Annotated in this window: 56 protein-coding genes and 3 pseudogenes (2 of these 59 running past the window's edge); 34 read left to right on the top strand and 25 right to left on the bottom strand. The window is 59.4% G+C overall.

Translation table 11 applies throughout. The features are described from left to right. Together QYE47_RS11025 and QYE47_RS11020 are read left to right on the top strand one after the other, a co-directional pair. Positions 1-491 carry the 3' portion of a LysR family transcriptional regulator gene (locus QYE47_RS11025; protein ID WP_019438495.1) on the top strand. 466 nt of this gene lie to the left of the window's left edge, so 491 of the gene's 957 nt are visible here — the last part of the coding sequence; its start codon lies beyond the left edge, outside the window; its stop codon occupies positions 489-491. A 110-nt stretch (positions 492-601) separates the two neighbouring features. Further along, positions 602-1,221 (top strand): annotated as a pseudogene (locus tag QYE47_RS11020) (tyrosine-type recombinase/integrase). A gap of 92 nt (positions 1,222-1,313) precedes the next feature. Here QYE47_RS11020 and QYE47_RS11015 read toward each other — a convergent pair. The 6 genes from QYE47_RS11015 to QYE47_RS10990 all read right to left on the bottom strand — a co-directional run bounded on the left by QYE47_RS11015 (position 1,314) and on the right by QYE47_RS10990 (position 6,671). After that, positions 1,314-2,204: a serine hydrolase gene (locus QYE47_RS11015; protein WP_033724968.1), complete on the bottom strand. Its 891-nt coding sequence runs from the start codon at positions 2,202-2,204 to the stop codon at positions 1,314-1,316. Between the two features lie 204 nt (positions 2,205-2,408). Continuing rightward, positions 2,409-2,858 carry an NUDIX domain-containing protein gene (locus QYE47_RS11010; protein WP_033724970.1) on the bottom strand — a complete coding sequence of 150 codons (450 nt, stop codon included), beginning with the start codon at positions 2,856-2,858 and terminating at the stop codon, positions 2,409-2,411. A gap of 201 nt (positions 2,859-3,059) precedes the next feature. After that, positions 3,060-3,476: a GNAT family N-acetyltransferase gene (locus QYE47_RS11005; protein ID WP_230678082.1), complete on the bottom strand. Its 417-nt coding sequence runs from the start codon at positions 3,474-3,476 to the stop codon at positions 3,060-3,062. A gap of 86 nt (positions 3,477-3,562) precedes the next feature. Beyond that, positions 3,563-4,123, bottom strand: a complete 561-nt coding sequence (locus QYE47_RS11000) for a nucleotidyltransferase family protein (protein WP_070383902.1) — start codon at positions 4,121-4,123, stop codon at positions 3,563-3,565. A 247-nt stretch (positions 4,124-4,370) separates the two neighbouring features. Continuing rightward, complete coding sequence (locus QYE47_RS10995; RefSeq protein ID WP_070383901.1) at positions 4,371-5,033, bottom strand: hypothetical protein; 663 nt, start codon at positions 5,031-5,033, stop codon at positions 4,371-4,373. Positions 5,034-5,159: 126 nt separating this feature from the next. Further along, a complete protein-coding gene (locus tag QYE47_RS10990) occupies positions 5,160-6,671 on the bottom strand; it encodes a diguanylate cyclase (protein WP_081343605.1) in 1,512 nt (503 codons plus the stop codon). 307 nt (positions 6,672-6,978) lie between these two features. On the opposite strand from QYE47_RS10990, the gene QYE47_RS10985 reads away from it, so the two are divergent. From QYE47_RS10985 to QYE47_RS10975, 3 genes are all read left to right on the top strand, one after another. Beyond that, positions 6,979-7,503 (top strand): RNA polymerase sigma factor, encoded by a 525-nt coding sequence (locus QYE47_RS10985; protein ID WP_014591115.1) that lies wholly within the window; start codon positions 6,979-6,981, stop codon positions 7,501-7,503. Continuing rightward, positions 7,500-8,336, top strand: a complete 837-nt coding sequence (locus QYE47_RS10980; protein WP_014591116.1) for a FecR family protein — start codon at positions 7,500-7,502, stop codon at positions 8,334-8,336. Before QYE47_RS10985 ends, QYE47_RS10980 begins: the two co-directional genes overlap by 4 nt. 78 nt (positions 8,337-8,414) lie before the next feature. Next, positions 8,415-10,853, top strand: a complete 2,439-nt coding sequence (locus QYE47_RS10975; protein ID WP_070383899.1) for a TonB-dependent receptor — start codon at positions 8,415-8,417, stop codon at positions 10,851-10,853. Positions 10,854-10,941: 88 nt separating this feature from the next. Here the strand turns inward: QYE47_RS10975 and QYE47_RS10970 are convergent, their stop codons facing one another. Both QYE47_RS10970 and QYE47_RS10965 read right to left on the bottom strand, forming a co-directional pair. Beyond that, the gene (locus QYE47_RS10970; RefSeq protein ID WP_070383898.1) at positions 10,942-11,730 is read right to left on the bottom strand and encodes an SDR family oxidoreductase; all 789 of its coding nucleotides are present in this window, start codon (positions 11,728-11,730) and stop codon (positions 10,942-10,944) included. A gap of 46 nt (positions 11,731-11,776) precedes the next feature. Then, a complete protein-coding gene (locus QYE47_RS10965; protein ID WP_110160112.1) occupies positions 11,777-12,775 on the bottom strand; it encodes an NADP-dependent oxidoreductase in 999 nt (332 codons plus the stop codon). Between QYE47_RS10965 and QYE47_RS10960 the strand changes: the two genes are divergently transcribed. Continuing rightward, positions 12,770-13,333 (top strand): helix-turn-helix domain-containing protein, encoded by a 564-nt coding sequence (locus tag QYE47_RS10960; protein ID WP_023389941.1) that lies wholly within the window; start codon positions 12,770-12,772, stop codon positions 13,331-13,333. The genes QYE47_RS10965 and QYE47_RS10960 overlap by 6 nt on opposite strands. A gap of 130 nt (positions 13,334-13,463) precedes the next feature. Here the strand turns inward: QYE47_RS10960 and QYE47_RS10955 are convergent, their stop codons facing one another. Continuing rightward, positions 13,464-14,345 (bottom strand): LysR family transcriptional regulator, encoded by an 882-nt coding sequence (locus tag QYE47_RS10955; RefSeq protein WP_070383896.1) that lies wholly within the window; start codon positions 14,343-14,345, stop codon positions 13,464-13,466. A 117-nt stretch (positions 14,346-14,462) separates the two neighbouring features. On the opposite strand from QYE47_RS10955, the gene QYE47_RS10950 reads away from it, so the two are divergent. The 4 genes and pseudogenes from QYE47_RS10950 to QYE47_RS10935 all read left to right on the top strand — a co-directional run bounded on the left by QYE47_RS10950 (position 14,463) and on the right by QYE47_RS10935 (position 16,500). Further along, on the top strand, positions 14,463-14,651 hold the full coding sequence (locus QYE47_RS10950; protein ID WP_019438506.1) for a hypothetical protein: 189 nt from the start codon (positions 14,463-14,465) through the stop codon (positions 14,649-14,651). A gap of 3 nt (positions 14,652-14,654) precedes the next feature. Continuing rightward, positions 14,655-15,683 (top strand): SDR family oxidoreductase, encoded by a 1,029-nt coding sequence (locus tag QYE47_RS10945; RefSeq protein ID WP_070383895.1) that lies wholly within the window; start codon positions 14,655-14,657, stop codon positions 15,681-15,683. Positions 15,684-15,734: 51 nt separating this feature from the next. Then, positions 15,735-15,866: pseudogene (locus QYE47_RS10940) on the top strand (histidine phosphatase family protein); the annotation flags it as partial. A gap of 118 nt (positions 15,867-15,984) precedes the next feature. Further along, positions 15,985-16,500 carry a GrpB family protein gene (locus QYE47_RS10935; protein WP_019438508.1) on the top strand — a complete coding sequence of 172 codons (516 nt, stop codon included), beginning with the start codon at positions 15,985-15,987 and terminating at the stop codon, positions 16,498-16,500. A 228-nt stretch (positions 16,501-16,728) separates the two neighbouring features. On the opposite strand, the gene QYE47_RS10930 is transcribed toward QYE47_RS10935, so the two are convergent. Then, positions 16,729-17,730 carry a zinc-dependent alcohol dehydrogenase family protein gene (locus QYE47_RS10930; protein WP_070383894.1) on the bottom strand — a complete coding sequence of 334 codons (1,002 nt, stop codon included), beginning with the start codon at positions 17,728-17,730 and terminating at the stop codon, positions 16,729-16,731. A 107-nt stretch (positions 17,731-17,837) separates the two neighbouring features. On the opposite strand from QYE47_RS10930, the gene QYE47_RS10925 reads away from it, so the two are divergent. After that, positions 17,838-18,716, top strand: coding sequence for a LysR family transcriptional regulator (locus QYE47_RS10925; protein WP_070383893.1), 879 nt, complete (start codon positions 17,838-17,840; stop codon positions 18,714-18,716). A gap of 62 nt (positions 18,717-18,778) precedes the next feature. Here QYE47_RS10925 and QYE47_RS10920 read toward each other — a convergent pair whose 3' ends face one another. Beyond that, positions 18,779-19,597, bottom strand: a complete 819-nt coding sequence (locus QYE47_RS10920) for an AraC family transcriptional regulator (RefSeq protein WP_070383892.1) — start codon at positions 19,595-19,597, stop codon at positions 18,779-18,781. Between the two features lie 129 nt (positions 19,598-19,726). On the opposite strand from QYE47_RS10920, the gene QYE47_RS10915 reads away from it, so the two are divergent. Beyond that, positions 19,727-20,245 (top strand): carboxymuconolactone decarboxylase family protein, encoded by a 519-nt coding sequence (locus QYE47_RS10915; RefSeq protein WP_070383891.1) that lies wholly within the window; start codon positions 19,727-19,729, stop codon positions 20,243-20,245. Positions 20,246-20,258: 13 nt separating this feature from the next. After that, positions 20,259-20,513, top strand: coding sequence for a glutaredoxin 3 (gene grxC, locus QYE47_RS10910; protein WP_070383890.1), 255 nt, complete (start codon positions 20,259-20,261; stop codon positions 20,511-20,513). Positions 20,514-20,605: 92 nt separating this feature from the next. On the opposite strand, the gene QYE47_RS10905 is transcribed toward grxC, so the two are convergent. Then, the gene (locus QYE47_RS10905; RefSeq protein ID WP_019438514.1) at positions 20,606-21,700 is read right to left on the bottom strand and encodes a GNAT family N-acetyltransferase/peptidase C39 family protein; all 1,095 of its coding nucleotides are present in this window, start codon (positions 21,698-21,700) and stop codon (positions 20,606-20,608) included. A gap of 94 nt (positions 21,701-21,794) precedes the next feature. Here QYE47_RS10905 and QYE47_RS10900 point away from each other — a divergent pair, with 94 nt between their 5' ends. The 3 genes from QYE47_RS10900 to QYE47_RS10890 are packed head-to-tail and all read left to right on the top strand — an operon-like array spanning position 21,795 to position 24,490. Continuing rightward, the gene (locus QYE47_RS10900; protein WP_014591129.1) at positions 21,795-23,375 is read left to right on the top strand and encodes a RimK family alpha-L-glutamate ligase; all 1,581 of its coding nucleotides are present in this window, start codon (positions 21,795-21,797) and stop codon (positions 23,373-23,375) included. 3 nt (positions 23,376-23,378) lie between these two features. After that, positions 23,379-24,290, top strand: coding sequence for a magnesium transporter CorA family protein (locus QYE47_RS10895; RefSeq protein WP_070383889.1), 912 nt, complete (start codon positions 23,379-23,381; stop codon positions 24,288-24,290). Between the two features lie 56 nt (positions 24,291-24,346). Then, on the top strand, positions 24,347-24,490 hold the full coding sequence (locus QYE47_RS10890) for a hypothetical protein (RefSeq protein ID WP_020190204.1): 144 nt from the start codon (positions 24,347-24,349) through the stop codon (positions 24,488-24,490). 109 nt (positions 24,491-24,599) lie between these two features. Here QYE47_RS10890 and QYE47_RS10885 read toward each other — a convergent pair whose 3' ends face one another. Next, positions 24,600-24,986, bottom strand: coding sequence for a putative quinol monooxygenase (locus tag QYE47_RS10885; RefSeq protein ID WP_081343604.1), 387 nt, complete (start codon positions 24,984-24,986; stop codon positions 24,600-24,602). Positions 24,987-25,104: 118 nt separating this feature from the next. Then, positions 25,105-26,112: a zinc-binding alcohol dehydrogenase family protein gene (locus QYE47_RS10880; RefSeq protein WP_070383888.1), complete on the bottom strand. Its 1,008-nt coding sequence runs from the start codon at positions 26,110-26,112 to the stop codon at positions 25,105-25,107. Positions 26,113-26,217: 105 nt separating this feature from the next. On the opposite strand from QYE47_RS10880, the gene QYE47_RS10875 reads away from it, so the two are divergent. The 3 genes from QYE47_RS10875 to QYE47_RS10865 all read left to right on the top strand — a co-directional run bounded on the left by QYE47_RS10875 (position 26,218) and on the right by QYE47_RS10865 (position 28,331). Further along, positions 26,218-27,108 carry a LysR family transcriptional regulator gene (locus QYE47_RS10875; RefSeq protein ID WP_070383887.1) on the top strand — a complete coding sequence of 297 codons (891 nt, stop codon included), beginning with the start codon at positions 26,218-26,220 and terminating at the stop codon, positions 27,106-27,108. A 126-nt stretch (positions 27,109-27,234) separates the two neighbouring features. Continuing rightward, positions 27,235-27,801, top strand: coding sequence for a TetR/AcrR family transcriptional regulator (locus QYE47_RS10870; RefSeq protein ID WP_076403846.1), 567 nt, complete (start codon positions 27,235-27,237; stop codon positions 27,799-27,801). A gap of 53 nt (positions 27,802-27,854) precedes the next feature. After that, positions 27,855-28,331, top strand: coding sequence for a nuclear transport factor 2 family protein (locus QYE47_RS10865; protein ID WP_014591134.1), 477 nt, complete (start codon positions 27,855-27,857; stop codon positions 28,329-28,331). 85 nt (positions 28,332-28,416) lie between these two features. On the opposite strand, the gene QYE47_RS10860 is transcribed toward QYE47_RS10865, so the two are convergent. Next, the gene (locus QYE47_RS10860; protein ID WP_014591135.1) at positions 28,417-29,358 is read right to left on the bottom strand and encodes a helix-turn-helix domain-containing protein; all 942 of its coding nucleotides are present in this window, start codon (positions 29,356-29,358) and stop codon (positions 28,417-28,419) included. A gap of 529 nt (positions 29,359-29,887) precedes the next feature. On the opposite strand from QYE47_RS10860, the gene QYE47_RS10855 reads away from it, so the two are divergent. The 7 genes from QYE47_RS10855 to QYE47_RS10825 all read left to right on the top strand — a co-directional run bounded on the left by QYE47_RS10855 (position 29,888) and on the right by QYE47_RS10825 (position 36,810). Then, positions 29,888-30,946 (top strand): phenylacetaldoxime dehydratase family protein, encoded by a 1,059-nt coding sequence (locus QYE47_RS10855; protein WP_070383886.1) that lies wholly within the window; start codon positions 29,888-29,890, stop codon positions 30,944-30,946. 82 nt (positions 30,947-31,028) lie between these two features. Beyond that, positions 31,029-31,895, top strand: a complete 867-nt coding sequence (locus QYE47_RS10850; RefSeq protein ID WP_014591137.1) for a transporter — start codon at positions 31,029-31,031, stop codon at positions 31,893-31,895. Between the two features lie 54 nt (positions 31,896-31,949). Continuing rightward, the gene (locus QYE47_RS10845; protein WP_070383885.1) at positions 31,950-32,474 is read left to right on the top strand and encodes a group 1 truncated hemoglobin; all 525 of its coding nucleotides are present in this window, start codon (positions 31,950-31,952) and stop codon (positions 32,472-32,474) included. A gap of 189 nt (positions 32,475-32,663) precedes the next feature. Continuing rightward, the gene (locus QYE47_RS10840) at positions 32,664-34,178 is read left to right on the top strand and encodes an amidase (RefSeq protein WP_070383884.1); all 1,515 of its coding nucleotides are present in this window, start codon (positions 32,664-32,666) and stop codon (positions 34,176-34,178) included. 87 nt (positions 34,179-34,265) lie between these two features. Beyond that, entirely contained in the window at positions 34,266-34,847 is a 582-nt protein-coding gene (gene nthA, locus QYE47_RS10835) for a nitrile hydratase subunit alpha (protein ID WP_014591140.1), read from the top strand. Positions 34,848-34,888: 41 nt separating this feature from the next. After that, entirely contained in the window at positions 34,889-35,551 is a 663-nt protein-coding gene (nthB, locus tag QYE47_RS10830; RefSeq protein WP_014591141.1) for a nitrile hydratase subunit beta, read from the top strand. Next, positions 35,548-36,810 (top strand): GTP-binding protein, encoded by a 1,263-nt coding sequence (locus QYE47_RS10825; RefSeq protein ID WP_070383883.1) that lies wholly within the window; start codon positions 35,548-35,550, stop codon positions 36,808-36,810. The genes nthB and QYE47_RS10825 overlap by 4 nt, the downstream gene beginning before the upstream one ends. Before the next feature lie 111 nt (positions 36,811-36,921). On the opposite strand, the gene QYE47_RS10820 is transcribed toward QYE47_RS10825, so the two are convergent. Continuing rightward, positions 36,922-37,791, bottom strand: coding sequence for a DMT family transporter (locus QYE47_RS10820; RefSeq protein ID WP_019438527.1), 870 nt, complete (start codon positions 37,789-37,791; stop codon positions 36,922-36,924). Positions 37,792-37,912: 121 nt separating this feature from the next. Here QYE47_RS10820 and QYE47_RS10815 point away from each other — a divergent pair, with 121 nt between their 5' ends. Further along, positions 37,913-39,295, top strand: coding sequence for a PLP-dependent aminotransferase family protein (locus QYE47_RS10815; protein ID WP_070383882.1), 1,383 nt, complete (start codon positions 37,913-37,915; stop codon positions 39,293-39,295). Positions 39,296-39,436: 141 nt separating this feature from the next. Here the strand turns inward: QYE47_RS10815 and QYE47_RS10810 are convergent, their stop codons facing one another. The 5 genes from QYE47_RS10810 to QYE47_RS10790 all read right to left on the bottom strand — a co-directional run bounded on the left by QYE47_RS10810 (position 39,437) and on the right by QYE47_RS10790 (position 44,894). After that, positions 39,437-39,802, bottom strand: coding sequence for a histone-like nucleoid-structuring protein, MvaT/MvaU family (locus tag QYE47_RS10810; RefSeq protein WP_014591145.1), 366 nt, complete (start codon positions 39,800-39,802; stop codon positions 39,437-39,439). Between the two features lie 311 nt (positions 39,803-40,113). Next, on the bottom strand, positions 40,114-40,527 hold the full coding sequence (gene arfB / locus QYE47_RS10805; RefSeq protein WP_010953846.1) for an alternative ribosome rescue aminoacyl-tRNA hydrolase ArfB: 414 nt from the start codon (positions 40,525-40,527) through the stop codon (positions 40,114-40,116). A gap of 157 nt (positions 40,528-40,684) precedes the next feature. Beyond that, on the bottom strand, positions 40,685-42,088 hold the full coding sequence (locus QYE47_RS10800; RefSeq protein WP_070383881.1) for an ATP-binding protein: 1,404 nt from the start codon (positions 42,086-42,088) through the stop codon (positions 40,685-40,687). Beyond that, positions 42,085-43,899 carry a DAHL domain-containing protein gene (locus QYE47_RS10795; protein WP_070383880.1) on the bottom strand — a complete coding sequence of 605 codons (1,815 nt, stop codon included), beginning with the start codon at positions 43,897-43,899 and terminating at the stop codon, positions 42,085-42,087. The genes QYE47_RS10800 and QYE47_RS10795 overlap by 4 nt, the downstream gene beginning before the upstream one ends. Continuing rightward, positions 43,896-44,894 carry a cytochrome-c peroxidase gene (locus QYE47_RS10790; protein WP_070383879.1) on the bottom strand — a complete coding sequence of 333 codons (999 nt, stop codon included), beginning with the start codon at positions 44,892-44,894 and terminating at the stop codon, positions 43,896-43,898. The genes QYE47_RS10795 and QYE47_RS10790 overlap by 4 nt, the downstream gene beginning before the upstream one ends. 197 nt (positions 44,895-45,091) lie before the next feature. Between QYE47_RS10790 and QYE47_RS10785 the strand changes: the two genes are divergently transcribed. Together QYE47_RS10785 and QYE47_RS10780 are read left to right on the top strand one after the other, a co-directional pair. Beyond that, positions 45,092-46,462 (top strand): HD domain-containing phosphohydrolase, encoded by a 1,371-nt coding sequence (locus tag QYE47_RS10785; RefSeq protein WP_014591150.1) that lies wholly within the window; start codon positions 45,092-45,094, stop codon positions 46,460-46,462. Positions 46,463-46,580: 118 nt separating this feature from the next. Beyond that, positions 46,581-47,246, top strand: a complete 666-nt coding sequence (locus QYE47_RS10780) for an SOS response-associated peptidase (RefSeq protein ID WP_023389601.1) — start codon at positions 46,581-46,583, stop codon at positions 47,244-47,246. Positions 47,247-47,519: 273 nt separating this feature from the next. Here QYE47_RS10780 and QYE47_RS10775 read toward each other — a convergent pair whose 3' ends face one another. Together QYE47_RS10775 and QYE47_RS27285 are read right to left on the bottom strand one after the other, a co-directional pair. After that, entirely contained in the window at positions 47,520-47,777 is a 258-nt protein-coding gene (locus QYE47_RS10775) for a hypothetical protein (RefSeq protein WP_070383878.1), read from the bottom strand. 86 nt (positions 47,778-47,863) lie between these two features. Next, the gene (locus QYE47_RS27285; protein ID WP_019438536.1) at positions 47,864-48,193 is read right to left on the bottom strand and encodes a hypothetical protein; all 330 of its coding nucleotides are present in this window, start codon (positions 48,191-48,193) and stop codon (positions 47,864-47,866) included. A 458-nt stretch (positions 48,194-48,651) separates the two neighbouring features. Here QYE47_RS27285 and QYE47_RS10770 point away from each other — a divergent pair, with 458 nt between their 5' ends. Beyond that, positions 48,652-49,125 (top strand): OsmC family protein, encoded by a 474-nt coding sequence (locus tag QYE47_RS10770; RefSeq protein WP_014591152.1) that lies wholly within the window; start codon positions 48,652-48,654, stop codon positions 49,123-49,125. A gap of 683 nt (positions 49,126-49,808) precedes the next feature. On the opposite strand, the gene QYE47_RS10765 is transcribed toward QYE47_RS10770, so the two are convergent. Continuing rightward, entirely contained in the window at positions 49,809-50,351 is a 543-nt protein-coding gene (locus QYE47_RS10765) for an AAA family ATPase (RefSeq protein WP_019438537.1), read from the bottom strand. Between the two features lie 272 nt (positions 50,352-50,623). Between QYE47_RS10765 and QYE47_RS10760 the strand changes: the two are divergent. The 3 genes and pseudogenes from QYE47_RS10760 to QYE47_RS10750 form a co-directional block, all read left to right on the top strand. Continuing rightward, positions 50,624-50,980: pseudogene (locus QYE47_RS10760) on the top strand (site-specific integrase); the annotation flags it as partial. A gap of 20 nt (positions 50,981-51,000) precedes the next feature. Beyond that, positions 51,001-52,587 carry an ABC-F family ATPase gene (locus QYE47_RS10755; RefSeq protein ID WP_070383877.1) on the top strand — a complete coding sequence of 529 codons (1,587 nt, stop codon included), beginning with the start codon at positions 51,001-51,003 and terminating at the stop codon, positions 52,585-52,587. A 228-nt stretch (positions 52,588-52,815) separates the two neighbouring features. Further along, positions 52,816-54,009 (top strand): MFS transporter, encoded by a 1,194-nt coding sequence (locus QYE47_RS10750; protein ID WP_070383876.1) that lies wholly within the window; start codon positions 52,816-52,818, stop codon positions 54,007-54,009. Here QYE47_RS10750 and QYE47_RS10745 read toward each other — a convergent pair. Beyond that, positions 53,971-55,002 carry a dienelactone hydrolase gene (locus QYE47_RS10745; protein WP_070383875.1) on the bottom strand — a complete coding sequence of 344 codons (1,032 nt, stop codon included), beginning with the start codon at positions 55,000-55,002 and terminating at the stop codon, positions 53,971-53,973. The two genes, QYE47_RS10750 and QYE47_RS10745, sit on opposite strands and share 39 nt — an antisense overlap. A gap of 201 nt (positions 55,003-55,203) precedes the next feature. On the opposite strand from QYE47_RS10745, the gene yghU reads away from it, so the two are divergent. After that, positions 55,204-55,947, top strand: the 5' portion of a protein-coding gene (gene yghU, locus QYE47_RS10740; protein ID WP_014591211.1) for a glutathione-dependent disulfide-bond oxidoreductase. It continues 99 nt past the right edge of the window; 744 of the gene's 843 nt are visible here — the first part of the coding sequence; the start codon lies at positions 55,204-55,206; its stop codon lies off the right edge, out of view.

Below are 55,947 nucleotides of genomic sequence, written 5' to 3'. Positions count from 1 at the left end.
ACATCGCCAGGCTGCAATCGGATATTGCGGTGCGGCTGATGCGGCCCAATGAAGCGGATATCACGGTGCGGCGTGTCGGCAGTTTGCAGATTGGCATCCATGCCAGTGCCGGGTGCCTGGAGCGCTACGGTAATCCAGCCTCCCTGCTGTCGCTGCGCCAGCGACCGCTGATCGGGCCAGACAGACGCTCAGCGGATTTGCGTCGGTTTATCGACTCTGGTCTGTGCGATGCCGACCAGCATTTCGCCATTGCCTCTGATCATCACCTTGCTCAGCTGGCCGCTCTGAGAGCGGGCTTAGGCTTCGGACTCTGCCCGACGCAAATCGCAAAATCGCACGGCCTGGTACATGTGCTACCACACGATTTTGGATTTGAGGTTGAGGTGTGGATCGCAATGCACAATGACCTGCGCAAAATTAACAGGATCGCTCAGGCGTTCGAGGTTCTTGGAGAGCAGTTACATCAGTATCTATGCTTGGCCGATCAGTGAGCAGCGTAGGCCGTAGCATCCACTGCTTTGTCTAAACGGCTGCAATGGGTCGGTTAGCGCCTCTGGGCCGAGTTGGCCATCCTTGCCCTCCCTCAGATGGAGGACAAGCCATGAAAGCTATTACAACCAACAGACGTCAGCCTTGGAACAAAGGGAAACTGGTCGGGCAGAAAGCCCCGCTTCGACTGAAAGATATCTGGGCCATTCGGGTGAGGCTTCAAATCGCGCAAGACACTCGTGATTTAGCTCTCTTCGATTTGGCCATCGACAGCAAGCTGCGAGCCTGCGATCTGACCAAGCTTCGCGTACGCGACGTTGCTCATGGGGAGCACGTGTCATCACGAGCAATGGTGATGCAGCAGAAAACCCAGCGCCCCGTACAGTTTGAGATTACAGAGCAAACGCGGCTGGCCCTTGAGGCGTGGATACATCAAGCTCGTCTCCATAGCGAGGATTGCCTTTTTCCAAGCCGGCTACACGCCTCAGTGCATCTCTCCACTCGGCAGTACGCCCGAATCGTCAAAGCGTGGATAACGGCTATTGGCCTTGACCCGGCAATGTACGGTACCCACACGATGAGACGTACGAAGGCATCATTGATCTATCGCAGGAAAAAAAACTGAGGGCAGTTCAACTCCTGCTCGGCCATACGAAGCTTGAAAGCACGGTGCGATACCTAGGTATTGAAGTCGTTGACGCATTGGAGGTGGCGGAGCAGACGGAGGCCTGAGAGGCCTACAGCGGCGGTCGAGTTATGACCGTCGCTGTCCGACCCATAGCGGACGTTGCGAAGAGAGGCCGCACCGAGAGGCACGCGTAACTTCAGCGTGTCACTGCCAGCACCGCTCGTATTTCTTGAACTACCAGCTTTTCGACGCCTGCCTCATCCGCCCGAATCGAGTGAACTGCACAGCATGCGGCGGAGTTACCAACGGAACATCGATAGACCGCGATAACACTGCCTGGCCCCAATCCGGTATGCCCAGCCAACATCAGATCATCCTCGATTCCGCCTCGCATCATGCCGAGCGCGTAACCAGGCGCCAACCAAGGCCGACCTGTCATTGGGCCACCCAGTACTCGCGTCGTCTGCATTTCCCGAAGCAGATTGTCCGGTAGGAGATCTCCAGCAAGCACGCCATCTAGGAGCCAGGCAGCTTGTGAAACAGGGCCAATCAGCAATCCGTGATATACCCAGCCGGGGTCGTAACTCAACGACCTGTCCAGGTACTTCCCATTCAGATCAGCACGTTCCGTTGCCAAGCGAACCGTCGATATGTCGAGCGGCCTCAGTACTTGCTGCTTGAGAGCGTCTGCGAGCGACAGATCGGCAGCACGCTCGATGATCTGGGCTACCAGCATGAAACCAACATTCGAATAATGCCAACCCGTACCAGGGCTGTATCGGAGTCGGTGCCCATCCAGGCGCTCCATCATTTCGCCTACGGGCCATGCAGACTCATGATTGGCTACGGCGGCGTGATACTCGGGAAGTTCGCCATAGTCCGCCAGGCCCGCCTCGTGACGCAGAAGTTGGCGCAAAGTGAAATCACCCTCGGGAAGCGAAGCATCCAAGTCGAGCCTACCGTCGCGCACTAACGTCAGGGCTGTCGCGGCTAACACCGTTTTCGTGAAACTCCACCAGGGTACGAGAGGTTCGTCCTGCAGGGGTGGCGTTATCAATCGGCCGTCGATAAGGGTAGAGATCAGCATCGAGTACTCGGGCGAGAATGACAGTTGAGTCTGGAGATTGGGCGACAACATACCCTATTACCACCGCGCCCCCCTTCAATCTGATATCTTTTGATTCGAGGTCTCCACGCGAACGCTCACTGGCGGCCGTTTACTACCTTCCACGAACAGCCGCCATGGGTCGATAGCGCGGCCAGTGGTGACCGGCTGCTTTCGACCAGCCGTTCAATGATCGTGCTGGGGCCCCTCATCTCTCCAATGGCCGGACGCTCTCAGTGTTTCGCATAAAAATACCAGTGCTCGCTGGAAGACTGGGTGACAGTCGGTGTAGGGCAGGTTGTCGAGCGAAGCCCAGAAAAAATCGAAGCGGTGGCCGTGATCATCCAGCGTCTGATGAACCCAAGATTCGGGCAGTTCGCGCCCTGCGCGACAAAGGTGAAACGACCACACCTGATGTTGGTGATCAGCCTTCCAGCAACCTAGATCGCTGCCGATCACTGCGTCAACAATTCCGGTCTCCTCTGCCAGCTCACGCAATGCAGCCACGCTGGGTGTTTCTCCATTCTCGATAGTGCCCTTCACCAGTTGCGTGCCTGCCAAAGGGTGCCTGAAGAGAAGAATCTTGGTAGGTAGCGAATACGAGAGCACCACAGGACAGACTTTGTCGGGGGTCATCGCAATCTCCCTATGCGACATAAATGGCGATTCATGTTACGCCTTTGCTTTGAGGGGCAGGAAGCCGAATCATTGAGGCCAGCACCGTATCTTGGATTTACTTTTATCCAATACTTACCCTTCGCGAAAGGTTGCTTCGAGTCGCTGGCTGCCGGTCGCAAATAGCCTTTATCGATCAAACGCTGCCGCACACCAAACTGTTCAAGCAAGACGCTCATAGATCAAATAACCCTGCGCACCCACACCTGTGCATGAAAAACCCGCTTTCTGGTACATCAACCTTGCAGGGTTGTCTGGCCGCACACTCAACCGTAATCGAGTGAATTTCTGACATGCGGCATCGCACATGTACGCTTTCAGCAGCTTAGCGCCAACGCCGCTGCGACGAGAGCCCGGGGTTACGTGGATGGTACAAAGCTCTGCGTAGACACCCTCTGGAATCCACAGTGAATATCCAGCGAACACATCGTTGATGACAGCGACTGTGAGATGGTCGAAGTTCTCTACCCACCGCGTCAGATGCCGCTCAAGATCACGACGCCAGAAAGCTTCATGCACTGGCTCCCAAGAACGGATATAGCTCTCCTCGCCGCGGTAAATGGCCGGTAGATCGGTCACGCAAGCTTTTCTTAGTCGTAGCGCCATTCCATCGGTCTCTGCTTTCTATGCTCTGCTGATCCACGCCTGCTACCACTGGCTGACGCTCATTCAACCAATTGAAGCCATGGCCAGCGAGCCTGATAGCTGGCAGCTTTCGCTTTAAATAAATCTGGGCGTGGATTCAACTCGTTCATCCTGAGCCAGTTGTTCGAGAGATCGTTCAAGCCATGGGTGCTATAGAGCTTACCAGTACCGGCATCAACGCCTAGACAGGTCGATCGAATGAGATAGCGGTCGATACCATCCGTTACCTTTTCCAACGGTGGGTAGGCCCCGCCAAATTTCTCTTCGTACCACAAATGCACGCGGGCCTGATTGCGGATCTCGACGTTGATGCCTAAATGAGAGAACGCCTGCTGAACCTTAGCTATGACTCGATCTTCCGCCTCCCATGACAAGTCTGCGTCGAAGTAGGCGATGTCATAATCCTTGATGCCCCACTCGACAGGTTCTCCCGAGCGATGATTCCAGAGCGTCTGGAACAACGCCCCTGCGACCAACATGGAATTCGGAATTTCGAGTGTTGGTAGCGTCTCCAACAGCGCCCGGTTTATCGGGTTCTGATGGACGATCTCTAATAGCTGCTCATTGCTAAGGGAACACATGTATGCCGTCCTTGGTGTCGTCGCAGAAAGCCGAGCTTACCTGCCGACAGTGTGACCAGTGAAGACACCGGTACAACTCGATTGCCGCTATCCACCAAGAGCAGCATTGAGTCGGCAGCGCCAGCCCACGACCGTCCGCTTTCGACCCATAGCTGCCCTTCCTGAAGGGCAGCCCCAGACACTAGACCTTCGGCAATTGGCTTTGCGGTTGACCGACACTGAAAGGTTTTTTCTTGGCTAAGTTGAGTTACCGAGTCACAGTGGAAAAATGGCGCTGTTGATCCTGGCAGCCCATTTTTTTCACCACAAATTGCACCTCATAGCGAGAGTACTCCCCATTGGGAATACCGCTGGGACGCGGCCCTTTGTCGACTGCCTTGCTGTAGTCCAGCACCGCATCGCATGAAATCACTTGGGGGATCACCGTGTTCAATCCTTGGGATTGCTTGCGCAACGCCGCTTCAAACTGCGGGTCGTCCAGCAGGACCTCTGTTCGTTCTGGTACGGTCACCAAGGATGCATATTGGCCGAGGGCTACCCCCATGAACTGCACACGGATGGTGATCTTGCCGTTGCGGTCTAACTGCGGATACCCCGCAAAGCGCACATTGAATTGACTGGCCGCCTCCAGCTGGCTGGTGGTTCGAGCAACAATTTTGGCCCAGTAAGTGTTGGGCGGGTTGTAGGGGTCGTAAGCAGGCGCCCCTTTGTCGTAGGGTTTTCCTGCCATTCGCAGCTTCTCTTGTTGTAGGAAGTAGCTCGAGCGGCAAGTGTTGCTAATCGCTGCACCCAAAGGCTGGCCAGACTTCGCGCTGTAGAGCATAGCGGCGGCGCAGTCGTAGTCGAATTGACCATTGAGGTACAGGTACGTGCCGTTGCCGAGAGGATTCAGGGTGTAGTTGAGATCCAATCCAGATCCTGATCCTCCATTTGCCCGGCCAGGCACGGCACCACTATTGCTACAGAGCTTACGCAGATATCCGCTTTTGGCCTTTGCCGAAATGAGATTGCGTCAATACTTTCCTTGTCATTGGCTTTATGCATTCGCCCGGTCGACTTGCAGGCGATTGCGGCCCGCTTGCTTGGCGATATAAAGCGCCCGGTCGGCGCGTTCAATTAGCGATGGCGGGCTGTCGAGGGTCGTCCCATCGCAGCAGGCGATGCCGATACTGGCGGTCACATGCCCGAAAGGGCTGCCTTCGTGAGGGACAGGTTGCAAGGTCAGGCGCTCATGCATCAGCCGGGCAACGACAGCCGCTCCGTCGATGTCGGTATCGGGCAGGATCACGGCCATTTCCTCCCCCCCGTAGCGCGCCAGCAGGTCGCGAGGGCGGCGGATGCAGGAAGAGAGCAGGTAAGCCATCTGCTGCAGGCAGGCGTCGCCAGCCGGATGCCCATAGGTGTCGTTGTAGCGTTTGAAGTGGTCGATGTCGATCATCAGCAAAGCCAGCGGGGTCCCGTTTCGATGGGCCATGCGGATCTCCTGGGTCAGCGCTTCGTCAAAGCAGCGCCTGTTGGCAAGCCCCGTCAGCGCATCGTGCATCGCCAGGCTTTCGAGCTGTTGGTTGCTCTCAAGCAACTGCTGTTGGGTCAGTCGAAGCTCGTTTTCGACCGCACTTCGCCGGCTCATGGCTCGAATCAGCAGCCAGCCAATGGTTCCGGTCAGTGCCAGCAGCGCAGCGACCACCAGCGACGACAGCAGCGCCTCGAGCCGCCAGGCTGCAAGTGCTTCCTGCTTGCCCAGCGCGACCGTTGTCACCAGGGGGAGCTTGTCACTCTTGCGAAACGCATAGAGCCGTTCTACGCCGTCCAGGCTGGAGGTGAATGAAGCGGTGCCGGCTGACTGGTCGATGAGGTATTTGGCGAAGATTGGCGACTTCGAAAAGTTGCGCCCCATGTCCTGTTCCCGAAACGGATAGCGCACCAGCAGGGAGCCGTCGGTAAAGGTCAGCCCGATGGCACCGTCATGGCCAACGTCCAGCTTGCCGAACAGCTGCAGGAAGTTTTCCACGCCAAGTGTCATGGCAACAACGCCGGCGAACTCACCGCGGTCATCGTTGAATCGCCGGCTGATGGTGATCACCCATTCCTGGGTGACCCGGCTACGGATTGGCAGGCCGATGAAGGGGTCGCGGGACGGCTCGTCACGGTGGTGGATGAAAAAGGCCCGGTCGCTGCTGTTGGCGCTGACGGGGGTTGGACGGTTGGACGACATGAGCCAGCGCCCATCCTTGGCATAGATGGTGATGCCGCTCATTGGCGGCATCAATGGTTGCTGACGCTTGACCAACTGACCCAGCCGTTCGATCTGCGCAGGTCCGGCGCCCTCGGTTTCCAGGCGCTCGACCAGGCCGAGCAGCAACATCGAGCTCTGTCGGACGATACCTTCCGAATAGGTAGACAGTGCCTGGGTTAGGTTCAGGCCATGGACATTGATGTCTTCCAAGGCGCGCTCGCGAGAGGCCATGACCTTCCACAGCGTTAGCGAGGCGAGAGAAAAACCTATGACCGATAGCAGTAGCACAACAAGGTGGATGTCACGCTTCACGTCAATTCACACGCCTTTTTCCCTAAAGACCACGCTGAGCGCCGACACGCTGTCAGTAACCAAACGGTCAGGATGTAACTATCTGGTCCATGCCCCAAAATATAGCACACCTAAATTATTGGAATGTCCGACAGATTTACTCATGTCGAAGCGCTGAGCTTGAAGCCAGCGCCAATGCCAACGGACTGACTATTTCTGACCTTCCTGTGAATTTGCATGGCTCGACGCTGTCGCTTGTTTATTCGCAACTATTTCTCATTTACACTTGCGTCTTGTTTTCCGAGCCTACCTTTTTTCAGGATGCATCGTGTCGCTCGATCCCGCCAAACCGACGCTGCTGTCTACATTGGTACGTCACTATGACGACCTGGTGGACCACATTCGCCGACGCTTCGGCGACAGAAGCCTGGCCCGCGATGTCGTGCATGACGTGTGTGTGCAGTTGCTTGAGCGCGGTGAGAAAGAAAACGTTCGGACCCCGCTAGCGTTGCTACGGAAAATCTCCAACGACACCGCCGTGAGTCGCTATCGTAGCGATCGCCGCCGAGGCGCCTGGGTAGAGGCAGTTTCCGAGCTCCCGGAGGTAGCCTGCCCGGCAGCCACGCCGATGAGCCGGTATGATAGCGAGCGCGAGTTTCAACTGCTCGTGAGCGCTATCGCCGGCCTCCCACCTCGCTGCCAGGCCGTTTTTGTCATGCATAAAGTTCACGAAATTCCCCAGGCAGAAGTAGCCGCTCGTCTCGGTATTTCCATCAAGACAGTGGAAAAGCACCTCCGCCTGGGGTTGGCGACGTGCAGGCAACGGCTTGGGCGCGATGAGGTGCATCCATGACCAAGCAGCCCGAACAGGCGCCACTGGACGAAGCGCTGGGGCGACATCGCGAAGAGCTCAAGCATCTGTTCCCCCTGCCACCGACCAGGCCGGCCCCCTCGAAAGCGGTGAAGTCGGCAGGTATCACACTAGCAGTTGCGATCGCTTTTGCAGCCCTGGCCTGGTTGAACCCGGCCTACAAGAGCGAGCGTTTCGCTACCGCCATGGGTGAGCGGCGCGCTGTGCTGCTGAGCGATGGAAGCAAACTGCTGCTCGACAGTGGCACGCATGTCGATATCAGCTGGCGCCTGCTCAGCCGCGAAGTCGACCTGCGCAGTGGGCAGGCCCTTTTCGATGTGTCCTCGGCCGTGTACCGCCCCTTCGTAGTATCTGCTGGCCTGGCGAAAGTCGAGGTGCTCGGTACGCTGTTCAATGTTCGCCGCCTGGATAACGAGGCGGTTCGTGTCACCCTGGCCCGTGGGCGAGTGGACGTCGCCGTGGCAACTGCCGCGCAAGCGCCTGTCACCCTCAGGCCAGGGCAACAGGTCGACTCGATTGGCGGGCAACTGATGCCAGTGGCGAAGGTCGACGCCTCCAAGGCGATGGCCTGGAAAGATGATCGCATCGTGTTCGAGCAGACGCCGCTGGATGAAGCGGTGTCGTTGTTGCGTCACTATCGCAAGGCATCCATTGAGCTAAGCGACCCAAGCTTGGCTGCACTCAAGGTGACAGGGGTCTTCGAGACGCACCATGTCGACCTGCTGCTGGATCTGTTACCGAGCATCCTGCCCGTCGCCGTGTTGAAACAAGAGGATGGCAGCGTCCGGATTCAACGTAAATCGACAAGAAAATAATAATCAAGCGCAGGTAGGGTTTCTCGATTCCCATGGCGGCTATTGAAAAAAGCCCAGCCAATAAAAGGAACTCGAGAAGTGCATTTTCCCCTCCGCAGTCGCCAACTACGCCTGTCATTGCTTGCCAGTAGCCTGCTCATCGCAATGTCGGCCCAGGGCCGGGAACGGGTGAACGTGGATCTCCCTGCCGCGCCGCTTGGGGAGGCCATCAACGCCCTTGCTCAGCAGTCTTCGGTACAGATCATCTTTGCCAGCGAGCTCGGTGCAGGCCGAAACGCGCCCGCGGTGAAGGGGCGGTTCACACCTGAGGAAGCACTTCAAACGCTGCTCAAGGACAGTGGCTTGCAAGTACAGGCCAAGGATGAGCGCACCTTCGTCATCATCGCGCAAGGCACCCCTGCACCCAGTTCCGAAACCCGAAGCGTACCCGTGGAAATGGCGCAGATGGAAATCACGGCCTCGCGCACCAGCAGTAGCCTGGTGTCCGCGACGCGGCAGTCCACTGTTCTCGAGCATGAACAACTGCAGGAGCTGCGCCAGGGTTCAGAGAGCCTGGCCACGGTACTGGCCAAGGTGATTCCGGGCATGTCCGACTCCAGCCGCACCGTCACCGAGTACGGCCAGACCCTGCGTGGGCGCAGCATGTTGGTCATGGTCGACGGGGTGCCGCTCAATACCAACCGCGACTCTTCGCGCAACCTGGCCAACATCGACCCGGCGCTGATCGAACGGGTCGAAGTCATTCGTGGCAGCAGCGCTATATACGGCAGCGGTGCCACGGGGGGCATCATCGCCATCACTACACGACCTGCTGGCGGTGAAAACCGTGCCGAAACCAGCCTGAGCGCCACCTCGCCACTTACCCGCCTGGGCAGCGATGGCCTGGGGGGCCAGTTCCAGCAGTATTTTGCAGGCTCTCAGGGCGCGGTGGACTACTCGTTCGACTTCGGTACCCGCCACATCGGTGCCTCGTACGATGCGCACGGCGACCGGATCGCTCCGGAACCCAGTCAGGGCGACCTGTTCGATTCGAACATCTACAACATTGGCGGCAAGCTGGGGCTGCACATTGACGAGAACCAGCGAATCCAGCTCGCCATCAGCCATTACGATGCACGCCAGGACACCGACTACGCTACAGACCCCAGCGTCGCGAAACTCCCCGCAGGCTCGGTGCCGGCCAATGCGATCAAGGGCCTGGATCTCGACGAACAGAACCGCATTCGCAACACCCTGCTGAACCTGGAGTACGAGAACCTCGACATTCTCGGCAGCCGACTTTCTGCCCAGATGTATTACCGGGACTACTTCACCCGGTTCACGCCGTTCGACGCCCGGGCCGTTGCAACCCGCGGCGGCAACGTAGACCAGATCATGCAGAACAGCGAAGTGTTCGGCAGCCGCCTGACCCTGCGCACGCCACTTGGCGACAGCGGCAGTACCGAGCTGGTGTGGGGTGGCGACTATAACCAGGAGCGCAGTGACATGCCGCTCGACGTCTTCGACCCTGCGGCTTATGACGCCAGTGGCGGCCTGGTCTTCGACAAGACCGGCAAGCTCACCTACATGCCCCCGCTCAAGACCCGAAGCGCCGGTGCGTTCGCGCAGCTTCAGCATCGCTTCGATGAGCACTGGTCGGTCGACGGCGGCCTGCGCTACGAATACTCCACCGCCGAATTCGATGACTTCGTCCCTTTGTCCGAATCCAGGGCTGCCTCCCCTGTGGCAGTGAAGGGTGGGGACATTCATTACGATGCGGTGCTGTCGAACCTGGGCATTGTCTACTCACCGGTACTCGGCCAGGAAATCTACGCCTCCTTCAGCCAGGGCTTCCAGTTGCCCGACGTGGGCATTCAGTTGCGCAATGCGCGCCGTGGCTTCGACATCGGCGCATCGAACCTGGAACCGGTCAAAACCAATAACTATGAGCTTGGCTGGCGAGGAGAGCTAGGTAGCAACACCCTCGGCACCCTGGCGCTGTTCTACACCACCTCCAAACTGGGGGACGTGCAAAGTTTCAACAATGGCTTGATTCTGACCCGCACAAAGGAGCGTATCTACGGTGCTGAAGCCAGTGCCGATTGGCTATCGGACGATGCGGTGTGGGGCGCAGGGGGGAGTGCTACCTGGATGCGCGGGCGAGAAAAGCCGGACGGCAAAGGTTGGCAAGACATGACCGGCTATCGTGTTCCCCCCCTGAAGCTGACTGCCTACGTTCAGTACAAGCCGAGCCTGGATTGGAGCAACCGCTTGCAAGCCACGTTCTTCGACGCCAAGGACTACAGGCTCGACGGTGTGGACAGCTTTGGTCGGCATCAGGTAAGTACCTATACGACAGTAGACGTGGTCAGCCAGTACCAGATCTCTGCCGACGACAAGGTAAGCGTCGGCATCCAGAACTTGTTCAATCGCGCCTATTACCCGCTCTACAGCCAATTGCTGCGCAATAACAACAACACCAGCCATTTGCCGGCGCCAGGCACTGTGTTGACTGCCAGTTATACGCACAATTGGTAAGGTGGTGAAAAACCACCAGGCCGATTACGAGCCTGGTGGTCATTGTTTCCTGGGTGGCGGATTCGATCATTCGTACACAATCACGCGTTCACAGTGGCCGCTGATATCGTTCAGCCGCGTGGGTTTGTCGAATGTCAGACATCAGCCCTTGACGCGCACCTTCCAGCGCATCCCAGCGCTCGGCAACATGAAGTGGCGGGATGGTTACCAACTCGCGACGATCGAAACCGACAAGTGCAGCATCGACCAGCTCACCGACCTCCATCACCTCCGGGAGTGTGTTGACGTCAATGCCGGCACGCGCCCAGATCTCGGTACGGGTCGCTGCCGGCAGCACGGCTTGCACGTAGACGCCCTTGGGTGACAGCTCCTGACTCAGCCCCTGTGACAGAAACAGCACGAAGGCTTTGGTAGCGCCGTAGATGGACATGCCGAACTCGGGCGCAAAACCCACCACTGAACCCACGTTGACGATCGCACCAGTGCCCGACTGCGCTAGGCGCGGCGCGATCGCAGCAGCGAGCCGCGTCAGCGCGGTGGTGTTGAGCGTGACAAGGCGCTCAATAGCTTCAGCGGACTGGTCCAGGAAACCACCCGATTGGGCCATACCCGCGTTGTTGATCAACACGCCGATATTGGCGTCGTCGCGCAGCCGACTTTCAAGCACGGACAGGTCTGCCGAGCTGGTCAGGTCGGCTGGCAGCACCTCAACGGCCACATGGCTTTCCTCGCGCAAGCGTAATGCAAGCGCCTCCATGCGCGTTGTGTCGCGCGCCACAAGGATGAGATCGTGGCCACGACGGGCGAAGCGCTCGGCGTAGGTGGCGCCAATGCCGCTGGAGGCGCCGGTAATGAGTACGGTCGGACGTGTGGTCATGGAAGTTACCTTTATGTCGATGGTTGTGTGAGAAATACGGCGGCAGTCACATCTTGATTACGACCTTGCCCTTGGAACGCCCTTGAGCAAGGTACTCAAGCGCACCCTTTGCGTCCTCGAACGGAAATACCCGGTCGATCACCGGCCGAATTCGCTGGGTGTCCAGAAGCTTGCCGATTTCGGCGAGTTGGGCACCGTCGGGCTGCACGAAAAGAAACGAGTATTGGACATTCCGCCTCTTTGCCAGGCGCATGATCTTGCGGCTCATCAGGCCGAACACGAAGGTCAGGAGGAGGTTCAGGCGTTTGGCCCGGGCGAACGCAGCATCCAGTGGGCCAATGAGCGAGACAATCTGGCTTCCGGGTCTGAGGATGGACATGGATTTTTCAATCGCATCCCCCCTTACGGTGCCGAGCACCGCGTCGTAGTCGCGCAGCACGGTCTCGAAATCCTGCGTCTTGTAGTCCACAACCTCGTCCGCCCCCAGAGCGCGCACCAGGTCAACGTTGCCTGTACTGGTTGTGGTGCCCACCTTTGCACCGAGGTGTTTGGCCAACTGGATTGCGAACGTACCGATACCACCCGACCCGGCAGGAATGAACACCTTCTGCCCGGCCTGAAGCTTGAGGCGCTCTTTCAGCGCTTGCCATGAGGTGAGGCCGACCATCGGGATCGACGCCGCCTGCTCGAAGCTCAGATTGGCCGGTTTCAGCGCGGCGGCGCTTTCCGGCACAACCGCGAATTCCGCAATCGCCCCTGTGCCAAGATCGAAGATGCTGGCGAAGACAGCATCGCCTGGCTTGAAGCGGGTCACATTGCTACCCACCTCGGTCACGATGCCGGCCAGATCGCTGCCCAGGGTGGCTGGCAGCTGGAAATGCAATACAGGCTTGAACATCCCCGTTGGAATCATGTTGTCGATCGGGTTCAGGCCAGCAGCGTGGACTTGCACCAGTAATTCGTCAGCCTTTGGCGTGGGGCGGGGAACGTCGGCCAACCCGATGTCGGGTGACTTGCCGTAGCGCTTGAAGGTCAGTGCTTGCATGGTTCGGCTATTCATCATTGGTTTTTGCGGGTGGATGGCTTGTCATCGAGGTGTTACTATCGATTTGATACAGACAATACTACCCTTTCGCAGGCAGGTCACTATCAAAATAGTATGGACGTGAAAAATAGTTGCGATAACCCGTGCCCGATCGCCCGCAGCCTGGCAGTTGCCGGTGATGCCTGGAGCATATTGATCCTGCGTGATGCCCATGCCGGCCTTTCTCGCTTTGACCAATTCAGGAAAAGCCTGGGTATTGCACCGACAATGCTGACCCGCCGGCTGGCGACACTGACGGAGGAAGGATTACTGGAGAAGCGGCGTTATTCGGAGCACCCGCCTAGGGAGGAGTACCTGCTGACCGCTGCGGGTCGCGATTTTCTGCCTGTGCTGTTCATGATTGGTGCATGGGGCCAGCAATACCGAGGCGGTGGTAAGCTGACTCGCTTCTTCGATGCGCAAACAGGCACAGAAATCAAAGCTGTCGCCGTGGACGAGATTACGGGGGCGAAGATCGGCACGCGCCCCCTGCGTATTGTCACACCTGAGGAAAATTGACACGACCTCTGCAGCCTTGGAACCAGCGGGCGTGCAGCACCATGCCGTCTTCGGCCGAAGAATGCCTGCGGGTTTGGGGGACGGGTCGACGGCCAGTGAGGTGCTGCGCAGTGATCAGGGTGCTGGTGGATCAACCGTCGACATGTGCCGAGGATAGGGCTTCGAGCAGAACCCGCTCCAAGGTGTCAAAAAAGCATTTGATGTGAGCTTGCTTCAAGGCCTGAGGCCGGGTCACCAAATAGATCTCCATATCTGGAAGCTGGAGATGCGGGAACAGCTCGACCAAATCGGTAGCCGCGATACGGGGCAGCACAGCCACCCCCATCCCTCGCCTCACCGACTGGAGCTGCACGGCGAAAGAGTTCACGCTGATCTGCGCGCGGTCCAGACCTGCGGCCTTTGCCGCTCGCATTTGCGGCAAAATATCCAGCGGGGGAAGCAAGGACACACTGACTGCCGTGGTAAGTGTCACGCCTGGAAATTGCTTCAGATAACCCGGGGCAGCAAAGATGCCGTAGGCGAGCCGGCCAATGGGTCGATAAATCAGTGACGGTTCCCCCAGATGGGCGGTGCGCACAGCAACATCTGCCACACCGCGGGCGATCTTGTGAAAGTCGGCTGCCACCGTTAGCTCCACGGAGCAACGCGGGTGCAGGGATGTAAAGCGCCTTATCGCCTCCAGAACGTAATCCGAGAACCCCTCCCCTGCACTGACCAACACACTGCCGGACAGCTCGGTAGGCTGCTGCGATGTGCCAGAAAGGGTTTGCCGCCTCAAGCCTGATTCTGCAGCGATAGCAACTTCCACCAGGGATTGCCCCCGGGACGTCAGCCGGCATCCTTCAACGCCGCGCTCGACAAGTGGCTCGCCCACTGCAATCTCAAGTTGGGTCAAGCGGCGTGACAATGTAGAAGCTGCGATACCGAGCAATTGTCCAGCCTGAAGAAAACTGCCACGTCGCGAGACGGCCAGCAGAAGGCGAAGATCATCCCAATTTGCGTGCAACGTCATACTGTCAGTCATTCCTGGCTTTGCGAATATGCAAAGCCATTATGCAGTGATTGCTGTTTTTCGAAAGCGTCCTCAAAGGTATATCTATAGCCCTTCGATACGAATGGACCGGATTTTATGACTATCACCCCCAACGTCTATGCGCAGCACGCCTCTGGCGCTTTCAAACGACCAGATCCAGAGGCGTTGCTTGCAGTGGTTGGCGACGATTGCATCCACCTCGATACCATGGGTCGGGTCGTCAATGACAAGGCCTTTTTCGACAGCGCCGTGTTGCTGCCGTTAACCGAACAGCGAGCGTGTTGAGCCATGCGCAGCGTATTTGTGACCGGAGCAACCGGCTTGCTGGGCAACAACCTGGTGCGTGAATTGGTCGCTCGCGGCTACACGGTCAAAGGCCTGGTCCGCTCAAAAGCCAAAGGTGAACAGCAGTTCAACAATCTGCCGGGGGTGGAACTGGTCGTTGGGGACATGGCCAAGGTCGACGCATTCGCAGCGTCGCTGCAAGGCTGCGATACGGTATTTCACACAGCCGCGTTCTTCCGCGATAACTACAAGGGCGGCAGCCACTGGAACGAACTCGAACAGATAAACGTGTCGGGTACGCGGCGCCTGCTTGAGCAGGCCTACCGGGCCGGCATACGACGGTTCATCCATACGTCTTCCATTGCTGTGCTCGACGGCGCACCTGGCACGTCCATCGAGGAGAACTGCCTGAGGGCCGACGCCGACGCAGATGACTACTACCGCAGCAAGATCCTCGCTGACCGTGTCGTATTGTCGTTCCTGGAGAGCCATCCCCAGATGCATGCCTGTATGGTCCTGCCTGGTTGGATGTGGGGGCCTGGCGACATTGGCCCAACCTCGTCGGGGCAATTGGTCAACGATGTGGTACAGGGCAAATTGCCCGGGTTGATCCCTGGCAGTTTTTCCATTGTCGATGCCCGCGATGTGGCATTGGCACAAATTGCCGCAGCCAGACATGGGCGCCGAGGTGAGCGCTATCTCGCGGCGGGCCGACATATGACAATGCGCGAACTGGTGCCTGTTTTAGGACGCATGGCGGGCGTCAAGACACCAGCCCGACAAATACCGCTGCCCTTTCTATACACCTTGGCGGCTGTGCAGGAGATCTATGCGCGCCTGACCGGCAGACCCATTCTGCTGAGCATGGCCACGTTGCGTCTACTGGTTCGAGAGCAGGACCGCACCCGTTTCGACCACCGCAAGAGTGAACAGGAGCTTGGACTGAGTTTCCGGGCACTAGAGCTGACAATCGCCGACACCGTGGCGTGGTACCGTGATCACGGCTGGTTTGAAAAAGGCAGCCTACTGTGAGCGGGGAAATAATCCTGATGCGCCACGGCCAGCCAAAACGAGTCGCAGCCATTGTTCGGTCATGGTTTCATGAATCGGATGATCTCCAAGCACCTGATGGCAGACGGATGGAAACGCCAAACGCGTACCGGCAGCCAGTATTGGAGTGCGACGGTCTATCGATATGCGGGTGTTGAAGCGTGAATCGCCCGGATTCCGAATACACATATTGCCGACAGTTATTGACCTGTAAGTCGGTGGTAAATGCACACGCCTTGATGGACAATCCGGCGCCTCAAGTAGTTATCGCCAAGGAACGGACATGGCACTGACCAGCAAGATTACCCCCTACGATCCCACATGGCCCGCCCGCTTCCTGACAGACAAGCCACTCATTGCCTCGGCATTCGACGCTGAACTGATTGCTATCCACCACGTTGGAAGCACGTCTGTCCCAGGGCTGGCGGCGAAGCCCGAACTCGATGTGCTCATTGAGGTTCACGCGCATCGCAATACCTCGACGCGGGACGAGGTGTTGATGGCTTTGGGGTATGTACGGGGAAGTGATCTGTCAGAGGGCCATCATTTCTACCGGCGCAATGTGGATGGGATTCGCACGCACAAGCTCCATGTTTGTACCCGCGACCACCTGACGATCACTCAGATGCTGGGGTTCAGAGATTTGCTTAGGCGCGATGCCTCGATCCGCCAACAGTATGAAACGCTGAAGCTTCAGTTGGAGTCGAGCAATACGGGTGGGATGGCTGAGTATCTAGAGAAAAAGGCGCCTTTCATTATCGCGGCGCTGCTTCATGCCGGTATAACCACGCGTGAATGATCGATTTTTCTGGCACACCCTTTCCTCCCGACAGTAGCGACGAAGTCACCACTTCGATTGCGGCCAGCTTGGCCGGCCGCCGGCCGCCTGGAACAAAGCCCCTCACATCAAGGAACGACTTTCATGATCACTTGCCATGTCCGCCTTTGGCAGTTGTTTGCGAAGGCCAGCCAAGGCTTGAAGCGGGCGTTTCTGGCGGGTAATTACTGATTGATAAAGCTCAGGAGACTATTCACTTATCAACTGGATAACCGTCTTGCCCCTGCCGCGACCTTCAGCGACCTGTCGGAAAGCGTCGTTGACCTCATCCAATGCAAACTGTTGCGGGTCCACCCGGATCGCCAGTTGCCCGGCATTGGCCAGAACAGCAGCCTCGCGCAGGATACTTCCATGGTGTTCGCGTCCCTTGCCGGTTAGCAGCGGTGCCAGGGTAAATACGCCCGAGTAGGTGGCACTTTTGAAGGATAAAGGCGCGAGACTGTGTTGGCCCCAACCGAGGCAGCTGAGTACGTGCCCGGTATAAGGCTTTACTGCCTTGAATGACGCGTCCAACGTGCTGCCGCCGACGGTGTCATAAACGATGTCGAAACCTTCCCCGGCCGTATATTGTTCGACATAGGCCTCTACACCCTGCGCCTGATAGTCAATCGCCGTGGCCCCCAGCGAGCGAATGAAGTCGAGATTGCCCGCCGAACCGGTGGCGTAGACTTCGGCACCGCGAGCCTTGGCCAATTGCACCGCAACTTGGCCGACGCCACCTGCGCCGCCATGAATCAGCACACGCTGACCACTACGAACATTGGCGCGATCTACCAAACCTTCCCAGGCGGTGATGAATACCAACGGCAGCGCGGCAGCCTCACGCATGCCGAGTGCATGCGGCTTTGATGCAATCAGCCTGGCATCCACGGCGATGTATTCGGCCAGGGTGCCTTGGGCGCCGCCGATTCCGCCGGCCATGCCGAAGACCTCCTGGCCAGGCGTGAAGCCATCAACTGCCTCGCCCAGTTCGACGACCGTACCGGCGAGATCCAGGCCGAGCACGGCCGGCAACTCCTGGCGGGCGTGAGCACCCGCACCGATTGCAATCTTGGTGTCGAGCGGGTTGACCCCGGCGGCGTGAATCCGCACCAAAACCTGCCCCTTACCGGGCACAGGGCGGGCGATGTGGCGCACGACCAGCGCGGTCTGGGCGGATTCGGCGATAGCGGCAAGCATGGTCTGATTCATGACGGGAACCTCTGAATGAGTGGACGCTTACAGGTTGCACCGTCTTCCTCATTCCGATAAGAAACTAAATTTGGATATTACTTATTCCTCAAAGAGGCCAAATAGCGATGGATCTGTTCGACAGCATGCGCATCTTCGTGCGCGTCGTGGAGCGTGGCTCGTTTTCCGCAGTGGCTCGGGAGCTGAACATGGGGCAGCCGGCAGTCAGCAAGCAGGTCCGTGCGTTGGAGCAGTACCTGGGCGGAGCCGTGTTCGCCCGCAGCACCCGGCACCTCGCCCTCACCGATCAAGGGCAACGCTTCTACAGCCACTGCCAGGAGATTCTCAGCCAGCTAGAGCATGCCACGCGCAGCTTCGCCAGCGGCCAGGAGCAGATCGCCGGCCCCCTGCGAATAGCCGCACCGGTCAGCTATGGGAGGCTGTGCATAGCGCCCCTGATCGGGGCTTTTCTACAGCGCCACCCCGATGTGCAGATTGACCTGCGCCTGAACGATTACAACGAAGACCTGCTCATGGAAAACATCGACCTGGCCATCCGCATTGGTGTGGTGAAGAGCGAGGGGCTGGTGGCCGTGCCCCTGGGTACCAGCACACGGCGAGTCTATGCTGCACCGGCCTATCTCGATCGCCATGGCCGGCCACGCGAGCCCGCCGAACTGGCAGGCCACAACTGCATCGCCTTCACCTTGCTTGAGCATTACGACCGCTGGCACTTCACCCATCGTGGCGAAGCACTTGAGGTTGCAATCAAAGGCAACGTCACCAGCAACAACAGCGAGGCCATTCGTGAAATGGTCCTCGGTGGCCTGGGCATCTCCCTGTCTCCCCAATGGCTGTTTGCTGCGGACTTCGAGCAGGGTGGCGTGTGTAGCCTGCTCGACGAATACCAGACGACCGCGCTGCCGGTCAGCGCCGTGTTCAGCCGTGAGCGGCGCCGCTCGGCAAGGACGATGGCGTTCATCGATTTTCTTCGGGAGAACGTGTAAGCCACCCCGATGAGGCGCAGGACCTTGCTCATTCCCTGGCGTGCAAGTCGGTCGACCAGGCGTCACACCGTTCCCTGCTGCAGCCATTGTTTCGGGCTCGCGCCCACCTTGCGGCGAAAGGTTCGGGCTAGCGCAGAAGGACTTTCGTAGCCGACCTCATCGGCGATCAGGGCAATGGGGCGCCCTTCGCGAAGGCGTTTTTGCGTCAGACTGATGCGCCAGTTCGCCAGGTAGTCCGCAGGCGTAATACCCACGATCTCGCGAAAGTGCGCGGCGAAGCTTGCCCGCGACATGCCCGAAAGATTCGCCAGTTCCGCCACGGACCAATTGCGCTGCGGCTCATCGTGGATCCCCACAAGCGCGCGAGACAGCTGAGCGTTGGCCAGACCCGCCATCATTCCCGAGGCGATGCTGCGGCTAGCGATGAGGTGGCGAAGCAGTTGAATGATCATCAGCTCGAACAAGCGATTGAGAATGACATCACGACCACACTCATCTCCAAAGGCTTCTTCGAACAGCCAGTCAAGGGTGCCATCAAGGCCTTGCAATTCGCCGAGGGGCTTGATGATGAAGTCCGGCAAAGCCAGGGTCAGCGGATTGTTGGCGCCGCCATCGAACTGCAGGGTGGCGCACACTAACTCCGCTTCATCGGCGGCGGTGGCCAGCAAGTGATGCTCCTGCGGGCGCACCGCCAGAATCAGGCTGGGTTCGGTCAACTCGATTCGCTGGCCACGCTTGTCCTTGAAGGCCAGACGCCCCGAGCGCAACAGATGGGCGTGGCCGACACTGTGCCCAAGGTGGGTGGTTCCACAGAACCCACCCTGGTGAAACGCGCTAGCGTGCAGGTTGAAGTGTTTAAGCAGGGTCGACAATCGGTCCATAGCGCACTCAGGTTTAGACGATCTGTTGCATAACTTCGACGATCTGAAGCCGAAAGAAAAGTCTGCCTCTCTAGTATGGACTCCACGCTTGATAGACAAGCCGGTTAATCAACCTATTGGAGAACGACCATGACTCGAATTACCGCTCTCTCGCTGGACCAGGCCCCTACTGGCTCGCGCGCAGCCCTCGAAGGCATTCAAAAAGGTCTCGGCTTCATTCCCAACGCATTCAGGACCCTGGCGCACGCTCCGTTCGCGCTCAATGGTTACCTGGGCCTCGCCCAAGCGTTGGGTAAAAGCTCGCTGAGCGCCGCCGAGCGTGAAGTCGTTGCCCTGGCCACTTCGGAAATCAACGGGTGCGACTACTGCCTGGCTGCACACACCTTCTTCGGCGGCAAGGCGGGTTTGAGCGATGAGGCCGTAAGCCAAGCCCGAGCCGGCACACTCAGCGCGGTTGCCGCACTGGCGCAGCAGATCACGGCAAGGCGCGGCCAGTTGAGTGACGAGCAGATCGCTGCCGCGCGTGAGGCAGGGCTTACTGATAGCAAGATCGTGGAGGTGGTGGCACAGGTCACGCTATTAACCCTGACCAACTACCTGAACAACATCGCCGCTACCGATATCGACTTTCCGCCATCGGCAAACTAGGAGGGTAACCGCCATGAGCCCTGTGACTATCTATACCACCCCGCACTGCCCATACTGCCTGAGCGCCAAGCGACTGCTGTCGAGCAAGGGCATCACCCCTGACGAAATCAACGTTGAAGCGTCACCCCTGCACCTGGTGGAAATGATGCAGCGATCCCAACGCCGAACCGTCCCACAGATATTTGTTGGCAAGGTGCATGTCGGCGGCTTCGATGACTTGGCCCGTCTTGACCGCAAGGGCCAGCCCGAAGCATTGCTTTACGCTTGAAGCGCAAAGTGCTCCGGCATGTGAGCCTATCCGGAGCACTATTCATGTTCACTCAATTGCCCATGCCATACGTACCCACCTGCACAACCGTTCTATCGCCCGCGCAACAGCACAGCGGCCCTTACCCGCTGCCTGCCGAAACTGCTCATGCGCTGAAATTCGGCATGGCTTACGGGCAGATGCTGGCAATCCAGGATGCGTTTCTGGCGGCTGTGATCCACATCAGGATCATGCAGGTACACGAATTCGTCATCGCAACCCGTGACCAGAATCCAGTGCGGGGCCTTCAGACGGGTGAAACGGTAGCTGCTAATCAGCACCACCGGCCTGAACCCGGCTTGCAACGCTGAACGCACATCAAGGCCGGGCGCCAGCACCTGATGCACGTCGGTTTCGGCCAACGCCCCGGCAAAGCCGTCCTCGACCAATTGCATTACGTCTTTTTTCTGAGCACTGCGCACCCCATCGAGGAACAGCGATCCAGGCTGGCTGACCACCATGCACACCTCGAACCCGCGGCGCCAGGCCGCCAGTGCAAGCCCCTGCGGGCTGCAACCGCCGTGCCCTGCCGTCATGAAGATGGTGGTTGCTTCTCGCCACAGTTGAATTTCCTCGCTGCGGTGCATGGCCCGCCCCCGTTCGACCGCAGCCATGGCCATCAAAAGGCAGGCCGCTCCGCAGGTGAACTCGGTCGTTTGCGCGTAGTACGGCACTTGCCGTGCAGGGGGCGGAGCACTGCGCAGGATACGCTTCTCGAAACGCAGCGCCTGGCTGTGGTCTTCGTAGTAGTTCTCAACCACGGCGAAGCGTTGATAGCCATTGCTTTCGTACAAGCTGATGGCCGCAGGGTTGTCCGCGCGCACCTCCAGGCGCAGCCAGGCGCAATTACGCTCAAGCGCACTTGCCTGGGCCTGCTCCAGCAGCTGCTGGCCCAACCCATGGCCGCGCCAGGCCGGGCTTACGGCAATTGAATACAGACGGGCAAGTGACGTGCCGCGATGGAACAGCAGCAGCGCGTAGCCCGCCAGATGCCCCTGTTGTTCAGCGACAATAAGGCAGGCATTGGCGCGTCGCACCATCCAGTTGAAATTACGCGGGCTCAGGCGGTCGAGGGTGAAACAGTCCTGCTCCAGGGCAACCAGCGCATCGATATCGGCCACCGATGCAAAGCGAAAATCAAAAGCCATGGCAACACCGTAATGTTTGAGTAACGAACCGGGACAGGTCGGGAAACCCGTGATTTATTGAAGGGGCGTCTTCTTCAACAGGGATCGAATACTCATGTCAGCGGTGCAAGCCAACGTGGCCGAAGTATTGGCCAAAACCGAAGTTTCCACAATAACCCTCTCCGAGGAGCCACCCAGTAAGCGGAGCGCCGGTAACCGCTTGTTGATCGTGGTGGAGCGCAAGGAAGACTGGGCCAGCTATTTTCCCAGCGAGAGCCTGATGCTGGCCCAGGATTACTTTGAACACAGCGACGACGTCGCGAGGCGTACGCAGGTAATCAACCTGTGCCGCAGCTACAAGTATCTGGGGCAAGGCTACTACTGCTCGCTGCTCGCCGAGGCACGGGGCCACAAGGTGTTCCCGTCGGTGCGAACCATCAGCGAGCTTACTCGCAAGGCGCTCTATGGCGTGGGGCTGGATGACCTGGAACGCACGCTGGAGCGAGCCCTGGCCGATCACCCCTATGGCAGCACCGAGGCCTTCACCCTCACCTTGTATTTCGGACGGACCGCCATTGAGCCCCTTCAGGATATCGGTCGACAGCTGTTCGAGTCGTTCCCCTGCCCTGTCTTGCTGGTGGAGTTTCGCAGGCGTGATACCTGGCAGATCGACGGGATCAAGGCCGGCGCGCTGCACAAACTGCGGGATGAGCAGCAGCACTTGTTTGCCGACGCGCTGGATGCCTTCAACCGCCGGACGTGGCGCCAGCCCGCCTCCAAACGCCTGGCCCGGTTCGACCTGGCGATTCTGCATGACCCGGCCGAGGCGCTGCCGCCGTCCAATCCTGAGGCGCTGGAGCAATTCATCGAAAACGGTAAACAGCTGGGCATCGATGTAGAGCTGATCGAAAAGAAGGACTATGCACGCCTGGCCGAATTTGACGCCTTGTTCATTCGGGAGACCACGCGGGTGGACGACCATACCTACCGTTTTGCCAAAAAGGCCGAAAGCGAAGGCCTGGTGGTGATCGACGACCCCTCCTCCATCCTGCGCTGCACCAACAAGGTGTACCTCGCCGATCTGCTCAAACGCCACAACCTCGGCGCGCCGGCCACGGAGATCCTGTACAAGGACCGCCCGCAGGAACTCGAGCTTGTGGGCCGGCGCCTCGGTTTTCCGCTGGTGTTGAAGATTCCCGACGGCTGCTTCTCGAAAGGCGTGATCAAGGTCGCCGACGCCCAGGCACTGGCCTCGGCGGCACAGGAGTTGTTCGAACATTCGGTACTGTTGCTGGCCCAGGAGTACTGCTACACCGAATACGACTGGCGTATTGGCGTACTCAACGGTGAGGCGCTGTACGCCTGCCAGTACTTCATGTCCAAGGGCCACTGGCAAATCTACAACCACAAGGCCCAGGCCGGCGAAGTCAACGGCCTGTGCCGCGCGGTCCCGGTGGAACAGGCACCGCCCGAAGTCGTAAAGCTGGCCGTCGACACTGCCAGGCTGATCGGGCACGGGCTGTACGGTGTGGACCTGAAGCAGACCGGCGACCGCGTACTGGTGATCGAAGTCAACGACAACCCCAACCTTGATGCTGGCACCGAAGACGCCGTGCTGGGTAACGCGCTTTACCAGCGAGTGCTGCAGGCTTTCGTGCAGCGGCTTGAGCGTAAACACCTCGGCCAGGCCTGGTAAACGATGATCGAATACTACCTCGCCGTAGACGGTGCTCTCCTTGAAGCCCCCGAGGAACGAGCCAGCGTCTGGTTGTGTGTCGCGCCGGACGCAGCGGAGCAATCCCGGTTGTGCGAGTGCCTGGGGGTCAGTGCCCAGTCGCTGGAGTCCTCCCTGGACCCGGATGAAGTGGCGCGTATCGAGATCAAGCCCGATCACCTGTTCCTGATCTGGAAGCGCCCGGAAAGCTTTGATGGCCGGGTATTCAATGTCTCGTCATTCGGCGTTGTACTCAGCGAAAAGCGCCTGGTGGTGATCTGCGCCGCCAACTCGCTACTCGCCGGGGTAGACCGGCAGGCCGGCATGAGTACCCCACTGGATGTGCTGATGGCGATGCTGGCTGAGAGCGTGCATCACTACCTGGGCCACCTGCGGGTGGTAAAGCGGGTGGCCCGTGAAATCCAGCTGCAGTTCGATCGGTCCATGGACAACCAGCACCTGGTGCAGATGTACAGCCTGAGCGAAAGCCTGGTGTATTACGTCAACGCCATTCAAAGCAATGGCGCCGTGCTAGCCCTGCTGCGCAGCCATGGCCAGAAACACGGCTTCGGGCCCGAACAACTGGAAGTGCTGAATGACCTGATCATCGAAAACGAGCAAAGCTACCAGCAGGCGAAGATCCATGCCCAAGTCTTCACCAACCTGATCGAGGCCCGCGGCAACCTGGCCAACAACGGCATGAACCACGCGCTGCGCAACCTGACCATGATCAATGTGGTGTTCCTGCCCTTGAACCTGCTCGCCAGCATCGGCGGCATGTCGGAGTTCAGCATGATGACCGCCGGCCTGCCCTGGTGGTTGACGTTCCCCACGCTGCTGCTGGCCATGGCGGTACTTGGCGGGGCCATGGCCGTGGCTTTACGGCGTATGGCATGACCCGCCGTGCCAAGAAATAGTGTCAACCTGTACCCATCAACCCGCAGGACGAGACCATGGAAAATTCGGACATCGGATTATTTATGCTGGCGCTGATTGCAATTACGGGCACCCTGATAAGTCTGTTTGAACACCGCGCCGTACGCTCAGAAAAACCCAGCATCAAGCAGCCGGCAACCAAAGTTCAGCGGCGTCCTTGAAAGTGAAATGGCGACCCACTCGCAAACTGGCGCCAACGTCCTCGAGAACAGCCATCCACATCGGTCGAGGTAACAGTGCCCCAGGGCGGGTCGCATTGCCTGGTCTGCCTCAGGGACAGGGCGCAACGGCAGATGACACCGGGTCAAGGAAGATCAGTTGCAAGGGCTCCGCCAACAGCTGTTCGGCCTGCTCGGCAAACCGCTGGAAGTGAGCGGTGGTCAGGTGCGCGTCCAGGGCCTGCTGATGGTCGAACGCCTCGCGCATGTAGAACGTCCCAGGCTCGTCGCTGCGTTCGAACAACATGTAGTCGCGGTTGCCGGGCTCCGCCCGAGTCGGTTCGATCAACGCCAGCAAGGCCGCTTTGAGCGTTGGTGCCTGGCCTGGTTTGGCCGTGAGGATGGCGAGGGAAACGAGGGGGTAATCTTGTCGGTTCACATCAAGCTCCTGGTCAGTTGCAAAGAGCAGGCACGATAGTGCCTGCTTCAATGTGTGCATGCGTTTCACCGGGCGTAGCGCCGGGAATGTGCGCGGCGCAGAGAAACACGGTTCGTTCAAGCATGCAGGCTCCTGGCAGACCGGATCGACCGGTCCGCCGTTGTCTGTCAAACAGGTTTCAGAAGCCTTCCAGTACAATCTTGCCGCGCGCCTTGCCACTCTCGACCAGCGCATGGGCACGGCGCATGTTGGCGGCATTGATGGCGCCGAAATGCTCGCCCAGGGTGGTACGCAGGATGCCTTGGTCGATCAGCCCGGCCACGCGCTCGAGCAGTTCGTGCTGGCGCACCATGTCGTCGGTTTCGTAAAGCGAGCGGGTGAACATCAGCTCCCAGTGCAGCGACAGCGACTTGCGCTTGAGCGGCATGACGTCCAGGGTCTGCGGGTCGTCGATCACGCCCAGGCGACCTTGTGGTCGCAGCACTTCAACCAGTTGCGCAAAGTGCTGATCAGTATGGGTAAGGCTGGCGACATGGCTGACTGACTCGATCCCCAAGGCCTGCAACTGCCCTTGCAGCGGCGCACTGTGATCGATGACGTGATGGGCGCCCAGTTCGCGTACCCAGTTGCTGGTCTCGGCACGGGAAGCCGTGCCGATAATCGTCAGGCGGGTCAGTTGCCGGGCCAACTGCACCAGCATCGAACCGACGCCGCCGGCCGCGCCAACGATCAGCAGGGCATCGCCCTCCCCGCCGCCCTCCGCGATACCCAGGCGATCGAACAGCAGTTCCCAGGCGGTGATGGCCGTCAGCGGCAGCGCGGCTGCCTGTGCTGCACCCAGGCTACACGGTTGATGCCCGACGATACGTTCGTCAACCAGGTGATATTCACTGTAGCTGCCGGGCCTGGCGATGGAGCCGGCGTAGTACACCCGGTCTCCGGGCTTGAACAGGGTCACCTGGGCCCCGACTTCGCGGACGATACCGGCCGCGTCCCAGCCGAGTATTTTCGGCTCACGCGTGAAAGTGCTGGCGCGCACCTTGGTGTCGACGGGGTTGACCGACACGGCGTTGACCTCGACCAGAAGGTCCCTGGGCCCAGGGCTGGGCTTGGGCATGAAGATGTCCTGGAGAGACGCAGGGTCTTCGATAGGCAAGCCTTTGTGGATGAAACTGATCGCTTTCATAGGCACTCGCTGCTGAATGTGGTTTGATTTGGCATTCAGTCTGGCGTGCCAGACGCCCGGGAAAAACGGGCCCTGCCCGTCAACACTTTCATTGCAGGAGTGATAATGATCCGTCTCGACGACCTGGGCATCTTCGTTCGCAGCGCCGCGCTGGGCAGCTTTACCGCGGCGGCCCACGAGGCCGACCTGCTACCCGGCCAGGCGGCCGAAGCAGTCAAGCGCCTGGAGCGAGAGCTGGATGTGCGATTGTTTGCCCGCACCACGCGCAGCTTGCGCCTCACAGCCGAAGGCGAGCAGTACCTACCCTCGGCCCTGATCGCCTTGGAAGCCCTCAGGCACGGGCGCGACAACCTGCGTCAGGAAAGCGCCCAGCTCAGCGGAACGTTGCAGGTGGCCGCGCCCTCCGATTTGGGACGCAACGTGCTGCTGCCCTGGCTCACGGCGTTTCGCCGAGAGCATCCACAGTTGAACCTGCGCTTCTTTCTCTCCGACCAGATTGCCGATCTGTTCCGCGATCCGGTGGATATCGCCATCCGCTATGGCCTGAACGCCGACGCCAACTATGTAGCCCTGCCACTGGCACCTTGGAACCGCAAGGTGCTGGTGGCCTCGCCCGAGTACCTCGCGCGGCAAGGCACCGTGCAAGCCCCCGAAGATCTGCTCGAACACCAGTGCCTGCTGTACATGCAGCAGGGGCGGGTTTACGACAAGTGGCAACTGGGAACGCAGACTGTCCAGGTGCGTGGCGCCCTGCTCTGCGACGACGCCGATATCGCCCGGCGCTGGGCCGTGGCCGGCGAAGGGATAACCTACAAGTCCTGGCTGGATGTGAGCGACGATGTGCTGGCGGGAAGACTTGTCGTGCTCTTGCAGGATCACCCCGGGCCCGCCATGCCCCTGAGCCTGGTGTGCCCGCACCGCAAGCAGTTGTCTCCTGCGGTGAGGCAGCTGCATGCCTGGTTGTCCAGCCGCTTTGCCGAACTGGAGCGCGACTGAGCAGCCGGGAAGCCAGCCACCCTGATCGAACGCATGCCGGCGCCCCGCTCGCGCGCAATCGAACAATTTAAAGAGATGCTTGACCAGGGAGAACGATCGTTCTACTCTAACTACATGGATAAGCCAATGACCGATACACGCGAAAAAATCCTGGCGACTGCCGAGAAGCTGATTTACGAAAACGGGATTCACGCCACGGGCATGGACCTCTTGGTAAAGACGTCGGGCGTCGCCCGTAAAAGTATTTATCGCTATTTTGCGAATAAAGACGACGTAGCAGCGGCGGCACTCAATGCACGCGATATACGTTGGATGACGTGGTTCAGAAGTGAATGCGAAAAAGCGCAAACGCCAGAAGCACGCATCCTTGGCATTTTTGATGCCCTCAAAAGTTGGTTCGAGTCAGACGGTTTTCGCGGATGTGCTTTTATCAACACAGCCGGAGAGGTGGGTGACGCAGACGATCCTGTTCGACAGATCGCAAAACTGCATAAACAAAAGCTACTGGACTACACGCTAGAACTGACCAGCGAATTAGGTGTTAACGATCCAACTGGCTTGGCCAAGCAACTTCTTTTGATTATAGAGGGCACGATAACCGTGGCCCACGTCATGGGTGATCACACCGCGCTCGACAGTGCACGAGAAATCACAAAGGTCTTGCTCAAAGACGTGCAGCGCGCAAGCGCTTAAAGTTAAAGAAATACCCACTCAACTGAACCATCCAAAAGATTGGAGGCACCACCATGTCCAACGAACACGCTCGTCCGCCACTTCCTCCTTTCACTCGCGAATCGGCGATTGAAAAGGTCCGACTCGCTGAGGATGGTTGGAATACCCGCGAACCCGATAAGATTGCCCTGGCCTATACGGTGGACACCCAATGGCGTAACCGTGCCGAGTTTGCAAACAACCGTGAAGAAGCTCGGGACTTCCTTACCCGCAAGTGGAAGAAAGAACTGGACTACCGCTTGATCAAAGAGCTCTGGGCCTTCACAGACAACCGCATCGCCGTCCGTTACGCCTACGAGTGGCACGACGATTCGGGCAACTGGTTCCGCTCCTACGGCAACGAAAACTGGGAGTTTGAAGCCGATGGCTTGATGCACCGCCGTTTCGCCTGCATCAACGACATGCCCATCAAGGAAAGCGAGCGCAAGTTCCACTGGCCACTGGGTCGCCGTCCGGATGATCACCCAGGGCTGACCGAACTGGGCCTGTAAGTCAGGTTAAACCTGATCCTTTACATTGGGGATCAGGTTTTTTGTTTGAGGAGCGCAGAGCATGGCCAACCGCAGGTTTCAATCCTCACCCCCTACTGCGCCGTAACAACGAATGCGGCGCCACTCCAAACGCCTTGCGAAACGCATGGCTAAAATGCGAAAAGTCGGAAAAACCAAACTCCAACGCCGCCTGCGAAACACTCCTTACCTGCCCACACTCAATCGCTGCGCGGCTAGCGTTCAGCCGTTCCTTCCAGATCTCGGCAACCGGTGACTTCTGATGCCGGGCAAACGCACGTGTCACCGTCCTTGTCGACACGTGATGTGCCAGGGCAATCGACTCGATCGACAGCTCCGGCTCAGTCAAATGGCGTTGAATGTAGTTCATGATTCGCCCATAAAGATCCAGTTCTCGATGGGTAGTATTCAGGTCCTGCAACTCAAGGCTGAGCACCAGCAGGTCGACGATGGTGTTGGAGTACCGCCGAGAGACGCCTTCGTCCTGCAGCAACGGCGCATAACTGGCCGCTTGGCCAATCATCTGCCGCAGCGGGATCACTCCGGGGCGCCCCTCTTCCAGCACCAGCGCGGTGATGTCAGCGATGTGCGGGACGCGCTGTGCGAGCAGCGGCCGGGGGATGCGGATAAGGTGGTTTTCGGTACCACCCAGGCTGAATCGAAACGGTTGGGTTGCGTCGTAAAGAAACACATTGCCGGCCGTGAGCCTGGCCTTGCGGTTGTGTTGTTCAATTTCGCCGTAACCGTCCAGGGTGACTCCCAACCATATATCTTCGGCGGGGTCGCTGCGCAGGTGTTGCTCGGAGCGCACCCAGTGGTGCAGCGGCGACGACAGCGTCGTGACATCCAACGGGCCGATGCCGTTGACCTGCAGCGCCCCCTCGAAGTTGCTCTGCGAGGAGGGTTTGCTGTCTGCCGACAAACAATGGCGGCAGACCACCTCCCGCCAGTAATCAAAGCGACGGGATGGCGAAACGGCAAGGGTCGAATAGTGGTTGGTCTCAGCCATGATGGCGCTCACCTTCATGTGGCATATCGAAAAAGGGGCACTGTTACAGAAGTTCGCGTAGGCAATATTCACGCCAGCGGTATTCGCTGGTCCATGCTGCGGCCATCTCAGCCTTCGTCCTTATAGCGCCAACAGGCGCTTTCTAAAACCTCCCATATCGCTCCCCATTTCGGGGCAAAAATGCTGCTTTTCCCTCGACGCTGCACCATCGCGGCTCATCCTCAAGCGGGTGTTACGGCGCTGTCGTTTCCAACCAAACGATTGTCCTTGCGAACAAAGCGACGTTGCCCAGTCCTCCCTAACTTTTACCTCACGTTGTTTCCAGCAACTGCGCTGATGAGGTAGCCCATGCAATTACAAAAACAGCGAATAGCCGACGAGTTCAGGTGGCTGCATAGGCGCGACCTGGTGCCCGAAGAGTTTTTATCGTGGGTGCTCGAGTGGGCGGCGTGTGCACTGCGCGCCCGGCTGGCAAACGCACCAGGCAAAGCTGAGCGTGTTCTGAACATAAAATAACAAGGAGCCTGTGATGGAATCTGCAATCGATAAACACCTCATGTGCCCGCGCACGTTATCGCGCCGGGTACCTGATGATTACCAGCCGCCCTTCCCGATGTGGGTCGGCCGCGCTGATGAGCAGCTGACGCAAGTAGTGATGGCCTATCTGGGGGTGCAGTACCGGGGAGATAGCCAGCGTGAGCGGGCCTTGCAGGCGATGCGCGAGATTCTCGGCAGCTTTAGCTTGAGCGACGGCCCGCTGACTCACGACCTGACGCACCACACCGACAGCAGTGGCTACGACAACCTGATGATCGTCGGCTACTGGAAAGATACCGACGCTTACTGCCGCTGGTCACGCTCGCCTGAGGTGGATGGCTGGTGGAGTTCGCCGCAACGCTTGAATGATGGCCTTGGTTACTACCGCGAAATCACCGCGCCGCGGGCCGAGCAGTTCGAGACGCTGTATGCGTTCCAGAGCGATTTGCCCGGGGTCGGGGCGATCATGGACAACACCAGTGGCGAGATCGAGGAGCACGGTTACTGGGGCTCGATGCGCGACCGTTTCCCGGTGTCGCAAACGGACTGGATGAACCCGAACGGCGAACTGCGAGTCGTGGCTGGCGACCCGGCCAAAGGCGGTCGGGTAGTGGTGATCGGCCATGACAATATCGCCTTGATTCGCTCGGGCCAGGACTGGGCAGCGGCAGAAGCGGCTGAGCGCTCGCTGTACCTGGATGAAATCTTGCCGACCTTGCAGGATGGTATGGATTTTCTGCGCGATAACGGCCAGCCGCTGGGCTGTTACAGCAATCGCTTTGTACGCAATATCGACGCTGACGGCAATGTACTCGACATGAGTTACAACATCGGCCACTGGCGTTCATTGGAGAAACTCGAACGCTGGGCGGAATCGCACCCCACCCATCTGCGTATTTTCGTCACCTTCTTTCGGGTAGCGGCAGGGCTCGAGAAGTTGCGCCTCTATCACGAAGTCTCCGTGTCGGATGCAAGCAGCCAGGTGTTCGAATACATCAACTGCCACCCACACACCGGCATGTTGCGCGACGCAAAAGTCAGTTCCAACTAGCCCCCAACTCCACGTTTAGCCCCGCACCTGCCGTCCCTGCGGTAGTGGGGCTCTTTTTGCCCAGAATAAAGGACCTCTGTCCATGAAACAGCTCCGTTACCTGATGCTCGCGGCAGCCGTGCCAAGCGTGTGTGCGCAAGCGTTCGAAGTTGATCCGGGTGATTATGAAGCGCTGCCGGTGGGTGCAACGATCGGTGTGGTCTATTACCAGCATTCCACCACCGACAGCGCTTACGCCAACGGCCACAAAGTCAGCTCCGATTTCAACCTGACCTCCAACGTCGGCATCCTGCGGCTGCTGCACGTCTATCAATTGACTGATCGACTGACCCTGGAGCCGCAATTTCTGCTGCCGTTCGGCCGCGTATCGAGCAGCGGCGATGCCTCGGCCCTGGGCAACACCAGCGGCGTCGGCGACCTCACCCTGACGGCGCCGCTCAAGTACCGCTTGAACGAGGCCAACGACATCCTTGGCGCCACCGTTTACCTCACCGCCCCCACTGGCAATTACGACCGCGACGATGCGCTCAACCTTGGCGAGAACCGCTGGAAGGTCGATCTGCAGGCCGCCTACGTCAAACATGTGGGCGAAAAATGGGCTGTAGACCTGGTCGGTGATGCCATCTGGTACAGCGACAACGACGACTTCGGCTCCAGCTCTGCGCGCCGTGAACAGGAGGTTTCCTACGGGGCACAACTGATGGGGCGCTACATCGTCGACCCTGGCACTTCACTGGCAGTTGGCCTCGGTCACACCTGGGGCGGAGAGAACCAGATTGACGGAACGGCGCAGGACGACCGCGCCGAAACCACCAACTTGCGCGTCACCGCGAACAAGTTCTTCACCGCCAAGGACCAGCTGCAGGTGCAACTGGGCCGTGACCTCGCGGTAGAAAACGGCCCCAAGGAAAACTTCCGCCTGAACCTCAGGTACGTGCGGGTCTTTTAACCCAAGGCCCGACGGCACCAGCAAGCCCCCCCAGCAGATACGGAGCACCAGTACATGACTGATCAACAGGCAACCACTGAGCAGCAGCCCTCGTTGTATACCCGCCTTGGCGGCTACGACGCTATCTACCAGTTCGCCGGCGCGGTACTGCGCAAGACCATGGCCCACCCGGCGATCGGTCATATCTGGGCACATATGTCCGAGTCGACCTTCCAGAAGGAACACATCAACTTCGTCGATTTCCTCTCGCAACACTGGGGTGGCAACGCCAAGTACCGCGGCCGGGATATGGTTACCGCACACCGCGGCATGGGGCTTACCGAGGTTCATTGGCAAGCCACGCTGGATTGCCTGGAGGAGTGCTACAACGACTACAACCTGCCACCGGACCTACGCAAGGAGGTTAACGACTTCATGGTCAAGTTCAAACCTGCCGTGATCGGCAGCCCTTCCTACCGCGATGTGGTGCTAGCCAACCCCACGATGGACCCGGCCAAAGGCATGAAAAGCGTCGGCGTAGTGTGGCCCGGACGCACCGATTCGGCTGAGCAGGCAGCCGTGCCCAAGCTGGAGCCGTAAGCCCACCCGGCCACATTCAGGACGCACTCCACTTGGCGCAACGCAGTCCTGCTCAACAAAGCGACTGTCCTGCTCAACCAAGTGCCGCTCGCGCGCTGGCGCTAGCTTGTTACCAGGCCCAGCCGCGGCGAGCCTCTCGAACAGTCTTTTAACGGCCCCTGCGGCCTGCCACCGGAAACAGGACACCCCATGGCCATCATCCGCCCGACGCTCGAACAGTTGCAGGCCCTCGCCAGCCGCCTGCACATGCAGCTGACCCCCGAACAAGCCAGCGAATACCTGGCGCTCATGCAGGCAAGCCTCGACGCCTATGATCTGGTCGACGAACTGCCGGACTTCATCCCCTTGGTGCGCTACGAGCGCACTGCGGGTTACCGCCCCTCCAGCCGGGAGAACCCGTTGAACGCCTGGTACTACCGTACCGAGGTGATGGGCGCCAGCACCGGCAAACTGCTCGGCAAAACGGTTGCACTCAAGGACAACATCTCGCTGGCGGGCGTGCCGATGATGAACGGTGCCGCGCCACTGGCCGGTTTTGTACCGTCATTCGATGCCACCGTGGTTACGCGTTTGCTCGACGCCGGGGTGACCATCCTCGGCAAGGCCACTTGCGAGCACTACTGCCTGTCCGGCGCCAGCCACACCTCGGACCCGGCACCCGTGCACAACCCATTGCGCCCTGGTTTCAGCACCGGCGGCTCGTCGTCGGGCAGCGCCGCGCTGGTTGCTGCGGGCGAAGTTGACCTGGCGGTGGGCGGCGATCAGGGCGGTTCAGCGCGTATTCCCGCAGCGTGGTGCGGCATCTATGGCATGAAGCCGACTTTCGGGCTGGTGCCGTATACCGGGGTGATGGCGATCGAGGCCACCTTCGACCATGTCGGCCCGATGACCAGCAACGTGCGCGACAACGCGCTCATGCTCGAGGTCATGGCCGGTGCCGACGGCCTTGACCCACGCCAGGGCGTGCCCGAAGTAGATACCTATGGCAACTACCTCGAGCGCGGTGTACGCGGGCTGCGTATCGGCATCCTCCAGCAAGGTTTCCAGCTCGCTAACCTTGATCAGCGCGTTGGCGACAAGGTGCGCAGCGCCATCGCTCGCTTCGAGGCGTTGGGTGCAGTGGTCGAGGAAGTATCGGTTCCCGAGCATACGCTGGCGGGCTCGCTATGGAGCCCGATCGGCTGCGAAGGCCTGACCATGCAGATGATGCACGGCAACGGCGCGGGCTTTAACTGGAAGGGCCTGTACGACGTCGCCTTGCTCGACAAGCAGGCCGGCTGGCGGACCCAGGCCGACGCCCTGTCGCCCTCGCTCAAGCTGTGCATGCTGGTTGGCCAGTTTGGCCTGGAACACTACCACGGCCGTTACTACGCGAAGGCGCAGAACATCGCCCGTTTCGCTCGCGCCGGCTACGACAAGGCGCTGGAGCGCTACGACCTGCTGGTAATGCCAACCGTGCCCATCATCGCCCAGCCGCTGCCTGCGCCAGGTTGCTCGATCACCGAGAGTGTCTCGCGCGCGCTGGAGATGCTCGGCAATACCGCCGCGCAAGACATCACCGGTCACCCGGCCATGTCCATCCCTTGCGGCCTGGTCGATGGCCTGCCGGTCGGGCTGATGCTGGTCGGCAAGCACTATGCCGAAGGCACGATCTATCAGGCAGCGGCAGCGTTCGAGGCCGCGGTGGACTGGCGCACGCTGTGACCCAGGCAGCAGGCGCTGCGCCCCTGCAAAAAACAACTGGCACAACAACAGATTTCAACAACCGTGTTGGACGAGAGGAGTAATCCCATGACGGCAACTTCAACCCCTGGTGAGCGGGCACGCGCATTGTTTGCAGTGCTCAAGCGCAAAGACCTCATCCCCGAGGGCTACATCGAACAGCTCACCCAACTGATGGAACACGGCTGGAGCCCGGAAAACGGCGCGCGCATCGTCGCCAAGGCCTGGGTCGATCCGCAGTTTCGCGAACTGCTGCTCAAGGACGGTACGGCCGCCTGCGCCCAGTTCGGCTTCACCGGCCCACAAGGCGAATACATCGTCGCCCTGGAAGACACCCCGCAGCTGAAAAACGTGATCGTCTGCAGCCTGTGCTCCTGCACGAACTGGCCGGTGCTGGGCCTGCCACCTGAGTGGTACAAGGGCTTCGAGTTCCGTGCGCGGTTGGTCCGGGAGGGGCGCACGGTATTGCGCGAGCTGGGCACCGAGTTGCCCGGCGACATGGTGGTCAAGGTCTGGGACACCAGCGCTGAAAGCCGCTACCTGGTGCTACCGCAACGACCAGCGGGCTCAGAGCATATGAGCGAAGAGCAGTTGCGGCAACTGGTCACCAAGGATGTGCTGATCGGCGTCGCCCTGCCCCGCGTTGGCTGAGCAAGGCCGCCCAACCCCATTCAACTTCCGGAGTGTTCAATATGGATGGCTTTCACGATCTCGGCGGTTTCCAGGGCTTTGGCAAAGTGCCCCACCGCATCAACAGCCTGAGCTACAAGCAGGTGTTCAAGCAGGACTGGGAACACCTGGCCTACAGCCTGATGTTCATCGGCGTCGACCACCTGAACAAGTTCAGCGTCGACGAAATACGTCATGCCGTCGAACGCATTGACGTGCGCCAGCACGTCGGCACCGAATACTACGAACGTTATGTGATCGCCACTGCCACGCTGCTGGTCGAAACAGGCGTCATCACCCAGGCCGAACTGGATGAAGCACTCGGCTCGCACTTCAAGCTGGCCAACCCCGCCCATGCGCAAGGGCGTGCTGCAATTATCGGGCGAGCGCCTTTTGAAGTGGGCGATCGGGTCATCGTACGCGATGAATACGTGGCCGGGCATGTGCGCATGCCTGCATACGTGCGCGGCAAGCAAGGCGTAGTGCTGCACCGGACCACTGAACAGTGGCCGTTTCCGGACGCGATTGGCCATGGCGACCAGAGCGCTGCGCATCAACCGACCTACCATGTCGAGTTCCGCGTGCGGGACCTGTGGGGCGATGCCGCAGACGACGGCCTGGTGGTGGTAGACCTGTTCGAAAGCTATCTGGACAGGGTCGAAAGCCCGCGAGTGGTGCGCGCATGAGTGCCGGCGCCCAGGCAGGCCGGCTGCCGGTGACGGTCCTCTCAGGCTTCCTCGGCGCAGGCAAGACCACCCTGCTCAACCACATCCTGCGCAACCGCCAGGGCCTGAAGGTGGCGGTTATCGTCAATGACATGAGCGAGGTCAACATCGATGCCGCCCAGGTCCAGCGCGACGTTGCGCTGTATCGTGGCCAGGATGAATTGATAGAGATGAGCAACGGCTGTATCTGCTGCACCCTGCGCGCCGACCTGCTTGAGCAGATCAGCGCGCTGGCGCGCCAGCAGCGTTTCGATTACCTGTTGATCGAGTCCACCGGGATTTCCGAGCCGATGCCAGTCGCCGAGACCTTTGCCTTTCTCGACGTCAACGGTTTCAGCCTCAGCGAACTGGCGCGGCTGGATACGCTGGTGACGGTGGTCGATGCCAGCCAGTTCATGGCCATGCTCGACTCTCCCGAAACCGTCGCGCGGGCCGACGTCACCACGGATGACAGCAGGCGCCCGCTGGCCGATCTGCTGATCGAGCAGGTCGAGTATGCCAACGTGATTCTGGTCAACAAACGCGACCTGGTCGACGAGGCGCAGTACCAGGCCCTGCAGGCAGTTCTCGCCGGGCTCAATCCAGGCGCACAGATCCTGCCGATGGTGGCCGGCAACGTCGCCCTGTCGAGCGTCCTTGGTACCCAGCTGTTCGATTTGCCCAGCCTTGCCGCAGCGCCCGGCTGGATGAAACAGATGGACGCGCACGACACCCCGGCCGGCGAGTCGCAGACCTATGGCGTGACGTCATGGGTGTACCGAGCGCGCGCCCCGTTCCATCCGCAACGCTTGCTTGATTTTCTCGCCCGGCCCTGGCGCGACGGCCGTCTTCTGCGCAGCAAAGGTTATTTCTGGCTTGCCAGCCGCCACCGCGAAATCGGCTTGCTGGTACACAGCGGCCAGCAGTTTCAATGGGACTATGTTGGCCATTGGTGGAACTTCATCGACACGTCACAGTGGCCACAGGACAAGTATCGCTTGCAGGGCATCATGGCCAAGTGGGACAGCATCGTCGGCGATTGCCGTCAGGAGCTGGTGTTCATTGGCCAGGACCTGGATACCCAGACACTGCAACGCGAACTCGACCATTGCCTGCTGAGTGCAGAAGAAATCGCCATCGGTCCGTTGGCCTGGGCAAGGTTGCCAGGGGGCAGCGCGTTCGACAACCGGGCCTTGTCGGCCAGCAAGACGCAGTCATTACCGGCTGATGCCATTTTCTAGTTGGAGGTGCGGAGTACGTCTCGCCGAAAGTCGGCAACCGTTTTGCAGTGGCGAGGCAACCGGCCCCGTTAACCCCATCAGCTCGACATTGCACTCTGCCTGGCTGTTCATCTATTGGGCATATTTCCTGGCCCCGTAAACACAGATGACAGCACCCAGCGTCACGAGAAGCATCGTCCAGCTGACATGCTCGTGCAGAAGCAACGCTGCCAGCCCAAGCCCCATGAACGGCTGAAAGAGTTGCAGTTGGCCCACAGCCGCAATCCCCCCCTGGACGAGCCCTCGGTACCAGAACACAAACCCGATCAGCATGCTGAACAGTGAAACGTAGACAAAGCTGAACCACGCCGGGGCACTTACCCTGGCAAAGTCATCAGAGGCTGGAAGATTGACCACCGTCAGCAGCAGCATGAACGGCAACGCTACCAGCAACGCCCAGCTAATCACCTGCCAACCACCCAATGTCCGCGAGAGGCGCGCGCCTTCGGCATAGCCCAACCCACAGACCACAACGGCAGCCAACATCAGCAGATCGCCCACCGCCGACGCCTCGCCTCCGTTCATCAACGCATAGCCAGCGACCAACCCGGCACCTGTCAACGAGAACAGCCAGAACAAGGGCCGAGGTCGTTCACCGCCCCGCAGAACCGCAAATCCTGCGGTACACAATGGCAGGAGCCCGACAAAAACAATGGAGTGAGCAGAGCTTATGTGCTGAAGGGCAAATGCTGTCAGTAGCGGGAAACCGATAACAACGCCGAGCGCTGTTACGGCCAAAGGCGACAAATCCCGCCGTTTGGGCCGAGGCTGGCGTAGCACGATCAGAAAAAGCGCGCCCAGCATGGCGGCAATTGTTGCCCGGGCACAGGTGAGGAACGTCGGTTCGAAGTCGGCCACTGCCACTCGGGTTGCCGGCAACGAACCCGCAAAAATGGCGACACCTATGAAACCGTTGATCCACCCGCTTGCTGATTTTTCCATCGTTAAGTCCTCAATAAGCCAAGGCTCAGTACATCACCGACAGGCTCACCCAGACCATGTACAATCCAATACACTTAAACCAAACTGTTATGCATATGACTCCAGCACAGTTGAGGGTGCGATGAAACGGGACGGAACGCGTATTCGAACTGTCATGGGTGAAATCCAGTCGCGCATAGCCTCTCGAACCTACACACCAGGCGCAAGAATTCCCTCGGTGCGTGCGATGGCTCAGACCATGCAGGTGTCGGTTTCTACGGTGCTTGAGGCCTATGAAAGGTTGATGGCTGAGGGTGTACTCAATTCTCGTCCTGGCTCCGGCTTTTACGTAGCCGGGCCAGTGGCGCCCTTGTTACTCACCGAACTCGGCCCAAGGCTTGATCGTGAAGTGGACCCGTTGTGGATCTCGCGCCAGTCTCTTGACACCGCTAGCGATGCGTTGAAACCGGGGTGCGGTTGGCTACCTGCCTCCTGGATGTTCGAAGCCGGCTTGCGCAAAGCGCTTCGAACCGTTGCCCGTTCTGACACGTCGAAACTGACTGAGTACGCCTCGCCACTTGGGCATCTGCCTCTCAGACAATTCTTGTCACGGAAGCTGAAAGGCATCGGGATCGAAGCCCCTCTTGAACAGATCATGCTGACTGAGTCCGGCACCCACGCCATCGACCTGATCTGCCGTTTTCTACTGGAGCCGGGGGACACAGTGCTGGTCGACGACCCCTGCTATTTCAATTTTCACGCACTGCTGAAAGCGCACAGGGTGAACATCGTAGGGGTCCCCTACACCGCGACGGGCCCGGACATCGATGCTTTCAGCACTGCCCTGCTCGCGCATTCTCCCCGGTTGTACATAACCAATTCAGGCATCCACAACCCGACCGGCGCCAACCTGTCTCCGGTCACGGCACACAGGTTGCTAAAGCTGGCCGACACCTCCAGCCTGGTGATCGTAGAGGACGACATCTTCGGGGATTTCGAGAATGCGCCAGCGCCACGGCTGTCTGCCTTCGATGGCCTCTCTCGTGTCATCCAGATAGGTAGCTTTTCCAAGACCATCTCCGCTTCGATTCGATGCGGCTACATCGCGGCTCGCAGTGACTGGATCGAGAGCCTGGTCGATCTCAAGATTGCGACCACATTCGGGGGTGGCCGCCTGGCCGCGGACATCATCCATCTGGCGATTACCGATAGCGGGTACCGGAAACACATGGAAAGTGTTCGCCTCAGGCTGGCCGAGGCTATGGACAGAACGGTGGCGCGGCTTCGGGCCATTGGTATCAAGCCCTGGATAACCCCCCAGTCAGGCATGTACGTCTGGTGCCAACTCCCTCAGGGCAAGGATGCAGCAACGCTGGCTCGGGCTTGCTTGAATGAAGGTGTAGTACTGGCGCCCGGAAATGCGTTCAGCCAGTCGATGGCTGCGGGTGATTTCCTCCGTTTCAATGTCGCCCAATCGGCTGATGCCAAAATTTACGAAGTGTTGAAACGGGCGCTGAATGCTTAGTCGCGAAACTTCCTGTTTAACCACGTCAACTCACTCCGCCCAATCACGATGAACGCCCTATTTCGAGGAGGCGACGCTGTCGCTTCCTCGAAAAGGGACAAGGCGTTTCAGATAGCGCAAAGAGGGCAACATCAGCACAAATCAGGACACCCAGGATTCCACTTCTTCTGCCCCGTACTGGGCTTTCCATTCCTTGAGCAGCTTGTGGTTGCCACCCTTGGTCTCGATGACCTCTCCATTATGCGGGTTCTTGTACTGCTTCACTTGCCGAGCACGGCGTGGGGCTTTCTCTGTAGCCGCAGGAGCTGCGGAACGGCGACTGGCCTGAGGATCCAGGATGTTGATGATATCCCGCAGGCTGTAACCGTATTTGCTTAGCAGGTCACGCAACTTGGTCTCGAACTCAATCTCTTTCTGAAGCTCACCGCTGCTTTTCATGGCTTCCAATTCAGCCAACTGGGCCGCCAACTTCTGTTCAAGCTGTCTAAACTCTGCCAAACGCGACATGTGCATACTCCTGAATACGTGGATGCTGTTTAGAGAATCCTAACGCAGTTCAAGTTCAAACCAAAATTAAAATCAGCGGCCAGTCTTTTTCCTTCTTGCTGCTGCTCCCGTCCCCCCATTCTGTGACCGGAAGATCTACCGTCAGCTCGACGATTGGGTACATCTCCTTCTAGGCGCTGTATGAAAAACCTTGATACTTGGTGATGCTGCGTTGAGAACAGCCTCGGAATGCTCAATTACAAACCCGTAGACTCCGCTTACTCGGCTGTTTCGCCTTGCCTGAACTTCGTCTCAAGGTTTTCATACAGACCCTAGAACTCCACCTTCCCCCGCCCCGCCTTGACAGTGCTCCGCCTGGCTTTTCCTTCGAGGCGGCGGGTCTTCGAGCCGAGGGTCGGCTTGGTGGGGCGGCGTTTCTTTTCGGTCTTGCCTGCGGTGATGATCAACTCGGCAAGACGCGCCAATGCGTCAACACGGTTCTGCTCCTGGGTGCGGTACTGCTGGCCCTTGATGATCAATACGCCGTCGCCGGTGATGCGACTGTCACGCAGCGCCAGCAGCCGCGCCTTGTAAAACTCGGGCAACGATGAGGCCGGGATGTCGAAGCGCAGGTGTACGGCGCTGGACACTTTGTTGACATTCTGCCCACCCGCGCCTTGCGCGCGGATGTATGTGAGTTCGATTTCGGCATCTGGCAGATGCACGTTATTGGAGATAGTCAGCATGATAGGGCCCTTGTCATTGCCCATTATCACAGACTGCGCCGCTCCCCCATAGCACAATGCAGGGTTCTTTGAATCAGTGCGCAAGCCGACCCAAGCGAGCCCTCCACTGGTCGGGGCCCTGCACTTCATGCCAGCCAGCGCTAGAACGCGTGCGCCATCACAGCGTTGCGCTCTGCTTTACCGGCAGTTGTACACGAAACGTTGTTCCCACTCCGACCTGGCTTGATACGGTTATCTCCCCACCGTGTTTCTTTACAATGCCATAGGAAAGGGACAGGCCTAGCCCGGTGCCTTGGCCGACGGGCTTGGTGGTGAAAAAAGGATCGAAGATCTTCTTGATGTTCTCCGGTGCTATCCCCGCGCCTGTATCTGCAACTTCGATGCACACCCAGGCGCCTTGATGAGCAGTGCCCAATGTGATGGTGCCCCGCTCGGGGCCCATGGCTTGGGCGGCGTTGAGCACCAGGTTCATTATCACTTGGTTGATCTGCGACGGCAGGCATTCGACAGGGGGTAACGGCTGGTACCGTTTTACCAGGTCGGCTTTATGTTTCAGCTCGCTCGCGACGATGTTAAGCGTGGAGTCAATGCCCTGCTGCAAATCGGCTAATTGCCACTGCTGAGCGCTGTCAACCCGCGAGAAGTCTTTGAGGTCCTTGACGATATGCGCCACTCGACCGATTCCGTCCTTGGACTCCTTGATGAGGATCGGGATGTCTTCCATGAGGAATTCCAGCTCCGTCTGCTCACGAAGCCTTTGCAAGCGCCCAGTGGTTTCGTTTGCGCCGAGCCTCAGTTCGGCCTCGTGATAGGCGTCGAGCATCGCTACCAGTTGCTGGAAGTACCCTCCCAGAGTGCCCAGGTTTGAGGACACGAAACCGATCGGATTGTTGATCTCGTGCGCCACGCCGGCGGCCATCTGCCCCAACGAGGCGAGCTTCTCCGATTGCACCAGCTGGCTTTCCAGCTGCTTGCGCTCCTCGATCTCCTGCTGCAGCGCCTCGCTGGCTTGGGTCAGTTGCTGGGTACGCCGCTCTACCCGCTGTTCGAGCTGGTGCATTTTCAGCGAGGCTCGTTGGGTCATTTCCCACTTGGTCAGCAAGGTGCTGGCCATTTGCTGGACCTCGATGTTGTCGAACGGTTTTTTCAGGATCAGCAGGCGATCGTGGGCCTGCAGCCGGTCGAGCAACTCATCCCAGGAATAGTCCGAGTAGGCGGTGCAGACGACTACCTGCAACAGCGGGTCCTCTTCCCACAGGTGCTCAATGGTCTGAGCGCCATCCCATCCACCTGGCATTCGCATGTCGACGAAGGCTAACGCGTAGGGCTTGCTGGCCTGCAGCGCACGCTTCAGCAGGCCGAGTCCTTCCTCACCGCCATAGGCTGAATCGAGTTCGAATACCGGTCGTTCGTTCTTGACCTGCTCGCCGAACAACAACCCTTCCATCTCGTCCAGCTCAGAGTTCTGCGATTTGGCCGGGGCAAGGATCTTGCGAAAGTCCTCGTGGATAGTCGGCATGTCATCGATCAGCAGGATCCGGCGATTGATCATGTCACTCATGCAGGCTCCGTCACCGCAATCAGCGGGATCCTCAGGGTAAAGACAGCACCCAAGCCAGGGCCGTCGCTGTGTGCGGTCAGGTGACCATTCATCTCGATGGCGGCCAGGGCGCAACTGTGCAAGCCGAAGCCATGCCCGTCCTTGCGCGTGGTGAAGCCATGGGCAAAGATCTTCTGCAGGTTTTCAGGGGCAATGCCTTCGCCTTCGTCCAGCACGCTCATTTCCAGGAAGCCCCCCTCAACGATGCGCGTCCTGAGGATCATCGTCCGCGGCTCGCTGCCGGGGCCGGACATGGCGTACTTGGCGTTGCTGATCAGGTTGATCAGAATCAGCAACAACCGATGCCGGTCGCCCATCACCAGAGGCAGATCTGCGAAGTCGCGCACTACCCTAACTTGATGCCGGGTCAACGCGCCTGCGTTCATGCGCAGCGCGTCCTCGACCAGGTCGTTGACCGACAGCGGCTCTGGCACATTTTTAGCGCCGGCATAGGATTGCTGGGTGGCCACCACTTCCTTGATGTGGTCGATGCTCTTGTTCATTCGTTCCAGCTCGATCGCCATCTCCTTCTGTTCATCGGCGATCGCCTCGGTCAGCTGGTTGAGGTAGCCGGGAAGCAACCGGCCTCTGGGATCCTCGTCGAGAAACCGACCGATGTCAGTGGCATGCTCGCGGAACAGTTGCATGGCTTTGCCCAAACCCTGGGTTTTGCTGCTGCGCAACGTTCGAGCGATGAGATCAGAGGATGTGTTCACGCTGTTGAGCACGTTGCCCACGTTGTGCAACACATTGGTGGCGATCTCCGCCATACCTGCCTGGCGCGCGGCGTTGAACAGCTCGCTCTGAGCGTTCCGGAGCTCCAGGGTGCGTTCCTCGACCCGCTGTTCCAGGACGTCATTGGCGCTTTGTAATGCGTTGTTGACCCGTCTCACCTCGGCGAAGCTGCGCACCAGCAACGCAGCCAGGCAAATGACCGAGAACATCAGCAAGCCTGATAGCCATAACGTGTAGAGATGGTTTTTACGGTTGATCCTTTCAACCTGCTGTTGATCCCTGTCCAGGAGGCTGGTGATCGTATCCAGGCGTTCGTCGACCGGAATCGCCTCGATCTGCTCGAGCAGGCGGTTGACGACAGGTTGCTCGCGCAGGATCAACGCCACGTGATTGCTCAACAGATTGAGGGGCGTCTGGAATTCTTTGGGCAGGTTCTCCGTGTTAACAGCCAAGTTGCCTAACCCCACCTCTATCTCGGCAGCCCTTTCCACAGAGGTAACCTGCGCGAACTCCAGGGCACTTAGCAAGAGGTCATAAGTGTCAGTGACGAATACGTGTACCTCCTGCCGATTCGGGGCCAGCATGGTGTTGATCCGGGCCTGAATACCGTCCTCGGCGGTGGGTAGAAATGCCAACGAATTTCGCAGCAAGGCATTGTGCGACTTGAATTGCTCCACGAGCCGAGCCTTTTCCCCGAACGCAGAAAGAAAACCGTCATGGGCATCGCGCCACTGGTCTGAGTCATCGCGCCCTTGCTCGGCTTCCCGGCGGTCGAATCGTGCCCACAGCCGCTTCATCTCCTTGAGAGGGATCACAAGTGGATCGTAGTTATGGGAGACGGCTACCCGGGCCTTGAGCACCTCGTTTTCCCATACTGCATCCTGTTGCTTGAGCTGACGAATGAGATCTCGGGATTCGTTGTAGGTCTGGGTCTGCTCAGACCCGGAATTCAGGTACAAGTACAGCAGCATCGACGCCAGTACAAAGACCAACCCACTGAATAGAATCAGGCTTGTACGCCGAGAAATCACCCTCATGGCTGACCCGCCTTTTCAGCAGTAAGGGTTTTGAGAAACAGCATGATGAGCCTGCGGTCCTCATCGCTTGGGATTCGTCCAAGCTGATACTGGAACATCACGTCGATCGCACGCTCCAGCGTAGGCGCCGAGCCATCGTGGAAATAGGGCGCGGTCATCGCCACATTGCGCAGGCTCGGCACTTTGAACACACCCCGGTCGGCCTCCTCTCCGGTCACGTTGAAGCGGCCCTGATCCGCCTCGGTGGGGTGGCCGCGATCCGCGATGTAGTCGCCGAACACGCCAAATTTCTGGAACATGTTGCCCCCAATATTCACCCCTTGGTGGCAGGCGATGCAGCCATAGTCCTTGAAGCGCTGGTAGCCGTATTTTTCTTCCAGGGTGAGCGCTTCGGTATCGCCCTGCAGGTAACGATCGAAACGTGCACCAGGGGTAAGAAGCGTCCTTTGGTAATCGGCCAACGCGCTGAGGATGTTGTCCTTTGTCACCGCGTCCGGGTAGGCATCCTTGAACGCCTGACGGTAACGCACGTCTGCGGCGATGCGCTGCTCGATCACGCGCCAGTCTCCGCCCATCTCGTGAGCGCTGGTGATCACGGCATTCCCCTGCTCCTCGAGTGACTCGACCCGGCCATTCCAGAATTGTCGGAAATTAAGACTGGCATTGAGTACCGTTGGCGTATTGACCGCAAGCGGCAGGCCATCTGCACCCATGGAGAACGCCCGGCCATCGGCCCCGTACTTGTCCAGGCGGTGACAGCTGGTGCAGGACAGTGTGCCGTTGCGCGACAACCGCGGATCGTTGAACAGCTGGCGGCCCAGCTCGACACGCCCAGGTGCCAGAGTGGGAATCGGAGGCAGCGGCTTGAGCGGCTCGTCCAGCAGCTCGGCCCCGCTGTCCACACTCAGAACGAGTAGCACCCACAGGCTCAGGCAACGTCGCAAGCGCTGCGGGTGAAGAACGGAACGAAAACGACAGGTTGTCTGCGCGAACATCCGGGAGAATCCTTTTCCCTGGGCTTACGGATATACAGAAGGGTGGTGCCATGCCGTCAGGTTAGATGCCTTCCAGACAATTTGCCTGCCACCCGCCACGCCTTGCTCCGACACCTGTCGCGGAAAAATGATCTAGCCTTTGACCTAAGCACTCGTTGAGCTCGAGTGCTCCATCGATCGACCGCGTGAGGCCTGCCATGGAAGTGCAACCGAACCCGAACCCACCCTATCGGCCGACCGTGTTGCTAGTAGACGACGAGGAGTCGATTCTTAACAGTCTACGTCGGCTATTGCGTGGCCAACCCTATGACGTGAAGCTGGCGACCAGCGGCGAACAGGCACTGGCGCAAATGGCCGAGGGCCCGGTAGACCTGGTGATGAGCGATGCGCGTATGCCAGGTATGGACGGCGCCACCTTGTTGGCGCAGGTCAATCAGCATCACCCCTCGACCGTCAGGATCTTGCTGACCGGCTACGCCGACCCGAGCGCAATCATCAAGGCCGTCAATGACGGTCAGATCCACCGTTACATCAGCAAGCCCTGGAACGACGACGAATTGCTACTGACCTTGCGCCAGGCCCTGGAGCACCAGCATTCCGAACGCGAGCGCCAACGCCTGGAGCTGCTGGCACGTCGGCAGAACGCCCAGCTGAAACTACTCAATATCAACCTGGAGAAACGCGTCGCAGCCCGTACCACGGAGCTGCAACAGACCGCTGACATGCTCGATCTGGCCTACGAAGAGCTGAAACACAGCTATGTTACCGGGACCGAGGTGTTCTCGATGCTGGCTAATCTGCGGCTGCCTCCAGCCAAGCAGACCAATCGGCAGATCATCGAACTGGTGCGTTGCTACTGTCGGGCCCACGCCTTGGACGAGGCGATCAGCCGCGATCTGGCCATGGCTGCGGCGCTGTACAACATAGGCAAATTGAGTTGGCCGGATAGCATGATCGTTGCCCCTTCGGACCAGTTGATGCACAGCGACCGCGACCGCTATCGCGACTACCCACGCCAAAGTGAAGCGCTGCTGATGACCCTTGAGCCCATGAAAGATGCCGCGCGCCTGATCCTGCATCACCAGGAGCACTGGGACGGCAGCGGCTTCCCCGACCGGCTCAAGGGTGAAGCTATCCCGTTCGGCGCTCGCTTGCTCAAGCTGGCCGTGGACTTCGTTGAGCTGCAACGGGGTTTGATTCTTGAACGGCAGATGAACAGTGACGAGGCCTTGCTCTACCTGCGCAAGTATGCCGGCCGGTTGTATGACCCGGCGCTCCTAGAGGACTTCGTCCAGGTTTGCGCATCGTTCCACAGCGATCTCACCTTGGTGGACCCTGAAGTCCAGGTGTGTACCACGCGTGACCTGGCGCCGGGAATGGTGCTTGCGCGCAACCTGAACGCCGACAACGGCATGTTGCTGCTTAACGCTGGCAAGGTTTTGAGCGCCGCGCTGGTGGAAAAGCTGGTGGCCTTTGAATCGATGGAGGGTGGTAAGTACTGCATTTTCGTTCGGGTCCCCTCGAACGACCCTATAACGCCTGGAAGATCGGACTTGGCGCCGTGCTGAATGGAGGTGGGGCGCTCATTCAGCCTTGCACCTCCGGGACTGCACGTACAGCACGCCGTCCCCCGCCACACCGGCGATACGCCCAAGCGCTATGCTTTTTCTGGCAGGAGGGCCGCGCATGTGTGGAAGGTTGAGTCAGTACCGAGGCATACACGACTTTGTCGAAACCCTGAGCCTGCCAGAAGCCTGGCGGAACAACGTCGGCGACCAGCCACTTGGCCGGTACAACGTCGCGCCGACCACGCCGGTGGCAGTGCTGCGAGTGGATGAAGCAGGCCCGCGGGCGGACCTGGTGAGATGGGGCTGGCGGCCGCATTGGGCGACCGATCGTGCCGCGCCGATCAACGCCAGGGTCGAAAAGGTGGCACACGGCCCCTTCTTCCGGGCGATCTGGCCGCACCGAGGCATAACGCCGATCGACGGCTGGTATGAATGGGTCGATGAAGGCGGACCGAAGAAACAGCCGTACTACATCCGACGCCGGGACGGGCGCCCTTCCCTTTGCGCCTGCATCGGCCAGTTCGCTGGCAGCGAGCATGACGGGTTCGTCATCATTACGGCCGATGCCCAGGGCGGAATGGTAGATGTGCACGACCGCAGGCCAGTGGTTTTGGCCCCAGACCTTGCGCGTGAGTGGATGCAAACCGCGACGCCGGGCGAACAAGCCGAGCAGATGGCGCTCAACCTGGGCGAGCCAGCCGAGGCCTTCGAGTGGTATCGAGTGAGCACAGCCATTGGCAATGTGCGCAACCAAGGCGCCGAACTGATAGAGCCGCTTCAGTGAAGCAGTAGTAGACCATGCCGGCCCTAGTACCGGCAGCGCAACATCATGGACCACTGATGTGCAGGGTTTCAACTCGGGGGGCCGGGTCGACTTGGAACCCGCGCAGCACGATGATTGGTAACACCACCGTCCACAATGGCACTTACGCAAGCGGTTACTGTTGAAATGGCACGACTCGACGAACAGGGAATACCGTTATCAAAGGCTGCACAGATTCGAAGGCGGTCGACCCGCCCGTGGTTGCGGGGGGTCCGATCGCAGACCTCGGCGAACTCACCCGGCAGAACAAGCTCCGCTTTTCTGACTTTCCACGTACTGTTCAGCCATAACCTTCCCTTCGAGAATGGCTTCTGTCGAAGAGGAGAATGGTCGACTCACACGCAGGGTTCGCGCCGTTGCGCCCGGCTTCCCTACCTCGACCAACATCCCTGTGGGAAATTCGACGCTCGACTCCCACAGCACGTAAATCGATGCCTGGTAACCAAGGTAGGAATGCACGTAAAGGTCATGACTGGTGGACTGAAGGGTCATCACTTTCTCCAACTGGGCGCCTCAATGCGCTTTTGATGGAGATACGACTCAAGCGATCTGACGAGCGTTCCGTTTTCCCTGCATTGTTATCCGTGAAGACGCGAGCCTCTGCGCGGGAGTGGTTCAGGCCCTGGTGCTTTGGGCGCAGGAAAAGCCTTGGCGACCCAGTCGTGAGCACGCTCGAGCGCCCAGGCCATCGCCGCAGACAGTTTCTGTCCACGGCAGTCAGGGTGTACCTCTTCGAGCAAGAGCACGCCTTTTTTCCCGTAGATACCCAAGAAAAGTTGAGTGGCGTTTTCAAGTGAGAGTCGGGCTTGGATGTTGATTAAAGTGCCACAGGGTAGGCGCTCATCGTAGTTGCGGGAATGCAACGCAGAATTGGCCCATTCCCAATAGATTTTGCCGCGATTACGCATGGAACGGACCTTGAACTCATGTTCTTGACTGGAGAGACAGAATACACAGCTGTTCCAATGAATCCACTGCTGAAGGTGTGTGTTACATTTTTTTACATCTGCTTTTTTCATTTAACAGCCGTGATCACACCACCCCCCACCCCTTCAAGCGCCGCGCGATCAGCGCACGGTCGCTCAAGGAATGTGGCTACGGTGTTCCGCTAGGCGAGCGCCATGAATTACCGGCGGATGGACAACCTGGCCTAGCGGACAGGCAACCTGGAGCATGACGCATCACGTTGCGCAGCCTTGGCGTCGGTATCGGCCTTGGAGTTCCATCGGTTCATTGCATGTGCTCGGATTGCTCATGCGTCGCTGCAAACACTAGATGCTGGTGGAGAGCCCTCAATCGAGAGCAAGATAACCGCACCCAAGCGATGGGCAAGATTTTCCGGCCGTCTTTCGACACAGGAGTGACCATGAAAGAGCACCATTACGCTGTCACCGTAAATTGGATAGGTAACACGGGTGCAGGTACTGCCAGTTACACGGCGTACCAGAGAGACTTCAACGTGGAGGCTCCAGGCAAGGCACCTATCCTTGGCTCTGCCGACCCCGCCTTTCGCGGGAACCCTGAACGCTGGAACCCTGAAGACATGTTGCTGGCCTCGATCTCGGCCTGCCACAAGCTTTGGTATCTTCATCTGTGCGCAGTCAACAACGTGAACGTCCTGGAATATGTCGACTACCCGGTGGGCCGGATGCTTGAAGGGGATGGCCAGCGCAAGGGCCATTTCAAAGACGCTGAGTTAAGGCCTCAGGTCATTATCAGCAGCCAGTCAGATCTGGATCTTGCAAGACGCCTGCATGACGATGCTCACCACGAATGTTTTATTGCCAACTCAGTCAACTTCCCTATCAGATGCAGTGCTGTTATCAAGCACCAGGACTAGATGTTTTGAATACAACTGTTTCCTTTGTTTAACAATGGCTTCTAATCGACGCTATCAATAGAAGGGGCGAGGCTCTCTTTCACGAGAGGCCGCTCCTTCGATGGGTGAGCCCCCTCAGGCCGTCCCAAACAGGCTCGCCCATGGTGAGCAGACGGATGTCATACTGATGGTAGGTTTGCCCTCGAGAACCTGGTGGCCAGCGGTGACGCCGACAAAACAAGTCGAATAGATCCGGAAAGTCTTTGATTGCTATGGCCGTGCGCAAAGGCGAGGACGTGCGCAAAGTGCTGCAAAACAGCAGCTCTGTCGCTTACTCCGACAGCGCAAGCGGTGTAAACCTCTCTAAAATCCTGTTCCCTCGCCATGACCCTGTATTCAGGTGCTGTCGTGAGCAGGAGCCAACATCATGCCGCAGCCCAGGGCTGTTCGACTATCTGGCATCGCCAGAAGCCGACGCAGCAATCAAAGATAGCGGCTTGACACCGCTACCCCATGCAGCAAGCTGACTGCGAACGCCGACAGGTCACTGCCGCGTATCTAGCTCTGCGTCAGCAACACCTCGTCTCGCGCGGCCTCATTGCGATGCGCTGAAACCTCGACCAGCACATCGATCTCAGGCTGGCTGCAAGTTTCGGTACAGCCGTGCTGCCTGCGGGGTGATTGGTGAGAAGCTCATCTGGCATCTAATGACCTTGCACAACCTGATCAGGCTGCGTGCCCATACTCGCGAGAAAAACATCGGTATCCCGATTGGTCCGCAGGCAGACCACGCGACAGCCCGGCGGGGCCGTCGCTACGAATCGCTTCATCGCTTCCCGAGACGAGGCTTTCGTCCGCCACATGAACCTGAAAAACTCCGGCAGATTGGCCAGCAACTCCGGGCAGTTGTCCGGCAAGTCAGGCCGGGATCGACCGCGGTTCAACATCGTTCTGAGGAGCACGCGCCAGAATCGAAGCGGAGCCGAGCGATCAATCCATATCACCATGTCAGCGCGGGCCAGCCGGTTGTTCCATGTGGTGGAATGCCCGCCTTCGAAGATCCAGTGCTCACGGGCCTCGATCTCATGACAAAGACGCGTCTTCTCGTCCCGGCTACGCTCGACCCACCCTGGCTGCCAATGAATCGTGTCGATGTGCACGACAGGCAAGCCTGTGCGCTCGCCAAGCTTGCGCGCCAGGGTACTTTTCCCAGACCCTGGCTGACCAATGATCATCACCCGTTGCATTCAAGCTCCCTCTTGCCATGCCTGCTGAATTTTGGGCGCGCGATTTTACGGCAATGGGCGACGTGGTCAACTGCAAGCGCTCTCATGCTCTGGGCGTTTGTTGCAAGTCGGCAACTGATCACGCCTCAAGTGGTGTAACTCATCGTGGCTCTGGCCACTGAGTTCGTCGTTTGGTTGAGCACGGCCGGCAGCTTGGTTTAAGGATAAGCGCTGACCACCTCGAACGCCTCCAATTGCATGCAGCGTCTTTGCAGGCACCACTCGTCGTTCTGCACGCGAATCGCCGCAGAGAGGAAAAGGGAGCAGTGACCTAAACACCGTTCCCGCCCCCGCCGTCGAGGAATGCGGAGTGCGTGAAACGGATCTCCGATCTCCACAAACAGTGGGTGCCTGTGCTGATTGAATTGGGGATCAAGCGTCGCCCCCCATACAACTGCCGTCACACCTATGCGACAATACGCTTAATGTCCGGCCTCAACCCCGCATTTATCGCCCAACAGCTGGGTCACAGCATTCAGATGCTGCTGTCGACGTATGCCCGTTGGCTTAATTCAAGCTCCGACTGGAGCGAGCTGGAAAAACTCAAGATTGGTATCAAATCGGTATCAGCTGAAAGCCCAGCGTCGTAAGTTACTGATAGGTAAGCCCTTTGATCTCCACCGCTAACATCACCATGCAGTTCGGCTCCAAGCCACTGTTCGAAAACGTTTCCGTCAAATTCAACAACGGCAACCGCTACGGCCTGATCGGCGCCAACGGTTGCGGCAAGTCGACCTTCATGAAAATCCTCGGCGGTGACCTGGAGCCGTCCGCTGGCCAGGTCATGCTCGAGCCGAATACCCGCCTGGGCAAGCTGCGCCAGGACCAGTTCGCCTACGAGGAATTCACCGTGATCGACACGGTGATCATGGGCCACGGCCAGCTGTGGAAAGTCAAAGCCGAGCGTGACCGTATCTACTCGCTGCCGGAAATGACCGAAGAAGACGGCATGGCCGTCGCCGAGCTGGAAACCGAATTCGCCGAAATGGACGGCTACACCGCCGAGTCCCGCGCCGGTGAACTGCTGCTGGGCCTGGGTATTCCGCTGGACCAGCACTTCGGCCCGATGAGCGAAGTGGCTCCGGGCTGGAAGCTGCGTGTCCTGCTGGCCCAGGCGCTGTTCTCGGACCCGGACGTGCTGCTGCTCGACGAACCGACCAACCACCTGGACATCAACACCATCCGCTGGCTGGAAACGATCCTCACGGCGCGTAACAGCACCATGATCATCATTTCCCACGACCGGCACTTCCTCAACAGCGTCTGCACCCACATGGCTGACCTGGATTACGGCGAGCTGCGCCTGTTCCCGGGCAACTATGACGAGTACATGACCGCAGCCACCCAGTCGCGTGAGCAGCTGCTGTCGGACAACGCCAAGAAGAAAGCCCAGATCGCCGAGCTGCAGACCTTCGTCAGCCGCTTCTCGGCCAACGCCTCCAAAGCCAAGCAGGCCACTTCACGTGCCAAGCAGATCGACAAGATCCAGCTGGCCGAGGTCAAGCCGTCCAGTCGCGTCAGCCCGTTCATTCGTTTCGAACAAGCGAAGAAACTGCACCGCCAGGCCGTGGTCGTCGAGAAAATGGCCAAAGCCTTCGACGACAAGGTGCTGTTCAAGAACTTCGACATCACCGTCGAAGCGGGCGAGCGCGTTGCGATCATCGGCCCCAACGGTATTGGCAAGACCACCCTGCTACGCACCCTGGTCGGCGAGATGCCCCCGGATGCCGGCTCGGTAAAGTGGACCGACAGCGCCGAAGTGGGCTACTACGCCCAGGACCACGCCCACGACTTCGAAGACGACATGACCCTGTTCGACTGGATGGGCCAGTGGACCTCTGGTGAGCAGGTTATCCGCGGCACTCTGGGGCGCATGCTGTTCTCCAACGACGAAATCCTCAAGTCGGTGAAGGTGATTTCCGGTGGTGAACAAGGTCGCATGCTGTTCGGCAAGCTGATTTTGCAGAAGCCGAACGTGCTGGTGATGGACGAGCCGACCAACCACCTGGACATGGAATCGATTGAAGCGCTGAACCTGGCGCTGGAAAACTACCCGGGCACCCTGCTGTTCGTCAGCCACGACCGCGAGTTCGTGTCGTCGCTGGCCACGCGCATCATCGAGCTGTCGGCCGATGGTGTGGTGGACTTCAGCGGTACCTACGACGACTACCTGCGTAGCCAGGGTGTGCTGGTCTGATTGATGGGACGGCCTGGCCATCTCGGATGGCCGGGCCTCTTCGCGGGCTTGCCCGCTCTCCCAAGGCCCCACCAGCGTCCAATACCTGTGCGGTCCCTGTGGGAGCGGAGTCCATCCCCATCCCACCGACCGGCACGGCCCGACGAATAATTCGTTAGCCTGCTGTCTTTTCCTTCGCGCAACGGCCATGATGGGACCACGCCCAACCGCCCGCCCGCGAAAGAGCCCATGACCGCGCAACAACCTGCCCCCGCCAGTAACACCCTGCACATCACCCTGCAGATCCTGTCGATCGTTTTCTATACCTTCATTGCGTTCCTCTGCATCGGCCTGCCGATTGCGGTGCTGCCCAGCTATGTGCACGACCAGCTTGGCTTTGGTGCAGTGATCGCCGGTGTAACCATTGGCCTGCAGTACCTGGCCACGCTGCTGAGCCGCCCGTTTGCAGGCAGGGTGGCGGACACTTTGGGAGGGAAACAGGCCATCCGCTTTGGCCTGTTGGGGATTGCCGGTTGCGGGGTGTTGACGTTGCTGTCAGCCTGGACCCTCACCTTGCCGCTGCTAAGCCTGGCACTGCTGCTCGGTGGACGCTTGCTGCTGGGCATCGCCCAAGGGCTGATCGGCGTGGCCACCTTGAGCTGGGGTATCAGCCAGGTCGGCCCCGAACACACTGCCAGGGTGATCTCGTGGAGCGGTATCGCCTCCTATGGCGCGATCGCCATCGGTGCGCCAGTTGGCGTTCTGGCCGTGGACGGGATGGACTTCAGCGTGCTGGGGCCGGCTTTGCTGGTGCTGGCAACCCTTGCCCTGCTGGTGCTTCGCAAGCGCCCCGACGTGGTCGTGATGCGCGGCGAGCGCCTGCCCTTCTGGTCGGCGTTTGGCCGGGTTGCCCCGTGTGGCCTGGGTTTGACCCTGGCCTCGATCGGCTACGGCACCTTGACCACCTTCGTCACCCTGTATTACCTCGAGCGCGGCTGGGCCGGTGCGGCCTGGTGCCTGAGTGCGTTTGGTGTGTGCTTCATCATTTCGCGGCTGCTGTTCGTCAACGCGGTCAACCGCTTTGGTGGGTACAACGTGGCGGTCGCCTGCATGGCCACCGAAGTGCTGGGCCTGAGCCTTCTGTGGCTGGCGCCCTCGCCGCCCTGGGCGCTGGTTGGCGCCGGGCTGACCGGTTTCGGACTGTCGCTGGTGTACCCGGCATTGGGTGTGGAGGCGATCAAGCAAGTCCCCAGCAGCAGCCGCGGCGCAGGGCTGGGTGCCTATGCTGTGTTCTTCGACATGGCCTTGGCCATTGCAGGCCCGGTGATGGGCGCCGTGGCGGTACACCTGGGGTATGCCTCGATCTTCTGCGTGGCGGCCCTGCTCGCCTTGGCCGGAGTCGGCCTAACGTTGTGGCTGGCGCGGCGCGCCCGTCGCAGCTGAACGCTCAGCCAGCACCTGGCTGAAGAACGCTGCCGTTTCTCGCTGCAGCGAATGATGGATATGCCGGCGGTCGACGCCATCGGCGTCCTTGCACAGCGCCGACATTCGCGCGTACTGCTCGGCATCGCAGTGGGCCATGAACACGAAATGCCCGGCACCGGCCAACAGGCGGTAGTCCGGTGTAACCGGCAGTTTGCGGGCCAGGGCCTCGGCATTACGGTCTACGGCCACAAGCTGATCGCTGTCGCCACTGTAGATCAGTGCGGGTACCTGCACACCGGCCAGCGCATGGCGCCCGAACAACAGGCTCAGCGGCGCCATCAACATGACCGCCCCCACTCGCGGGTCGGTCTCAGGCGCCAGTTCGCTACGGTCGGCAATCAGGATGCCGTGGGTCTTGCAGGCGTCTTCGTCATGCGGGCGCTCCAGGCAGTACTGACGCAGACGCTCCAGGTCGGGGCGTGCGCCAGACAGGATCAACGCGGTTTCTCCGCCGGCCGAGTAGCCGATCACACCCACCTTGCCGTCATTCAGATAAGGCCCGACCACTGCATCATCACGCGCTGCGGTGATCGCCGCGCTGACTTGCAGCGGCCGCCCATAAAGATTGCTCAGGGTGCCAAGGCGGCTGTGGTCGCGCACGTTGTCCCCCGGGTGCACCACCGCCACCACCACGAACCCTTGCCGCGCCAGCGACGTGGCCAGGTAATGCAAGGCCAATGGGCTGCCCGTATTGCCGTGAGACAGCACCAGCAACGGGAATCGCCCCATGGCGACGGGCGCCTCTTCGGCCACGTCGACGGGATACCCGTCTATACGGCTGATACGGGTTTTGCCAACGGCCGGGTAGAACGCCAGCGCTTGCATCGGGCGGCTATCGACCGGGTCGGTCAAGGTCATAAGGTGCAGGCCGGCAACCCACGGCGCGGCCTCGGCGCGGGCCAGCAGGCCGCCGAGCAGGACCAGCGCCAACACGCAGCGTGCAAGGGTCATCGGCCAGCGGTTCCTTACAGGACGAAGGGATAACCCAGCATAAAACCGGCCGGAGTTGTGCCGGATGAAAACTGGATGAAACCGCCGTCATGCAAGCTGCGCCTGCACCCTGTGCATTTGCGCATTGCGTCGAACCCGTGGCATAGATGCAGGTCAACGTTTTCACGTGACCGTTTTCGCGCCTTTAAAGGAGATTCATGCATGAGCAAGCCTGCCTACGTGCCACCCAAAGTCTGGCGCAACGACGCAGCCTCCGGCGGCCAGTTCGCCAGCATCAACCGCCCGGTAGCCGGCCCGACTCACGACAAGGACCTGCCGCTGGGCAAACACCCGCTGCAGCTGTATTCCCTGGCTACGCCCAACGGCGTCAAGGTCACCATTGCCCTTGAAGAGCTGCTTGCCCTGGGCCACGCCGGTGCCGAATACGATGCCTGGCTGATCCGCATCGGCGAGGGTGATCAGTTTTCCAGTGGCTTCGTCCAGGTCAACCCCAACTCGAAGATTCCTGCCCTGCTCGACCGCAGCGTGGAGCCGCCGGTGCGGGTGTTCGAATCAGGCTCGATCCTGCTGTACCTGGCAGAGAAGTTCGGTGCTTTGCTGCCAAAATCGCCGGCTGCGCGCACCGAATGCCTGAACTGGTTGTTCTGGCAGATGGGTGCGGCGCCTTACCTGGGCGGTGGTTTTGGCCACTTCTACGTATATGCACCGGAAAAGTTCGAGTACGCCATCAACCGCTTCACCATGGAGGCCAAGCGTCAGCTGGACGTACTTGATCGTCGCTTGGCCGAAAGCCGTTATCTGGGCGGTGAGGAATACAGTATTGCTGATATTGCCGTGTGGCCGTGGTATGGCCAGCTAGTGCGCGGCAACCTGTATGACGCCGCGCAATTCCTGGCGGTTGACGAGTACCCTAACGTACAGCGCTGGGCCGAGGATATCGCCCTG

The organism is Pseudomonas sp. 2,4-D, from assembly GCF_030418155.1.
In the GTDB taxonomy this organism is placed as follows: Bacteria; Pseudomonadota; Gammaproteobacteria; order Pseudomonadales; family Pseudomonadaceae; genus Aquipseudomonas; species Aquipseudomonas alloputida.
The sequence above is the reverse complement of the archived record's forward strand: the minus strand, read 5'-3'. Positions and strand labels throughout refer to the sequence as shown.

Coding starts and splice junctions, on each gene's coding strand:
- QYE47_RS11015 (WP_033724968.1), bottom strand. CDS start 2,204: ATGCTGATCTCTACCCTTATCGACGGCCGATTGATAACGCCACCCCTG.
- QYE47_RS11010 (WP_033724970.1), bottom strand. CDS start 2,858: ATGACCCCCGACAAAGTCTGTCCTGTGGTGCTCTCGTATTCGCTACCT.
- QYE47_RS11000 (WP_070383902.1), bottom strand. CDS start 4,123: ATGTGTTCCCTTAGCAATGAGCAGCTATTAGAGATCGTCCATCAGAAC.
- QYE47_RS10980 (WP_014591116.1), top strand. CDS start 7,500: ATGACCAAGCAGCCCGAACAGGCGCCACTGGACGAAGCGCTGGGGCGA.
- QYE47_RS10970 (WP_070383898.1), bottom strand. CDS start 11,730: ATGACCACACGTCCGACCGTACTCATTACCGGCGCCTCCAGCGGCATT.
- QYE47_RS10965 (WP_110160112.1), bottom strand. CDS start 12,775: ATGCAAGCACTGACCTTCAAGCGCTACGGCAAGTCACCCGACATCGGG.
- QYE47_RS10955 (WP_070383896.1), bottom strand. CDS start 14,345: ATGACGTTGCACGCAAATTGGGATGATCTTCGCCTTCTGCTGGCCGTC.
- QYE47_RS10950 (WP_019438506.1), top strand. CDS start 14,463: ATGACTATCACCCCCAACGTCTATGCGCAGCACGCCTCTGGCGCTTTC.
- QYE47_RS10945 (WP_070383895.1), top strand. CDS start 14,655: ATGCGCAGCGTATTTGTGACCGGAGCAACCGGCTTGCTGGGCAACAAC.
- QYE47_RS10935 (WP_019438508.1), top strand. CDS start 15,985: ATGGCACTGACCAGCAAGATTACCCCCTACGATCCCACATGGCCCGCC.
- QYE47_RS10930 (WP_070383894.1), bottom strand. CDS start 17,730: ATGAATCAGACCATGCTTGCCGCTATCGCCGAATCCGCCCAGACCGCG.
- QYE47_RS10925 (WP_070383893.1), top strand. CDS start 17,838: ATGGATCTGTTCGACAGCATGCGCATCTTCGTGCGCGTCGTGGAGCGT.
- QYE47_RS10920 (WP_070383892.1), bottom strand. CDS start 19,597: ATGGACCGATTGTCGACCCTGCTTAAACACTTCAACCTGCACGCTAGC.
- QYE47_RS10915 (WP_070383891.1), top strand. CDS start 19,727: ATGACTCGAATTACCGCTCTCTCGCTGGACCAGGCCCCTACTGGCTCG.
- grxC (WP_070383890.1), top strand. CDS start 20,259: ATGAGCCCTGTGACTATCTATACCACCCCGCACTGCCCATACTGCCTG.
- QYE47_RS10905 (WP_019438514.1), bottom strand. CDS start 21,700: ATGGCTTTTGATTTTCGCTTTGCATCGGTGGCCGATATCGATGCGCTG.
- QYE47_RS10900 (WP_014591129.1), top strand. CDS start 21,795: ATGTCAGCGGTGCAAGCCAACGTGGCCGAAGTATTGGCCAAAACCGAA.
- QYE47_RS10895 (WP_070383889.1), top strand. CDS start 23,379: ATGATCGAATACTACCTCGCCGTAGACGGTGCTCTCCTTGAAGCCCCC.
- QYE47_RS10890 (WP_020190204.1), top strand. CDS start 24,347: ATGGAAAATTCGGACATCGGATTATTTATGCTGGCGCTGATTGCAATT.
- QYE47_RS10885 (WP_081343604.1), bottom strand. CDS start 24,986: ATGCACACATTGAAGCAGGCACTATCGTGCCTGCTCTTTGCAACTGAC.
- QYE47_RS10880 (WP_070383888.1), bottom strand. CDS start 26,112: ATGAAAGCGATCAGTTTCATCCACAAAGGCTTGCCTATCGAAGACCCT.
- QYE47_RS10875 (WP_070383887.1), top strand. CDS start 26,218: ATGATCCGTCTCGACGACCTGGGCATCTTCGTTCGCAGCGCCGCGCTG.
- QYE47_RS10870 (WP_076403846.1), top strand. CDS start 27,235: ATGACCGATACACGCGAAAAAATCCTGGCGACTGCCGAGAAGCTGATT.
- QYE47_RS10865 (WP_014591134.1), top strand. CDS start 27,855: ATGTCCAACGAACACGCTCGTCCGCCACTTCCTCCTTTCACTCGCGAA.
- QYE47_RS10860 (WP_014591135.1), bottom strand. CDS start 29,358: ATGGCTGAGACCAACCACTATTCGACCCTTGCCGTTTCGCCATCCCGT.
- QYE47_RS10855 (WP_070383886.1), top strand. CDS start 29,888: ATGGAATCTGCAATCGATAAACACCTCATGTGCCCGCGCACGTTATCG.
- QYE47_RS10850 (WP_014591137.1), top strand. CDS start 31,029: ATGAAACAGCTCCGTTACCTGATGCTCGCGGCAGCCGTGCCAAGCGTG.
- QYE47_RS10845 (WP_070383885.1), top strand. CDS start 31,950: ATGACTGATCAACAGGCAACCACTGAGCAGCAGCCCTCGTTGTATACC.
- QYE47_RS10840 (WP_070383884.1), top strand. CDS start 32,664: ATGGCCATCATCCGCCCGACGCTCGAACAGTTGCAGGCCCTCGCCAGC.
- nthA (WP_014591140.1), top strand. CDS start 34,266: ATGACGGCAACTTCAACCCCTGGTGAGCGGGCACGCGCATTGTTTGCA.
- nthB (WP_014591141.1), top strand. CDS start 34,889: ATGGATGGCTTTCACGATCTCGGCGGTTTCCAGGGCTTTGGCAAAGTG.
- QYE47_RS10825 (WP_070383883.1), top strand. CDS start 35,548: ATGAGTGCCGGCGCCCAGGCAGGCCGGCTGCCGGTGACGGTCCTCTCA.
- QYE47_RS10820 (WP_019438527.1), bottom strand. CDS start 37,791: ATGGAAAAATCAGCAAGCGGGTGGATCAACGGTTTCATAGGTGTCGCC.
- QYE47_RS10815 (WP_070383882.1), top strand. CDS start 37,913: ATGAAACGGGACGGAACGCGTATTCGAACTGTCATGGGTGAAATCCAG.
- QYE47_RS10810 (WP_014591145.1), bottom strand. CDS start 39,802: ATGTCGCGTTTGGCAGAGTTTAGACAGCTTGAACAGAAGTTGGCGGCC.
- arfB (WP_010953846.1), bottom strand. CDS start 40,527: ATGCTGACTATCTCCAATAACGTGCATCTGCCAGATGCCGAAATCGAA.
- QYE47_RS10800 (WP_070383881.1), bottom strand. CDS start 42,088: ATGAGTGACATGATCAATCGCCGGATCCTGCTGATCGATGACATGCCG.
- QYE47_RS10795 (WP_070383880.1), bottom strand. CDS start 43,899: ATGAGGGTGATTTCTCGGCGTACAAGCCTGATTCTATTCAGTGGGTTG.
- QYE47_RS10790 (WP_070383879.1), bottom strand. CDS start 44,894: ATGTTCGCGCAGACAACCTGTCGTTTTCGTTCCGTTCTTCACCCGCAG.
- QYE47_RS10785 (WP_014591150.1), top strand. CDS start 45,092: ATGGAAGTGCAACCGAACCCGAACCCACCCTATCGGCCGACCGTGTTG.
- QYE47_RS10780 (WP_023389601.1), top strand. CDS start 46,581: ATGTGTGGAAGGTTGAGTCAGTACCGAGGCATACACGACTTTGTCGAA.
- QYE47_RS10775 (WP_070383878.1), bottom strand. CDS start 47,777: ATGACCCTTCAGTCCACCAGTCATGACCTTTACGTGCATTCCTACCTT.
- QYE47_RS27285 (WP_019438536.1), bottom strand. CDS start 48,193: ATGCGTAATCGCGGCAAAATCTATTGGGAATGGGCCAATTCTGCGTTG.
- QYE47_RS10770 (WP_014591152.1), top strand. CDS start 48,652: ATGAAAGAGCACCATTACGCTGTCACCGTAAATTGGATAGGTAACACG.
- QYE47_RS10765 (WP_019438537.1), bottom strand. CDS start 50,351: ATGCAACGGGTGATGATCATTGGTCAGCCAGGGTCTGGGAAAAGTACC.
- QYE47_RS10750 (WP_070383876.1), top strand. CDS start 52,816: ATGACCGCGCAACAACCTGCCCCCGCCAGTAACACCCTGCACATCACC.
- QYE47_RS10745 (WP_070383875.1), bottom strand. CDS start 55,002: ATGACCCTTGCACGCTGCGTGTTGGCGCTGGTCCTGCTCGGCGGCCTG.